Here is a 57,671-nt window from a genome sequence, read left to right on the forward strand (position 1 = left end):
TCCTGATGAGCTGTCTGTTGCTCGCGACGCTGTTTGGTGTCTTGGCGGCGGTCGTCGCGGCCTATGTTCGGTGGATGGCGAACTGATCGCCCGGGATCGGGGAAACGCCTAGGATTTCCCCGATCCTTCCATCAGCCTGGTTCAGATCAGGCCGCGTTCCTTCGCCTGACGCATCAGGACGTACTGGCGCATCATCTGATTGCGGAAACGATAGCGGAAACCGCCGGGTTCCACGATCCGCTGAAGCACGCCGCCCCGCTCGTCGTCGCTCAATCGGCTGAGCGGATATTGGAGGGACAGCAGAGGCAGGGGCTCGCCGGTTTCCCGGATCGGAACCTGAGCCATGTCGCCCGGGTGGAAGCTGCCGTACTCGTCCGACCGGCACTGGGCCGCGACATACAGGACATCCGCGAACGACGCCTTGCGGTCCGGGCCGAGGGCCTTGTTGTACGCCTCGACGATGCCGCGTTCCGCTTCCTGGACGCACCGTGCCACGGCATAGACCAGATCGCTGTCGCTGACATGGTTGGCGCCCCGGCTGACGGCGCTGCGGGCGGCGTGCAACGCCAGCAGCTGGGCGTAATAAGGCAGCCCCTTGGCCAGCATCACGATGATGTCGCGCGACTGTTCGCTGAACCCGACGCCAGCGGCCTCCGAACCGGCCACGATGATGCGGTCGATCTCCTTGTCGCTCATCAGCGGCAGGTGGACCGCCACCAGCGAACGCTGGATCGATGGATGCTTGCCGAGCAGCTGGTCGAGGCTTTCGGCCACGCCGACCACGAACAATGTGACCGGAATCGAGCTGTCCGTCAGGTTCTTGATCAGCTCGGCCAGCTTGTTGCGCAGGTCCTCGCTGGTGACGCGGTCGTACTCGTCCATCACGAGCAGGACATGGGCACCCTGGATCTCGGCCAGCACGTCGTTCAGCTCGGTCACGCTGAAATTGCCCTGGGGCAGCAGTTCGTCGAAACTGGACATGGTGCGCCGGGCGGCGAAGGGATTGTCCACCTCCGACCGGTAGAAGGTTCCGGGAATCCGCCGCAGGAAGTTGCGGAAAATATCCTCGAAGCTCAGCTCCGCGCTGCAGGTCAGCTTGAGCGTGAAGTAGCCCGCCTGCTGGGCGATCTGCTGGATCGCGTTGGCGAGCGAGGTCTTGCCGCGGCCGCGGTCGCCGAACAGGACGACGTGTGCCCGCTCCTCCTCGATCGCCGCGATGATCCGACGCAGCGTGTTGAGCCGCCCGACGAAGAGGGAGTTGACCTCCTGCTTCGGCCGCGTCGGCGTGAAGGCCTCGCGCAGCGCCTTGTTCATCTCGGGCGTCAAACCCGGAAGATTGCCGCTGACCCGCGACCGCAGGGTGCCGGCGACCGGCAGCGAGAAGCGGGGAAGCTCGAGGTCCTCGTCGTCCGACCGGGCGCCGCGGGCATGGGGGTGGTGATCGTCCGCCTTGCGGGCGTGCAGCAGGTCGGTGGCCGACCTCATCAGCAAGCCGCGATCCTCGACGGCCGATCCAGCGGCGGAAGCACCGACGCCGGCGTGCCTGGGCTGGGGAATCACGTCGTCTTCGATGTAGTCGTCATCGTCATCCGCCGCCAGATCGGACACCAGCCGCGGCCCAAACGGTGTCACGCGCGGGTCCAGATCCGGGCGGACATTCTCACCTACGCCGGCCTCACCGAACTGGGGATTACGCCGTTTCCGGAAAAAGTTACGCATACGTCGGTTTTACCTTTGAACACACGGTTGATGCCACGGCCATCGTCGAAAACCATGCCAGTATCAATTTGGGCGCAAGTGAAGCGTTCCCTCCGGGGCGCGTTGGTATATACCCCGGAGGAAACAAGCCTTCACGACGCGAGCGCCGTCCTTCTCGCGGCACCGCCGGCCCCGGCTTCGCTGGAGCGTGGGTTGAGGACCGACCGCTCGATCTCCAGCCAAGCCCGCAGCGCGAGGCTGTCGGGAAGCTCGACGTCATCCATGCCGATGATGTCGCCGCGCTTCAGCGGGCGCTTGATCACCGCGTCGGCCAGCAGCCCGATCGGAACGTGCCCGGCGGTGTCGGCGATGCGGACGGCCTCGCCCCGCACGTCGAAGCTGCCGATGCCCGACGCGATCCTGTCGCCTGGCTTCAGGTCGCGCTTGACCACGGTGCAGACGCTGGCGACCGGAGCGGCCGAGTTGTCCAGCAGGATGCGCCGCTCGTTGACGACCCGTTTGATGGTCTTCAGGATTTCCAGGTGTACGAAGATATTGTGCTTCAGGACGACATAATAAGGGCCGTCGCCCAATTTCAGGTAGCGCAGCGCGCCTTTCTGCCGGGGATCGTGCTTGCCGACGATGAAGACGCCGTGCGGCAGCTTCAGCGACAGGACATAGTCGCTGATCGGCTTGCCGAGCCGGTCGGCCGCCTCGGCGAGCTGGGTACCGCCCACCTTCAGGTCATCCTCGGGAACGCCGAGCATGCCGGGCTTGGCGATTTCCGCGCCCAGGCCGTTGGCGACGAAGGCTTGCTCGATCTGCACCTTGGTGCCATCGGTGAACGAAGTCACCATCGGCAGGCTGATGCCGCTCTTGTTGCCCCAGTAGGTCATGTCCTCGAGGCTCGGGTCGTGGTTCAGGAACCCCTTGATGTTCCCGTAGACCAGCGGCTCGAAGCCCATCTCGAGGACGTCTTCCCGGAGTGCCGCCTGATCGCCCGGCTGGTCGCCCTCGGCCTCGGTCACCAGACCCTTGCCGACGAAATACGAGCCCGAGGTGATGTGGAATTCCGAGTTCATCGTGACCACGGGCAGGTTGGCGCTGAGCGCCGCCGCCACGACATCGGTCGCGTGGATCGCGTCGCCGGTGCATTCCAGCACGACGTCGGAGTTCTCGATCAAGTCAGCCAGCGAGTTGGTCAGCAACTCGGGCCGGGGGAAGCCGGCGCATCCTTCGATCGGACGCCGGGTCAGCACGCGCGAGGCCTTGTAGCCACGCTGCCGGTCCAGCGCCATGATGAAATGCGAGGAAATGAAGCCGGTGCCGACGACACCGATCCGGATTTCCGGACTGTCCTGCATGGTAGTCTCCCTGGTGGGCGATCGTCAGGCGACGATGCCCGGATAATCGACGTGATCGCTGTCTGTCTTGAATTCCGGCTGCCAGCCGGAGAAGTCCTGCTCAAGCAGCTTCAGCAGGTACTTCCCGTATCCCGACTTCATCAGCGGGGCCGTCAGCGCCGCGAGTTGGTCGTTGGTGATGTAACCCATGCGCCAGGCGATCTCCTCCGGGCAAGCCACCTTCAGACCCTGCCGCGCCTCGATGACCTCGATGAAGTTACCGGCGCTCAGCAGGCTGTCGTGGGTCCCGGTGTCGATCCAGGCGGTGCCGCGTCCGAGCAGTTCGACCGACAGCTTGCCCCGGTCCAGATAGACACGGTTGAGGTCGGTGATCTCAAGCTCGCCCCGCGCGCTGGGCTTCAGGTCCTTGGCGATCGACACGACATCGTTGTCGTAGAAGTAGAGGCCGGTGACCGCGAAGTTGGACTTCGGTTTGGCCGGCTTCTCCTCGATGTCGGTGACCCGGCCGTTCTGGTCGAACGCCACCACGCCGTAACGCTCGGGATCGCTGACCTGGTAGGCGAACACCACGCTGCCGTCGGTCAGCTTCGCCGCGCGCTGGAGGCGATCGGTGATGCCGTAGCCGAAGAAGATGTTGTCACCCAGGATCAGCGAGACCGGATCGTTTCCGATGAAGTCCTCGCCGATCACGAAGGCCTGCGCCAAACCGTCCGGCCGGGGCTGGACGGCGTAGCTGATGTTCATGCCCCAGCGCGAGCCGTCACCCAGCAGCCGTGCGAACAGGTCGCGGTCCTGCGGCGTCGTGATGATCAGCACGTCCCGGATGCCCGCCAGCATCAGGGTGCTGAGCGGGTAGTAGATCATCGGCTTGTCGTAGACGGGGAGAAGCTGCTTGCTCACCACACTGGTGATGGGAGCAAGCCGCGTCCCTGACCCGCCGGCCAGGATGATCCCTTTCATTCAGCCGCCTCCGAACGGCGCAGGCTGTCGATCTCCTCGGCCGGGATGTCGAAGATCCCGCCATAGAGCTCGACCTTGCGGATGATCTCGTGCCACTTGACCAGGTTCTTGTACCAATCCAGCGTGATGGTCTCGCTGGTGCGGTCCAGTTCACCGGACTCCAGCTTGGCCGCGATCTCGCGGATGCCGTCCTCGGCGACGCGGGTCGCCTTGTAGCCGAGCGATTCGATCTTATCGAACGAAACGCGGTAGGAACGGGTGTCGGCGTCGCCGTACCACTCGATCTCGACCTTGTTCGGCAGGGTGTCGACCACGATCTGGGCCAGCTGGCCGATCTGGTAGTTGTTGGCTTCCGACCCGACGTTGAAGATCTTGCCGTTCACCTTGTCCGCCGGCGCGGTCAGCATGAACATCTGGGCGGCGGCCGTGTCACGGACGTGGACCATCGGGCGCCACTGCGAGCCATCACGCATCAGCGGCAGCTTGCTGGTCTTCCAGGCGCCATAGGTCATGCCGTTGACGGCCAGGTCCAGGCGCATGCGCGGGCTGTAGCCATAGACGGTGGCCTGACGCAGCACCACGACCGTGAACTTGTCGTCGGCCAGCGGCAGCACGCCATGCTCGGCCTGCTCGTTGGCCTTGGCGTAGGTCGTCAGCGGGTTGGTCGCCGTTTCCTCGTTGGCTATGACGCCGTCGGGCTGGAAGCCGTAGATGCTGCACGACGACGGCAGCACATAGCGCTTGACGCCGGCCTGCTTCGCCAGCTCGGCGCAGCGGACGCGGGCCCGGTGGTTGACGGCCCAGGTGACGTCCTGGAACAACTCGCCGCTGGGATCGTTGGAGATCGCGGCCAGGTCGATCACGGCGTCGACGCCGGCGAAGTCCTCGACCTTCAGGCGGCGGACGTCCTCGCGGACCATCTCCAGGTCCGGGTGGGACCTCAGCAGTTCATGACCGAAAAAGAACCGGTCGACCGCGCGCACGGCGTAGCCCTGCTCGAGCAGCATCGGAACCAGGGTTGTGCCGATATAACCGCCGGCGCCGGTGACCATCACACGCTGCATTATCTTTTCCTCGGCTGGTACGTAGTTGGGCAATACATTGGGCCGCGTTTCTTCGCGGATACCTGAACCCAGTGTGTTGGCGAATTTTGTGTCGGTATCCTCGGATGAGGACTGGGCGACCGCGTCTGTTTGACTGTGCCCATATTAGGCGAATGCCGGGCTGACCACAGCTATCGCTTCGGTAGTTACTCGATTAATCGAACGGAGATGCCGAAACTTCGTTCCGCATTCGCTGGAGAGGAAATCGGGGTGCTCTTAACAGGGTCCCCCTTTCACACTCCCCAGGCCACGGCGATACTCTCCTCAGAAGGCATCCTTTAGATCACGCAATCTTGGCTGAACTTTGTCCTTGTCGGACAGCACAGCCTGATCGGCGGTAATCGGCCATTCGATTCCAAGATCAGGATCGTTCCACAACAGTCCACGATCATGGCTCGGCGCGTAATAGTTGGTCACCTTGTAAATGACCTCCGTTTCCGGCTCGAGCGTCACGAAGCCGTGGGCGAAGCCGGCCGGAACCAGGATCTGGGTTCCCGTTTCCGCGTCCAAGCGCGCCTTGACGTGCTTGCCGAAGGTCGGGGAACCACGCCGCAGGTCGACCGCGACATCCAGGATGGCGCCTTTGACCACGCGGACGAGCTTGTCCTGGGCATAGGGCTCCAGCTGGAAGTGCAGGCCGCGCACCGTGCCGGCCGGAACCGACAGGGAGTGGTTGTCCTGCACGAACTCCTTCGTGAAGCCGACGCCTTCCAGGGCTTTCCTGTTGTAGGTCTCGGCGAAGAAGCCGCGGTGATCGCCGAACTTGCGGGGCGTCAGCAGCTTGACATCGGGGATGTCGGTATCAACGATTTGCATTGTCGTGGCTCAGAAGAAACGTTCGGGAATGCGGACCACGTCGTCCGGGAGAACCTTGGTGTTGATCGGCGCGCGGCGCTCGACCTTCTCGGGATCGTTGCCGCGGGTGACCAGCACGTAATCCTGGCGGCCGCGATAGGTGTAGCCGCCGGCCATCGCCACGGCGGTGGTCGCGGTCATGCCGTTGACATAGGCGTACTGACCGGGCCTGGACACTTCGCCGATGATGTAGAAGGGGCGGAACGTGACCACCTCGGCGCTGACGCGAGCGTCGCGGACATAGCCTTCGTTCAGCTTCTGGGCGATCGCGATCTCGAGCTGGCGGGCCGTCTTGCCCTTGGCCTCGATCTCGCCGACCAGCGGCATCGCGACATAGCCGGCGCCATCGACACGGAGGGGACCGGAAAGCTGTTCCTGGCCGAAGACGGTGACCCGGACCTCGTCGCCAGCTCCGAGCTGATATTCACCGACCGACGCGGTCTGCGTCTCGAGCGGCGCGTTCGAGCCGGTGTTCTGGCAGGCCGCCAAGCTGACGGCGACGACGCAGCCGGTCGCAACTTTCTTCCAGGTATTAAAAAGCATCGGTTCCTCTATCTCTGGGCCTTGCCGGGTCATGGGGCCGGGTCTCGGGAAGCGAAATCGGGTCGGTGACAACCCGTGACTTCATCCTTCCGACCACCTGAATAGTATCGACAACACCCTCAAACTGAAAAAGCGGATAGGAATTAAGCCTATGGCATTAAAGGATGACATTGAATCCGCTTTTTCATCCACGGATCGGTATCCCTTGGCGTTACCGAGCTTTTCGGACTTTCCGCCCCAGCGCGCGAGGGGTGAAGTCCTTGGCGCGACTATCAGATATTTCGGGTTATCCCCGAAAAGCGAAACGGCGCCTGTTGGACAGGCGCCGCCTCAAGATTGAAACCGTTCGCTGAAACGGTCGATGTCGGCGAACCGAGCTAGAGCTGGGCGCCGATCCGGAGAGCTATCAAGTTCCGGTCGTAGTCGTTACCTTGCAGGTTCGATTCCCGGCGCGAGTACGTATAGGTGCCGCGCAGGTAGAGATTACGGTTCAAGGTGTAGGTGGCGCCGGCCTGCAACAGGTAGAAGTCATCGGACCGGCTGGTATTCTGGTAATCGTCCATCTGGTACTCGCCGCGCGCCGTCAGGATGACGTTGCGAAGCAGCTCGTGGTCGACACCGATCCCGAAGGTCGAGCGGTCGCGCGGATTGGGCGTCGTGCCGAAGCCTTCCTCGACACCGCGCGACACCTTGCCATTGATCGTGGTCAGCTGGGTCACCGCGTAGTCGAGCGACAGGCCATAGGCGAGGCCGGTGAAGTCCTCGTAGACCTGCTCGTCGTAGTTCCGCGCCAAGTAACCGACGAAGACCTCGCCGGTCAGCAGGCCCGTCAGGTCCAGCGACGTGCCGACCACGGCCTCGTAGCCGTCGCTGTCGGGCTTGATGGTGCCGGTGTCGTATTCGGTCCGGGTATAGGTGACCCGCAGGAACGGCTGATAGCCCGGATACAGGTCGTAACCGATCTGGCCCGTCGCGGTGTAGGCCCAGCGGTCCCGGTCGTCCTGGTCGAGGTTGCCACCGGCGATCGAGGCGACATCGTCGTAGTCCTCGTTCTCGGCGCCGATGCCGAAGCTGCCAACCACGCGGTTGTAACGCTGGTTGTACTCGAGCTCGGCTCCGCTGCGGGTGAACTCGACTGGTTCCGACGCCGCGTCGGGGCTATCGGGATCTCCGCGGTCGTCATGCAGCTTGCGGTGCTGCAGGTCGAGCGACAGCGCCGAGTCCCCGGTGATGTCGAGCCGGCCGCCACCAGTCACGAAGTAGTCGATGTAGTTCTCGCTGGTGTTGTCGGCGTAGCGCCCGAAATCGGCGCCCGCGCCGAAACGGAGCGCGTGGCGGCTGAACGTAGACTCGACGGCGACCGACGGCAGCACCTGGAACAGGAAGTCGCCTTCCTTGTCGTCGTCCGACGCGAAGACGTTGTCGTCGTAGCTGGTTCCCAGTTCGACCTTCGGGAAGATCAGGAAGCCGCCCTGGCGAATGCCCAATGGATCCAGTTCCGGGCGCGGACGGTTCACGACACTGGCCCCCCGCTGAAGCTCTTGGGCAATCACCACCGTGCTGGTTCCCGCCAGCAGGGTGGCCGTGCCCAGAAGCAGTGACAAGGTCTTGATCTTCATCGCCCCCACCGAAAATGGCATATCGTTGAACGTTCCAAAAAAACCCACCGCCGGATCGACACGTACCGGCCCAAAGCTAATGAAGCCAGAAACGAGCCGGCAAGCAACCATGCCAAGGTCGTGACGCGCGTTTGGGCAGCCTGTGTGCCCATTAGACAACATATATCGAGGTGATTATGACCTTTTGGATAGGCTGGAGTCTTAATCTCCCTTCCCAGGAGCGATCCGGCCATCCATCCGTCAGGATTCCATTTTGGCGAGCCTGCGTCCCAGACTGCGGCAATACTCCGGCAACGCGCCGCTCGGCCAGTACCAATCCGTCGCCGACATCAGCTTGCCGATATCCAGCGCGAACTCGTCATGGATGCGGGGCGATGTCACCACCAGTTCGCCCTTGCCGAAACCCTCGATGACCCAGAGCGCCATCCGGCCGATCTCGACGCAGGCTCCCGAACCGACATTGTAGGTTCCGCCCAGCCGGTGATTGAGCACCGCCTTGATCGCCGCCGCGACCTGCTCGATCGGCAGGAAGTCGCGCCGCGCGAAGGGGCTGACGTCCAGCGTCACCCTGCCCTCGTTGGCGAGCCGCCCCAGCATGACGCTCATGAAACTCGGCCGGCCGTCAATCCTGTCATATCCAACGACATTGCCGACCCGCAGGACCGTCAGCCGATCGCCGAGGAGGTTCGCCAGCAGGCGCTCGATCGTCAGCTTGTTGCGGCCATAGGCGTCGACCGGTCCGACCGGCGCATCCTCGGAAGCGCCGAAGGCGTATTCGGGAGCGTAGACCTTGCGGGTGCTGAGCATGACATAGCCGAGCCCCAGTTCGGCCGCCGCCCGTCCCAACCTCAGGTCGATATCCAGCTCGGCGCGGTAGGGACCGCTCCGCAACTCCGGATGATAGGCGAAATTGACGATCCGGCCGACGCCCTCCAGGAGGTCCGGGCGGTCCAGCTCGTCATGGCCGACGAAGCGGCAGTTCGCCACTCCCCCATGGTCACGGAAGGCGCGGGCAAGCAGGCTGTTGCGGCCGACGATCAGGGTCGCGTCCCCCATCAGTCCTCTCGTCACGGCGGTTCGGTTTCCGGCTTCGGGCGCGGGATCTTGTGCAATCCCAGGATCAGGCATCATAGGGATGCCAAGCGGCCACGCGACGGGGCAAGTGGCTTCATTCGATCGGATTACATTCGATAGCAATTCATTAAAAATATCATGGTATGGTCACTCACCATCAACGCGGGAACCATCCATGTCAGCCGTATCGTCCAACCGCCGGGTCACCTACACCATATCGACACTCAACCGCGGAAGCTGGACCCCCGGCAAGGCGATAGACAACCTGGACGCGGCACTGGCTGGAGCGCGGAAGCTTCTCGACACAACCAAGGTCGAGCGTGTTCGGGTCGAGCAGTGCTTCAGCGATCCCGCCGTCAACCGCGCCGTCATGACGACCGTATTCGAGGAGGCCGGTACGCCGCCCCGCAAGTTCGAAGTCACCGCCTGGATGCTCCTGGCGGGATCCGTTGTCCTCGGGATCGGCGCGTTCGTCGTCACCCGCTTTCTGCTGAAGGGGTCCGTCACCTGACCTGAGGATGCGGGAGCCTGAACTTTTCCCTGTCCCCGTCCTTATGCTCTCAGCACAAGCGAGGAGTTGAGGACATGACCGGCGAACACGATCCCAAGCAGCCCACCGATCCGAGGAAGCCGACGGAGAAGCCCGTCCCGCCCCAGCACCCGGGCAACGACCCCGCCATGCCACCCTATACTCCCGGAGGCGTGCCCGAGCCCGCCATGGAGGACCAGGAGGAGGCGGCGGCCGAGGAGGAACGGGAAGTGCCGCCCTCGGTCTATCCACCCAAGCGCGCGCCTTGAGTCAGGCACATGCGTTGCCGCGCTGCAACAGTTTAGGTCAAAGACGCTTCCGAGTGGGACCGAGGCCAGCTTCCATCTTGCATCGGCTGCCATAATCATTAATTTTTGCATTGCAGCAAGCGATTGCTGCTTCGCCCTTGTTGGGCGTTTCCTCCCTAGACTCAGGCCGCTCATTGGGCGGCCTTTTTTCTGCCCGCACGCCGGAGCCCGCACGTTCCCAGCACCGGGCGCAGTCCGGCGCCGTGTCAGGACGGTGGCTTGATCCGGCCAACCACGGTGCCATCCGGACGCGCCACCACGATCTCGCCGGATGCCGGCACGACGCCGGTCAACGCCGTGACGTTGACTTGATGTGTCACCATCACCAGCGTTCCCGGCCCGGTCCAGCCGGCCATGGCCTCCCTCACCGCGGCGCTTTGCCTTTTCTCCTCCCCTGACGACTCGAAGAACGAGTTGAGGGGTTCGAACCGGACGACCGGCCCGACATCCATCAGGGTCGCCGTGTCGACACAGCGGCACCAGGCGCTGGTCAGTACCCGCCCTGCCCGCATTCCCCGCTCCGCCAGGACGGCGCCGATGCGCGTGGCCTGTTCGCGCCCCGCGTCGGACAGCACCCGTTGAGTGGCGCAATCGTCCAAGCGGAAGCCCGGAGGGTCCCCGATGCCTGGAACCGTGGTGGCGTGCCTCATCAGGATGACATTGCCACCGTCGCGAAGGGCGGCCCAAGCGGCGGATTCGTCGGCCCGCGCCGGAGTCGACGAGACAACCGCCACGAACAACGCGAGGAGCAAGGAAAGCGGTCGATACCCGGCCATGCGGATGGTCCCCTGGAACGTGATGGATCACATCCGCATCAGGTAGGCCGCTCCCGCCGCGAGCCTAGTCCGCCAAGCCGGGAACCACGCCTGACTTCCTGGAACGGTGGCCGATCGCGAAGGCCTCCTCCGGCGACTTGACCAGATGATGGCGGCCATACAGGCCGAAATAGGCGATGCCGATCAGGAACCAGATGGCGCAGCCCCAAACGCCCGGCAGGTAGTCCGGATTGAAGAACAACGACACGAAGGTCACGACCGCGATGACCAGGGCGACCACGGCGCCGGGCACGCCCAGCGGGCTGACGAACGGCCGCTCGATGTCCGGCAGCTTGGAGCGCAGCAGGATGAACGAGGCCAATTGCATGATGTAGCTGATCATGGCGCCGAACACGGCCATGTTGAGCAAGGCCGCTCCGACCAACTTGCTACCGGAATACTGCATGGCGAGCGCCACCAGAAAGCCCAGCGCCGCGCCGGCGAACAGCGCCACATGGGGCGTCTTCCGCTCGCCATGGGTGACCGAAAGCCATTTGGGGAAATAGCCGGCGCGGGCGAGGCTGTAGATGTTGCGGCCATAGGCGTAGATGATCGCGTGGAAGCTGGCGATCAGTCCGGCCGCCGCCGTGACCGCCAGCAGCTTGACGCCGATGCCGTCTCCGAAGATCGTCTGGAAGCCCAGGAACAGCGGCTCGGTCGAGGTCCCGATCTCCTTCGCTCCGGGAGCCATCCCGGCGGACAGGAACAGCGTCAGGAAGGCCAGGGTGATCAGCGTCAGGATCCCCAGCAGCAAGCCGCGCGGCATGTCGCGCTTCGGATCGTGGGCTTCCTCGGCGGCCAGCGGAAGCTGCTCGATCGCCAGGAAGAACCAGATGGCGAAGGGCAGCGACGCCAGGATTCCCGCCATTCCAAACGGCAGGAAGGCGCTGTTGCCCGGTCCCGGCTCGATGTTGAGCGCGTTGGTCGTGAAGTCGAAATGGCTTATCGCGCCGAGGAAGAAGACGATCAGGATGGCCAATGCCACGAAGGTGATCACCAGGGTGAACTTGAAGCTCAGTTCGACGCCCCAATAGTTCAGTCCGACGAAGACGACGTAGCAGATCAGCCACCACATCGGCGCCAGTTCCGTCGGGGTCTCGAAGATGGCGCCCAGGTAGCCGCCGATGCCGACCACGATGACGGCCGGCGTCAGGACATACTCCATGTTCTCGCCGAGTCCCGTCAGGAACCCTCCCCAGGGTCCCATCGCCGAGCGCCCGAAGCTATAGGCGCCGCCGGTGTGCGGCAGGGCCGGCGACATCTCCGCCAGACTGAAACACAGGCCCAGATACATCACGACGACGATCAGCGTCGCGATGAACAGGCCGCCGAAACCGCCCGCCGCCAAGCCGAAGTTCCATCCGAAGAAATCGCCGGAGATGACGGCGCCGACCCCCAGCGCCCAAAGCGACCACACCCCCGCGTATTTCCGCAAGCCCCGCTTCTCGAAGTAGCCAGCCTCCACCGAATGGTACCGAACGCCGTCTATGCTCTCAGGCTCCGACATGCCGATCTCCAACATTTGGTGTGAACGGATCAGTTGTGGCTTCAGGCCCCTAGCGAATTCCCCTCAAACGCTCGCTGCGCCGGCGCAGGACTTCCATCACGGTCATCAGCAGGATCGACAGCACGATCAGCAGCGTGGCCGCCGCCGCGATCACCGGACTGATGTTCTCGCGGATGCCGTCGAACATCTGGCGCGGCAGGGTGCGCTCGCCCGGCCCGGTCAGGAACAGGGCCACCACCACCTCGTCGAACGAGGTGACGAAGGCGAACAGCGCGCCGGAGACGACTCCGGGCAGGATGATCGGCAGGGTGACCCGGAAGAAGGCGGTCGTCTGGTTGGCTCCCAGGCTGGCCGCCGCGCGGGACAGATTGGTGTCGAACCCCTGGAGGGTGGCGGAGACCGTGATAACCACGAAGGGCGCCGCCAATGCCGTGTGCGCCAGTGTCAATCCCAGCAGGCTGCCGGTCAGGCCCAGCGGCGCGTAGAAGAAGTAGACGCCGACCGCGACGATCACCAGCGGGACCACCATTGGCGAGATCACCAGCGCCATCACCAGGGCGTGCCCCGGGAACCGCGCCCGCTGGAGCCCCAGCGAAGCCAGGGTGCCCAGCACCGTCGCGAGCAGCGTCGAGGAGATCGCCACGACCACGCTGTTGCGGAGCGACGACAGCCAGCGTTCCGAACCGAGCAGTTCGTGGTACCAGCGCAGCGACAGGCCGGGCAGCGGGAAATTGAGGAACGACCCGCTGCTGAACGACAGTGGGATGATCACCAGGATCGGCAGGATCAGGAACGCCAGCACCAGCGCCGTGAGCGCCCACAAGGCCACATGCCAAGCCTTCTGCGCGCCGGTGGCGTGGGGCGGTAGGTTGAGGATCGATCCCATGCCCCTACCCCATCCGCATGCGGTCGATGCCGACCAGCCGGGCGTAGACCCAGTAGAGCAGCAGCGTCGCGATCAGCAGCACGGAGCCCAAGGCCGCCGCCATGCCCCAGTTGATCGTCTGGTTGGTGAAGAAGGCCACGAAATAGCTGACCATCTGGTCCCCGGCACCTCCGACCAGCGCCGGCGTGATGTAGTAGCCGACGCCCAGGATGAAGACGAGCAGGCACCCGGCGCCAACCCCCGGTATCGTCTGCGGCAGGTAGACCCGCCGGAACGCGGTGAACGGCGTGGCGCCCAGCGAGGTCGCCGCCCGCATGTAGGCCGGCGAGATGCCGCGCATGACGCTGTAGAGCGGCAGCACCATGAAGGGCAGCAGGATGTGGATCATCGCGACATAGACACCCACCCGGTTATAGACCAGTTGCAGCGGCTCCGAGATCAATCCGACCCACTGCAACGCCTCGTTGATCGGTCCCTCCCGCTGGAGCAGCACGACCCAGGCTCCGGTGCGGACCAGGATCGATGTCCAGAACGGCAGCAGGACCAGGATCATCAGCAGGTTGGAGACGCGGGGCGGCAGTGACGCGAGCTTGAAGGCCAGGGGATAGCCCAGGACCAGGCACCAGACCGTCACGACCGCCGCCATCCAGAACGTCCGGATGAAGATGTCGATGTAGATCGCCCGGTCCGACGCCACCTTGACGATCGAACCGGAGGCGTCCATCTCGCGATCGACCGACGCCAGCATGTAGAGCGGTGTCACCGGTGCCGCCGCCCGACGCATCACCGCCCAGGTCGCCGGATCGCCCCAGGTCTTGTCGCGGGCGGTCAGGGTGTCGCGCCATGTCCCATTCGGGGTTTCCGGCAGGCCGCGCGCGGTGGCGAACAGCACGGAGCGCATGTTCGGCACTTCATAGGTCAGCCGCTTGGCGACTCCGGCCAGGGTGCGATCACGCTGGCCGGCCGCCAACTCCCGCGCGAAGCTGGCGAACACCGGCTCCGGCGGCAGATCGATGCCATCCCATTGCCGCAACGCCGCCGCAGTCTCCGGCATCGTGGTGGGCAATTCGGAGTTTTCCACGCTGCGGATCAGCATTCCCACGATCGGTGCCAGGAAGAACACCGCCAGGAAGATCAGCAGCGGCGCCACCAGCGCCGCCGCCTCCAGCTTGCGGCGGCGCTCGGTCCGGCGGAGTTGCGCCTTCAGGTTCCTCGACTCGATCCGAGCGCCGCTCCGCCCCGTCAGGCTGGATGCCGTCACCGGCTCACTGACCGATCCAGGCGTTGAAACGCTCCGTCAGCCGCTCGGTGTTGGCGACCCAGAACTCGGTGTCCAACTGGACCTCCACCGCGAGGTTGCCGGGTTCGGTCGGCATGATCGGCAGCACGGCGGGATCGACCAGGGCGGCCGCCTCCTTGCTGGTGACGCCATAGGGGATCTTGGGCGGCAGGTTCTTCTGGTTGGCGGCGTCGCTCATGAACGCGATCAAGTCCATGGCGGCCTCCTTGTTGGGACTGTCGCGCAGGATCACCCAGCTATCCACGGCGTAGACGCCGCCTTGCCAGACGATCTTGAAATCGCGGTTGTCGCTCTTGTTGGCGGCGGTGACCCGCGCGTTGTAGGCGCTGGTCATGGCGACCTCGCCCGAGGCCAGCAGTTGCAGCGGCTGGGCGCCCGCCTCCCACCACACGACGTTGGACTTGATCTGGTCCAGCTTCTTGAAGGCGCGATCGACGCCGGCGTCGGTCCGCAGCACCTCGTAGACTTGCTCCGACGGCACGCCATCGGCCATCAGCGCGAATTCCAGGGTGTATTTCGGGCCGCGGCGAAGCCCGCGCTTGCCGGGAAACTTGGAGACATCCCAGAAGTCGGCCCAGCTCTTCGGCCCGTCCTTGATCTTGGCGCCGTCATAGGTGATCAGCGTGGTCCAGACGATGGCGCCGACGCCGCAATCATCGACGGCGGCGGGGATGAACTTGTCGCGACCGCCCAGCGCCGCCCAGTCCAGTTGCTCGAACAACCCTTCCTCGCAGCCCAACACCAGTTCCTCGGCCTCGACTTGGACGACGTCCCAATCGGAATTGCCTCCCTCGACCTTGGCGCGAAGGGCGCCGACGCCGCCGTTCCAGCTATCCTCGACCAGCTTGGTGTTGGTCTGTTTCATGAAAGGCTGGAAGTAGACCTCGCGCTGCGCGTCCTGATAGGAGCCACCCCAGGACGTCACGGTCAGATCGCGCGCCTCGGCGCCGCCAACCGCCATGGCCATCAACGCCACGCCTAGGAAAAGGCTGGATCTGCATCCCATCGTCGTCACCCTGTCTCTCGTTTTATGATTATCCCATAGCTTTCATCACCTTGCCCCGGCGTGTCCAGAGTATCGATCGGCTTCCGACCGACTCAGTCCGACACCAAACATCCATCCGAGTTGCTGACCATGGATAGGGACGAGCCGTCACGTCCGCCGCCGACGCCGCGTGTACAGCTTCAATTCCGCTAGCGAAACGACTCCCAGCGCGACACCCACCACGGCGTAGGCGATCATTCCGGCGGCGATCAGGGTCCCTAGGGCCAATGTTCTGGTCGCCAAATCCGGCGCCGACAGGAAGCCATCCAGCCCGAGCCGAGCGGCCCACAGCACGCCCGCCATCACCAACGCCGCCACCAACTGGCGCGGCACCCGGCGGCGCAACCGCTCGTCCAGCACCAGGAAGCCCCGCCGGAACAGCAGCGTCGCCAGCAGCGCGCAGTTGACCCACGACGCGGCCGAGGTCGCCAAGGCCAAGCCCACCTGCGACAGCGGCTGCATCAGCACCAGCTTCAGCGCCACGTTGACCGACACGACCACCAGCGCGATCTTGACCGGGGTCTTGGTGTCCTCCCGGGCGTAGAAGCCCGGCAGCAGGCTGCGGACCAGCACGAAGGCCGGCAGTCCGAGCGCGTAGGCCATCAGGGTCGCGGCCGTCGCCCGCGCGTCCGCTTCCTGGAACGCGCCGCGCTCGAACAGCACCGAGATGATCGGCGAACCCGCCGCCAGGAACGCGGCGGCCGCCGGCAGGGTGAACAGCAGCGACAACTCGATCGCCCGGTTCTGGCTGTCGCTGGCGGCGGCGAGGTTGCCGCCCTTCAGCGCGCGGGATAGTTCCGGCAGCAGAACGGTACCGATGGCGATCCCGATGACGCCAAGCGGCAGCTGGTTGATGCGGTCGGCGTAGTAGAGGTACGACACCGCTCCGGTCGGAAGCAGCGATGCTATCAGCGTGTCGATGAACAGGTTGATCTGGGTGACGCCCGCCCCCAGCGCGGCCGGCCCCAGCACGGTCAGGAACCGCCTGACCCCCGGCGTCAGCCGAGGCGGGACCAGCCTCAACGACATGCCCGCCCGCCGGCAATCCCACGCGAGATACAGGAACTGCGCGACGCCGGCCGCCAGCACGCCCCAGGCCAGCGCGTGGCCCGCCGTCGGCAGCAGGGGCGTCAGCCCGACCAGCGCTCCGATCAGGCACAGGTTGAGCAGGATGGGAGCCGCGGCGGCCGCCGCGAATCGCTCGATGCTGTTCAACACGGCACCCATCAGCGACACCAGCGAGATGAACAGCAGGTAGGGGAATGTGATTCGGGTGAACAGGACCGCCAGATCGTACTTCATCGGCTCGTCCGCGAAGCCGGGGGCGAAGATGACCATGAACCACGGCATGATCAGTTCGAACACCAGCAGCAGGATCAGCTGGACCACCAGGAGGAACGCCATGACCTGTTCGGCGAAGATGCGGGCCTGCGATCTGCCCTGCCCGACCAGGAACGCGGAGAACATCGGCACGAACGCCGCGTTGAAGGCGCCCTCGGCGAACAGCGCCCTGAAGTGGTTGGGCAGCCGGAACGCCACGAAGAAGGCGTCGGCGATCGGCCCCGCCCCCAGCAGCGCCGCGGTCAGGATATCGCGGATGAAGCCCAGGACGCGGCTGGCGAGCGTCAGGCCGCCAACGGAGAGGATCTTGCGGAACACGGTGGGGTGACCTCCCGCCGGTGGTGGCCGGCGGCGGAACGGATGGGATCGGGCGGTGCCCTCAGACGGGATCGAGCGCCCTGCAGTCCTCCGCCGCCCAACATACCGAGACGGCGTGGCCCGCCTGGAACACTTGGGCATCGTCGGCGAAAGGCACTTTGACCATGAAATCGTCGCTGTCCGCAACCGCCAGCCGAAGCCGCAGGTGGTCGCCCAGGTAGATCCGCTCCAACACCCGCGCGTTCAGCCGGTTGTCCCGTCCCACCCCGGCGGCGTCCAGCACGATCCGCTCCGGCCGGACCGACAGCGTCGTCGTCTCGCCCGCCTGTCCTACGGCCACCGCCGTCGCCAGCACGGTCTCGCCATTCGTCAGGTCGACTCGGCACTTGCCGCCCGCGACATCGCGGACGACACCCTTCAGGCGGTTGTTCTCGCCGATGAAGTTGGCGACGAAGCTGTTGCACGGCTGCTGGTAGAGCCGATCGGGCACGTCGATCTGCTGGATGACGCCATGGTTGAACACGGCGATCCTGTCCGACATGGTCAGCGCCTCGGTCTGGTCATGGGTGACATAAACCACCGTGACGCCAAGCGACTCGTGGATGTGCTTGATCTCCAGCTGCATATGCTCGCGCAGCTGCTTGTCCAGGGCGCCCAGCGGCTCGTCCATCAGGACCAGTTGCGGATCGAACACGAGGGCCCGCGCCAGGGCGACCCGCTGCTGCTGGCCACCGGACAATTCGGCGGGACGCCGCGCGTCGAACTTCTCCAGGTGGACCATGCGCAGCGCCTTGCCGACCCGGTCCTCGATCTCCGCCTTCGGCATCTTCCGCACCGACAGCGGGAACGCCAAATTCTCGGCCACTGTCATGTGGGGAAACAGCGCGTAGTTCTGGAACACCATCCCTATGTCGCGCTTGTGCGGCGGCAGCCCCGCGATCGACCGCCCAGCCAACCGTATGTCGCCCGATGTCGGCACCTCGAACCCCGCCAGCATCATCAGCGAGGTCGTCTTGCCGGAACCCGACGGCCCCAGCAGGGTCAGGAACTCGCCCCGCCTGATCTGGAGGTTGAGGTTTTTGACGACCAGCGTCTCGCCGTCGTAGGTCTTGCGGACATCCTTGAATTCGACATGCGGCGAATCAGGGGCGGAAGCGCCGGCGGAGCGGGAGGTATCGGTCTGTGTCATGGCCTCAGGATAACTGAAAAGGGCGCGGCCACCAGCCCTTTGGCCGAGGCATCGGCCACCCCGGTTGGTCGCCATGATGTTGATGCGATTAGGGGATATGGAGAGAGATAGCGGGCACCTCCGATGGACGCGGAGCGTTCACCCGTTTTTTGCGTTCATGAATTGAGCTGGGGTTGATAGACTGTCAAGGCTCAACACATGGGAACTGATGGTACTCCGCCTGTGAAATGCTGAATACTGGCGGCATTGGGTAATCCTTTTGATAGAACATGACATGATCAACAACCGCTTCGGTCTTCACGAAGAGCCTTTCACGATTACGCCAGCCACGCGTTTCACCTACGCGTCGCAGGAGCATGAGGAAGCGTTCAATGGCTTCACTCTTGCCGTGGTGGCGCGTCGGCGGGTCATGGCTCTTTACGGCGAGACGGGATCGGGAAAGACCACCCTCCTCCAGACCCTGCTGGACCAGCTCGAATCGGAAGGCACCATGGTGCTGGCGATCGCGGCCAGGACGGGCATGGGGGTGGAGGACCTGATCCAGGAGGCCGGCGGTGAGCTGTTCCTGGACGAGACCGGCGGCCAGCCCCTCGGCGACATGGACTCGCTGGTCGAGAGGCTGGAACAGCGGCTGGAGGAAACCGGCACCGGCGTGCTGATCATCGACGAGGCGCATCTGCTGGACGTGCCGGTCCTCTATGACTTGGTGGAGATGGCGACCTCCGACACCGAGACCGGTCGCTTCCTCCAGGTCCTGTTCGCCGGGGAACCCGATCTGGAGCGCATGCTGGCCGAGCCCGGCCTCGACGACACCATGCGGCGGCTGGGCGTGTCCTATCACCTGCCGCCGTTGGAGCGCGAACAGGTCGACAGCTACATCCGCGAGCGCCTGAGCCAAGCGGGGGCCATCCGCGACGATATCTTCGAGCCGTCCGCGATCGAGGCGATCACCCATGTTTCCGGCGGCCTGCTGCAACTGGTCAACACGCTGGCCGACGTCTCCATCAACGGTGCGGCGCGAGCCGGCGAGCGCGTGATCACCCGAGGCCGGGTCGAGCAGGTGGCGCGCGAACTGGGGCTGCAATTTTCGATTGAACCGCAGCACACACTCAAGCAGGAACCCATCCTCACCGAGGTCCGGGAGCCGATTCCCCGTTTGCGGCCGATCCAGCCGCCGCCCCCGATGGAGTCCGGGCCGCCGCCCTCGATGGAGCCCGCGCCGCCACCCCGCGCGCCGGAACCCGTGCGTCCCATCCACCACCAGCAGCCTCCCAGCCATCTACCCAACGCCCGCCATCCGTCCCAGTGGACCGAACGGAATCCCGAGCCTTATCCCGAATGGGACGAGGAACCCCGGCCCGGTCCGTCGGCCCATCCTGTACGCCGCGACCGCGGACCGGCGGCTCAGCTGACGGCCAGCGCCTACGCTCCCACGCGGCTGGAGACGCCGCGCCGTCGCCGTTGGCCGCTGGTGGCGGCCGCCTTGGTTGCGATGGCGATGGGCGCCGGCGTCACGGCGGCTCTCCTGGAGCCACAAGCGGTCGAGCGCGCCTTCCAGAACGCCACCGGGAAACCACTTCCCTGGGTCGCCGACGCGAATCGCGACGACACCGATATGGCGGCGCCGCCCGAGACGGAATACGAACCGGTCCCGATCAACCCGGCGCCCGTACCCCAACCGGCGCAGCCGCCCGTGGCGGCGGCTCCGACACCGCCCGCACCTGTCGCCGAGGCCCCTCCGACCCCACCGGTCCCCGCGACGCCACCAGCGAACGGCGGCTCCATCAGCGGAGCCAACGCGGCGAACGAGCAGCGGCTGACCGAACTGGTCGACCGGGCCAACCGGCTGATCGACCAGAGGCTCTTGACGACGCCGCCGGGCGGCAACGCGTACGAGACCTATCAGCAGATCGCGCAGATCGCGCCCAACGATCCTCGCGCCGCGACCATCCTCGCGACCATCAAGGACACCTATCGTCGCTGGGGCATCGCGGCGGAGGAACGTGGCCAGTTCGACAACGCCGCCAACTTCTACCGGCGTGGCCTGACCGTCGATCAGAACGACCAAACCTTGCAGGCGCAGTTGCGGGAACTGGACCGGAAGCGCCAAACCGCCACGGCCAGCGCCGAGCCGGCGGCTCCTGCGGCCGGGACCGCCGCCGTGACACCACAGCCAGCACCCGATCAGGTGCTGCGCCTGCCGCCGGACTACGACGACGCGGGCGATCGGGGCGGCACCGACCAGCCACTTCCCACGCCCAACCGTTTCGCGACGCGGGAGGACATGCTCCAGGCGTTCCAGCAGCCGGCCATGCTCGACTCGGTCATCCAGGCCGGGCGCGACCTCGACTACGAACTGCCCGACGGCAAGACCGCGCTGATGCTGGCGTCGGAGCAGGGCAACTCCGCGGCGGTGCGCAAGCTGCTGACGGCGGGCGCCGCCCCCAACGCGCGCAGCCGCAACGGCGGCACGGCCTTGATGTACGCGGCCTCGATCGGCAACAACGCGATCGTGCGTTCGCTGATCCAATCCGGCGGGGCCGTCAACTCCATGAACGTCGAGGGCAAGACGGCGCTGATGGCCGCCGCATCCCGCGGTCAGGTCGACACGGTCCGCATCCTGCTGGAAAGCGGCGCCAATATCGGCACCACCAGCATCCATGGCCGCAACGCCCTGAGCTATGCCCAGGAAGGTGGCCACCGCGCCGTGGTCGACCTGCTGAACTCCTTCGATCCCCAGGCCGCCGCGCGTCGCCCGACGCGTCCCGGCAACGAAATTGGGCAACTGAACTGATCATCATGAACGCGCATCGCATCGGCGCCGCCTTGGCGGCGCTTTTCCTGCTGGCCGCCTGCGACGATTACGGGCGCGTCACCCAGACCCAGGTCGATCCCGGCTACAATCCAGGGGAACTGGGCTATGCCGGCGGCAAGGACGCCACGCTGACCACGCTGATCTACGGCAATCCCAGCGACGTCAACGCGGCGCTGTTCACCCAACAGGTGCTGACCTCGATGAACAGGGTCCAGGCCGGCCCCGGCCTCAAATTCGCCCAGGACGCCGGGCCGGGCGGGCAGCCGCTATACAAGGTCGTGATGGTCTTCAACCCGGAAAGCCAAGTGATCGACGCGGAATTGTGCGCGGCGCAGATCCCGCCGTCACAGCCGTTCGACAAGGACATCAGCGTCCGGGCGGCTTATTGCCGGGGTGGCCGCGCCCTGACCGGCGCCATCGGCACCATCAAGGCCGATGTGGCGGCCAAACCCGACCGGATGGACCGCTTCATCCGCGACCTGACCTTCACCCTGTTCCCGCTAAACCGCGGATAAACCCGGTCGGGTCAGCTACTTGGCCGCCTCGACCAGCGCCACCAGGCCGGACAGCAGGTCTATCGGGCGCGGCGGGCATCCAGGGATATGCAGATCGACCGGGATGACCGCCGCGACGCCTCCGACGATGCCGTAGCTGCCCTTGAACAACCCGCCATCCAGGGCGCAGCCGCCGACCGCCACCACCCATTTCGGATCGGGCGTCGCGTCCCAGGTGCGGAACAGGGCGTCCCGCATGTTGCCGGTGACCGGGCCCGTCACCAGCAGCACATCGGCGTGGCGCGGCGAGGCCACGAAGCGCAGGCCGAATCGCTCCAGATCGTAGACGACGTTGTTGAGGGCGTGGATCTCCAGTTCGCAGCCGTTGCACGATCCGGCGTCGACCTCGCGGATCGACAGGCTGCGCCCCAGGCGGGTCCGCGCCGCCCGGTCGAGCCGGCTGGCCAATTCCTCGACTCCGGCTTCCGCCGGCCCCGGCCCGGTCATGGTGCGCGGGCCGCGCATCAGATTGCGGGCGATGGTCTTCAGCATGGTGGCATCCTACAGGTCATGCCCCGAGTACGAACAGTTGAAGCTCTTGTTGCAGAGCGGGAAGTCGGCGACGATGTTCCCCTCGATCGCGGCCTCCAGCAGGGGCCATTGGAACCACGACGGATCGCGCGGGTGGCACCGGGTCACGACGCCGTCCTCCCGAACCTCGACCCAGGTCATGATCTCGCCCCGGAAACTCTCCACCAAGGCCATCCCCTGCCCCGCCGTCGCGTTTAGCGACGCGCGGATCGGCCCGGCCGGCAACCGCTCCAGGATCTGGTCGATCAGGCCAAGGCTCGCCTCGACCTCCTTGATGCGGACCCAGACGCGGGCGTTGACGTCCCCCTCGTGGAAGACCGGGACCTCGAATTCCAAGTCGTCATAGGGCGCGTGGCCGGGATCACGTCTCGCGTCGAGCACCCGGCCCGACGCCCGGCCGACATGGCCTCCCGCGCCGAACCGCCGGACCAGTTCGGGCCCGACCCGTCCGGTCGCGACCGTCCGGTCCTGCAACGAGGCTTTCTCGTCATAGGTCTTGACCAATCCCGGGAAGGTCGCCCGGATCTCCGCCAACAGCGACTCCAGCGTGTCGCGCCCGGCGTCGGGAAGATCGACGGCGACCCCGCCCGGCACCACCCGGTCCATCATCAGCCGGTGGCCGAAACACGCGTCGGCGGCCCGCAGGATCTTTTCCCGCAGCAAGCCGCATTCCGCCAGCATGTAGGCGAAGGCGGCGTCGTTGCAGATCGCCCCGATATCGCCGATGTGGTTGGCCAGCCGCTCCAACTCCGCCATCAGCGCCCGCAGCCAGACGGCGCGCTCGGGCACCGCGGAGCCGGTAGCCGCCTCGACGGCACGGGCGAAGGCCAGCGAATGCGCCACCGTGCTGTCACCCGAGACCCGTGCCGCCAGCTTGGCGACCTCGCCGATCGACCGGCCGCCCATCAGCCATTCCGTGCCCTTGTGGACATAGCCAAGCCTCTGCTCCAGCCGGACCACCGTCTCGCCGTTGCAGGTGAAGCGGAAATGGCCGGGCTCGATGATGCCGGCGTGGACGGGACCGACCGGGATCTGGTGCAGGCCAGCCCCTTCGATCGGCAGAAAGGGATAGGGTTCCGGATTGCCCAGCGGATCGGGCGGATCGGCCGACAGCGGCAGCCGGATCGGCCAGGAATCGTGGTCCAGCCACGGACGTGGATCGACCAGCGACTCGGCCATCAGGCCGAACAGATCCTGCGCCGCGCGCTCCAGCCGAATGGCGCTGGGCCGGACCCCGCCGACAGAGGGAAAGCGCCCTTCGGGGCAGGTCAGGGAGACGACCGCGACCGTCCCCGCCAGATCTTCCCGCAGCGCCATGTGGACCAGTGCCGTATCCGCCCACAGCCCCACCAGCGACCAGTCGGTCTTCTCCGCCAGCGTGGTGATCAAACCGGCCCAGGCGTCGCGGTCGAGATCGAAGCGAGGAAACGGGCGGTGGTTGCCGGCGGGGGTTCCGATCGATGCCAGATGATCGAGCATGGCGATTTCCCTCCCTCAGCCCAGCAGTCGGGCGACGGCTTGGAACCACTCGACCAGTGGTTCGGGTAGCCAGATGCCGGCCACCAGCACCAGGATCAGGTGGAGCACCATCGGAAAGGCGCTGGACGCGGCCGGCGCCATCGATCCCGTCGGCTCGCCGAATGCCAGGGATTGAAGACGCAGGATCAGCGCGCCGAACGCCACGACGATGCCCAGCACCAGCGGCAGCGCCAGCAGCGGCTCGCGGGCGAAGGTGGTCGTCACCAGCAGGAACTCGCTGAGGAAGATGCCGAACGGCGGCAGTCCCACGATGGCGAGCACGCCGGCCACCAGCCCCCAGCCGATCACCGGATGGCTGACCGTCAGTCCGCGGATCTCCGAGATGCGCTGGGTGCCCTTGACCTGGGTGGCGAGGCCGACGGCGATGAAGATCGCCGATTTGGTCAGGCTGTGCATCGTCATGTGCAGCAGGCCCGCGAAATTGGCGATCGGCCCGCCGATCCCGAAGGCGAAGGTGATGATGCCCATGTGCTCGATCGAGCTATAGGCGAACAGCCGCTTTATGTCGCGCCGCCGGTACAGCATGAAGGCAGCCAGCAGCAGCGAGGCCAGCCCCATCACCATCATCAGCGGACCGGGCGCCAGCGACTGGCCGTTGGCCGTCATCAGCATCTTGAAGCGCAGGACGGCGTAGAGCGCCACGTTGAGCAGCAGGCCGGACAGCACGGCGGAGATCGGCGTCGGTCCCTCCGCGTGGGCGTCGGGCAGCCAGGCGTGCAGCGGCGCCAAGCCGACCTTGGTGCCATAGCCGATCAGGATGAAGACGAAGGCGAGGTTCAGCAGGTCGGGGCTGACGCGGTGGATCTCCAGCATCAGGGCCGACCACGTCATGGCGGGCATGCCGCCGCCCATCACCGGCCGCGCCGCCAGGAAGATCAGGATGGTGCCGAACAGCGCCAGCGCGATGCCGACGCCGCACAGGATGAAGTACTTCCACGCCGCCTCGATCGCCGCCGGGGTGCGGTAGAGGCTGACCATCAGCACGGTGGTCAGCGTGGCGCCCTCGACCGCCACCCACAGCACGCCCAGATTATTGGCGAGCAGGGCCAGCAGCATGGTGAACACGAAGGCTTGGTACATCGAGTGGTAGAAGCGGACGAACACCGGCTTCAGCCGCTCGATCTCGATCTCGTGCTCGATGTAGCTGGCGCTGAACAGCGAGGTGGTGAAGGACACGAAGGCGGTCAGCGCCACCAGATAGATGTTGAAGTCGTCGACCAGGAACAGCGGCGTCGTCTCGGGCCGGTCCGTGAACAGGCTGAGGGAGGCGACCAGCGTCAGGCCCGCCGCCAGCGAGTTGAGCCGTGCCGCCAGCCAGTGATCCCGCACGGCGGCCAGCCCGAACGCCGCCAGGAACGGCAGGGCGAGGATCACGTAAACTGGATTGACCGGAAGCAGGATCACCGGCGCTCCCCGCGGAAGTCTTCGAGAGTGCGGAGGTCGAGGGTGTCGAACCGCTCCCGGATGTGGAAGAAGAAGATTCCGAAGATGATGAAGGCGACCATCACGGCGAAGGCGACCAGCATCTCGACGATCAGGGGCATGCCCTCGACGCCGATCGCGGCCAGGATCAGCCCGTTCTCCAGCGACATGAAGCCGATCACCTGACCGATCGCGTTGCGGCGGGTGATCATGGTCAGCAGCCCCAGCAGGACGACCGACAGCGCCAGCGCCAGATCCTCGCGCGTCAGAGCCGTCACGTCGGGTGTCACCGGCAGCACCAGCAGGATCGACAGCGTCACCAGGCTGACGCCGGCGATCATGGTCGGGCCGACTCCCAGCGCGGTGTCGACGGTCCGCTCGATCCTCAGCTTCTGGATCACGCGGTTCAAGGCGACCGGGATGACGATCGCCTTCATGCTCAACGCCAGCAGGGCGGTGATGTAGAGGTGCGGCGCGTCCTGGATGTAGCCTTGCCACGCCGCGGCCGCCGCCAGGACGGTGGACTGCGCGGCGAAGACCTGGATGATGGAGGACAGGCGGCGCTGATAGAGCAAGGCGAAGCTCATCAGCAGGACCACGGCACCCAGCATGTGGGCTATGTCGTAATGGATGCTGGGCATCCTAGCGCCTCACAGTCCGGTCGAAACGTAAAGGAAGATGGCGCCCAGCAGGCTGAGCAGCAGCGCGCCACCAAGGAACTCGCCATAGCGGAACACCCGCATCTTGGCGATGCTGGTCTCGAACACGGCCAGGGCCACGGCGCCACAGGCCAGCTTCAGGACGAAGGTCACCAAGCCGATCAGGATGGCGAGCGGCCCGTCCCCGGGCTGGGCGATGCCCCACGGCAGGAAGACGCAGCCGATCAGCGCCATGTAGAGCGCCAGCTTCAGCATGGCGGCGGCTTCGATCAGCGCCAGATGCCGGCCCGAATACTCCAGCACCATGGCCTCGTGGACCATGGTCAGTTCCAGATGCGTCGCGGGGTTGTCGACCGGGATGCGGCCGTTCTCGGCGATCGCGACCATCAGCAGCGATATCGCCGCCAGCGCCAGCGAGATCCGCAGGCCGACCTCGCCGTCCAGCATGAAATCGACGATCATCGACAGCGAGGTCGTCCGGACCAGGATGGCGATGGAGAAGATCACCATCAGCATGGCGGGCTCGGCCAGCGCCGCGATCATCATCTCGCGCGACGACCCCAACCCGCCGAAGCTGGTCCCGACATCCATCCCCGCCAGCGCGAGGAAGAACCGGGCGCTGGCCAGCAGCGCGACCAACGCGATCAGGTCGGCGGTCGCCGTCAAGGCCAGCGCCGTGGTGAAGGTCGGGACCAGCGCCGCCGCCAGCCAAATCGCGGTGAACACCAGATAGGGCGTCACCCGGAACAGCCAGGAGGCGTTGTCGGCCAGCACGACCTCCTTCCGCAGGAGCCGGTGGAGATCGAGATAGGGCTGGATCAGTGGCGGACCGCGCCGCCCGATCAGCCTTGCCTTGACCACCCGGACTAGCCCGACCAGCCCGGGGGCCACGGCCAGCACCAGCAGCATTTGGACGACTTGATAGATCCCCGCGAGGAGCGCCTGGATGAAGATCATTGCGACACCGCCACCAGGACCAGCAGCGTCACCAGCGCCAGGAACATCAGGGTCAGATAGCGCCGGATGGTCAGGAACTGGAGATGATCGACCTTGTCGGCGATCCAGCCCACCAGCTTGACGACCGGCGTGAACAGCCAGTCCCAGGCGGGATCGCGCAGTTCCAGCTCGAAGCGCGCCGGCCGCGTCTCGCCCGGCGCCGGCATGTCCACGATGTCGCGGGCGCCGAACAGCTGGCTGACGAAGACCCGCCGGATCGGCTGGGCGAAGCTGCTGGCGGAATATTGGCCGAGCGGCGCCGGATCGGTGAAGCCGCAGCCCCACGGGATCGACCGGCGCACCCGGTTCGACGCGTAGCGGTGGATCATGTACACGGCCAGGATGGTCAGGATCAGGATGGTCATGAACATCATGAACCCGCTGTAGCTGTTGCCGAAGGCGCTGGCCGGCGCCAGCCAGACCCAGCCGCCATGGCCGCCCGCGTCGAACATGCCCTCGCCGACGCTCAGCCGGTTGACCGGCTCGATCAGCGAGATCGCCAGCTTCGGCAGGACGCCGATCACCAGGCACAGGACGGCCGGCACCGCGATGGCGGTCAGCATGACGGGATCGACCTCGCGCGCCTGCTCCGCCCGCGCCGAGCGCGCCCGCCCCAGGAAGGCGATGCCGTAGAACCGCACGAAGCAGGCGGCGGCCAGCGCCGTCGACAACGCCAGCAACGCGCCGATCACCGCGAAACCGATCTTCAGTTCCCATTGTTCCAGCAGCGGCCCGTTGAGCACCGCCTGGAACAGCATCCACTCCGCCACGAAGCCGTTCAGCGGTGGCAGGGAGGAGATCGCGGCGGCGCCGATCAGGCAGAACAAGGCGGTCGCCGGCATCCGGTGGATCAGCCCGCCCAATTGGTTGAGATCGCGCTCGCCGGTCGCCGTCAGGATGGAGCCGGCGCTGAAGAACAGGATGCTCTTGAACAGACTGTGATTGAGGACATGGAGCATCGCGGCGGTCATGGCGAGGGCCGCCAGCGCCGGGACGCCCGACGCCTTGAACACCAGCGCCAGACCCAGCCCGATCACGATGACGCCGATGTTCTCGACCGTCGAATAGGCCAGCAGCTTCTTGATGTCGTCCTGCATCAGGGCGTGGAGCACGCCGACCACGGCGGTGACGGCGCCAATCACCGCCAGGACCGCTCCCCACCACCACAGCGGCTGTCCGATCAGGTCGAACAGCACCCGCATCAGGCCGTAGATCGCGACCTTGGTCATGACCCCGCTCATCAGCGCGGAGATATGGCTGGGCGCGGCGGGATGGGCGAGCGGCAGCCAGACATGCAGCGGCACCAGACCGGCCTTGGAGCCGGCGCCCAGCAGCACGAGCAGCACGGCGAAGCTGGCCGGCACCGGCTCCAGCTGATGCGCCCGGATCGCGGCGAAGCCGTAATCGCCGCTGGCGCCCGCCAGAATGCCGAACCCGAGCAGCAGGCAGGCGGTGCCGAAGCTCGCCATCACCAGATAGACATAGGCGGCGCGGCGCGTCTCATCCTCCCGGTGGGTCGCCAGGACGAGCAACCAGGACGACAGGGACATGAACTCCCAGGCCGCCAGGAAGACGAAGGCGTCGTCCGCGACCAGGACGAGGTTCATCGCGGCGATGAACAGCGGGAAGACCGGCAGCACCCGTCCCGGCTCCGCGTCGTGCCGGGCATAGCTCCAGCCGAACACGGCGGCGAGGCAGCCACCTAGGTTGACCGCCAGCAGGAAGATCGCGGACAGGGCGTCGAGACGCAGATTGGCGTGCAGCCAGGGCAATCCGATCGGCAGGGTCAGCGTCTCGACCCCGGAGTCGTTCGCCGCCAAGCGCGCCAGCACGGCCACCGCCGCGGCGCCGCAGGTCAGCGCCATGCCGGCGTGGACGACCTCGTGGGCGTGGCTGAACCAGGGGCGGGCGGCTCCCACGGTGGCGAGGACCAGCATCGCCAGGATGCACAGACTAATGAACGCCAAGACCGGGAACCGCCTGAAAAACCATGGGATGGAACCATTGGGGAGGTATTCGGATACGTGCCCGCTTATAGCATGGCGCCCGGTGGATCGGGCAAACATCACGTTGGGGGAATATCGACCCCTGGGTGCGACAAAGGTGTCGCGTCGGCGAGGACGGATCCAATGGAAGAAACCGGCCCGCGCCAGAAGCGGGGCCGGAGTTTTTCAGTCAGGGAGGAAACGCACCACGGTGCGTCCGCGACCCGAGAATGCCGCAACCGGGATCAAGAATAGGTTAACCCCCAGCTCCCAGGAGTTGTCTGGTTCAGTTTGCCGCGGGGAAGGCGCCGCGAAGACGCCCCCAGGCCAGGGTCGGCCAGATCGCCGTCAGGACGAGGGTTGCCAGCACTTGGGCCAGCTGCCCCCTCCAGCCCAGCGACGCCGCCTCGAAGCGGCAGGGACGGACGGCCAGACAACCCAGCCCAAGATAGAGAATCGACAAAACAACAAGGGGCTCCGGCATGGGAAAACTCCGCTGTGACCCCCGAAAATTGTCGCGACTTGCTTAATTTCACGTTAACCAAGATGCCGATATGCCTGGATCCAGATAAGGTCCCTAGCCTTGAGCCTCCCACACGGGGTATAGGGGGGCCACCCGACCTCCGGTTTTCACTGCAGCCGTGCCTTCACCGACATGATCAGCATCAGCAAACGTATCGCCGACGAACTCTCAGCCCGGGAGGCCCAGGTCAACGCCGCCATCGCGCTGCTTGACGAAGGCTCCACCGTCCCGTTCATCGCGCGGTACCGCAAGGAAGCCACCGGGGGTCTCGATGACACCCAGCTCCGTACCCTCGAGGAACGCCTGCGCTATCTGCGCGAGCTGGAGGAGCGCCGCGCCGCGATCCTGTCCAGCGTCGCCGAGCAGGGCAAGCTGACGGACGAGTTGAAGGGCCAACTGGAGGCGGCGGACACCAAGACCCGCCTCGAGGACCTTTACCTGCCCTATAAGCAGAAGCGCCGCACCAAGGCGCTGATCGCCCGCGAGGCCGGCCTCGAGCCGCTGGCGCTGGGCCTGCTGGAGAACCCGGTCGTGGCACCCGACGCGGCCGCCATCGCCTTCGTCGATCTCGAGAAGGGCATTCCCGACGTCAAATCGGCGCTGGAGGGAGCCCGTCACATCCTGGTCGAGCGCTTCGGCGAGGATGCCGAACTGGTCGGCCGGCTGCGCGCCTTCGTCGCGGACAACGGCCGCGTCGTCTCCGCCGTGGTCGAGGCCAAGCGCGACGAGGGCGCCAAGTTCTCCGACTACTTCGAGTTCTCGGAACCGCTGAAGCAGATTCCGTCGCACCGGGCGCTCGCGATGTTCCGCGGCCGGACCCAGGGCGTGCTCGACCTCAAGATCGAGGTGGGCGATCCGGCGACCGACCTCGTCCATCCCGCCGAGGCGATCATCGCCCGCCATCTCGGCATCCAGGACGCCGGCCGCGCCGCCGACAAGTGGCTGCTGGAAACTGTGCGCTGGGCGTGGAAGACCAAGATCGGCCTCCACATCGAGCTGGACCTGCTGGGCGACCTGCGCGACCGCTCCGAGGACGAGGCGATCCGGGTCTTCGCCCGTAACCTGCACGACCTGCTGCTGGCCGCCCCGGCCGGTCCGCGCGCCACCATCGGCCTCGACCCCGGCATCCGGACCGGCGTCAAGGTCGCCGTGGTGGACGCCACCGGCAAGGTGGTCGAGACGACGGTGATCTACCCGCATCAGCCCAAGAACGACTGGGACGGCTCCATCGCGGTGATCGCCGCCCTGGCGATCCGCCACAAGATCGAGCTGGTCAGCATCGGCAACGGCACCGCCAGCCGCGAGACCGACAAGCTGGTCACCGACGTGATGAAGCGCCATCCGGAACTGAACCTCGCCAAGCTGGTCGTGTCGGAGGCCGGCGCCTCGGTCTATTCCGCCTCCGAAGTGGCGGCGCTGGAGTTCCCCCAGCTCGACGTCTCGTTGCGGGGCGCCGTGTCGATCGCCCGCCGCCTCCAGGACCCGCTGGCCGAACTGGTCAAGATCGAGCCGAAGTCGATCGGCGTCGGCCAGTACCAGCACGATGTCGGGGCCTCCAAGCTGGCCCGCAGCCTGGACGCCGTGGTCGAGGACTGCGTGAACGCCGTCGGCGTCGATCTCAACACCGCCTCGGTCCCGCTGCTGGCGCGGGTCTCCGGCTTGTCCGAGAGCGTCGCCCGCAACATCGTCGAATACCGTGACCGCAACGGCGCCTTCCGCACCCGCAAGCAGTTGAACGATGTCGCCCGGCTCGGGCCCAAGGCGTTCGAGCAGGCGGCGGGCTTCCTCCGCATCGCCGACGGCGACGATCCACTGGACGCCTCCGCCGTCCACCCCGAATCCTACCCCGTGGTCGAGCGGATCCTCGCCCAAGCCGGCAAGCCGCTGAACCAGCTGATCGGCGACGCCCCCTTCCTGCGCTCGCTGAGCCCGGAGGAGTTCACCGACGGGAAGTTCGGCCTGCCGACCGTCCAGGACATCATCGCCGAGCTGGAGAAGCCGGGCCGCGACCCGCGCCCGGAATTCAAGACCGCCGTCTTCAAGGATGGCGTGACCGAGATGAAGGACCTGGACCTCGGCATGGTGCTGGAGGGCGTCGTGACCAACGTCACCGCGTTCGGCGCGTTTGTCGACATCGGCGTCCACCAGGACGGTCTGGTCCACATCTCCCAGCTGGCCAACAAGTTCGTCAAGGACCCGCACACCGTCGTCAAGGCCGGCGACGTGGTCAAGGTCAAGGTGCTCGAGGTCGACCTCAAGCGGAAGCGCATCGCCCTGACCATGCGTCTGGAGGAGCCGGCCGCGCGTCCCGCCGCCCGCCCGGAACGGACGGAGCAGCGGACGGAGCGCTCGGGCGAGCCGCAGCAGCGCCCGGCGGCGCAGGCGCAAAAGCCCCGCGATCAGCGGGACCGCCGTCCTGGCGCCGGTGGTGGTGGCTCCGGTGGCGCGCCCGGCGGCGGTGGCCCGGGTGGCGGCAAGCGGCCGGAGCGGTCGGAGAAGCGGCCCCCGCGTGACCGGGAGCCAGCGGTGATGTCGGCCGGGCCCGCCCTTGGCGGCGCCTTGGCGGAAGCCTTCGCCCGCGCCCAGGCGGCCAAACAGAAGTAGTGACCCGGTGATCGGGGGCTCCCGTTCCGGAGCCCCCGATCACCGGGTCACTCGAAATCCAGGCCGACGTCGAAGTTGGTGACGCTGTGGGTCAGCCAGCCGACAGAGATCATGTCAACGCCGGTTTCCGCCACGGCCCGCACCGTCTCGGCGGTGATGTTGCCCGACGCCTCGGTCAGCATCCGGCCATCCACCATCCGCACGGCGTCGCGCAGCTGGTCCGGCCGCATGTTGTCGAGCAGGACGGCATCGACCCTCAGCGCCAGCAGCTCCACCAATTGCTCCAGGGTATCGACCTCGACCTCGATCTTGACCATGTGGCCGAGCCCGGCGCGGGCGGCGGCCACCGCCGCGTGGATCCCGCCGGCGGCGACCAGATGGTTGTCCTTGATCAGGACGGCGTCATCCAGGCCGAAGCGGTGGTTGCTGCCTTCCCCCTGGCGCACCGCCTCCTTCTCCAGCGCGCGGAGGCCGGGGGTCGTCTTGCGGGTGCAGGTGATCCGCGCCTTGCATCCCTCGACCGCCTGGACAAGGCCACGCGTCGCGGTCGCGATGCCGCAGAGGCGACCCAGCAGGTTCAGGGCGGTGCGTTCCGCCGACAGGATTGGCCGGGCGGCGCCCCACACCACCGCCAGCGTGTCGCCGGGAAGCACGTCGCTCCCGTCGGGTGTCAGGATCTCGATCGACAGCGTGGGGTCGAGCAGGCGGAAGGCCGAGAGCGAGACGGTCAACCCGGCGACGCGGCCGGGGCGCCGGGCCACCAGCTTGGCGCGCGCCGTGGCACTGGCCGGGACGACGGTGTCGGTCGTCAGATCCCCGGCGCGGCCGAGATCCTCCAGCAGCGCCGCCCGGACGAGCGGTTCATAGACCAACGGGTACGGCATGGCGGGCCTCCTTCGGGTACGGGATGGCATCGGAGCGGTCCAGGTCTCCCAAGGTGAGGAAACTCCGGCGCCGTGAGGCTTCCAAGGCTTGGGGAAAGTCGGAGCGGTGATGGGCGCCGCGGCTCTCCTCGCGGCACAGGGCCGCGTGGGTGATCAGCTTCGCCACCAGCAGGAGGTTGCGGACCTCGCCCCAGGCGACGGTCTGGGCGAAGGTGCCGGTGCCGCCGCTGACGAAGTCGAACGCCGTCCGCAGGTCTTCGATCAGGTTTAGTCCCTGGGCCAGCCCCTGCCCGTCCCGCGACAAACCGACATGGTCGTACATCACGCCGCGGAGTTGACGGCGGAGCAGCGCCAGCGCGGTTTCCGATCCGCCGGCGGCGGGAACCTCCGGCACCGCGATTGGGGGAAGCGGGCCATCGTCCCCGGAGGCCAGGATCGCCCGCGCCACCCGGTCGCCGAACACCAGGGCTTCCAGCAGCGAATTGCTGGCGAGCCGGTTGGCGCCGTGGACCCCCGTGTCGGCCGTCTCGCCGCAGGCGTAAAGCCCGGCGACGCTTGTCCGTCCCGCAGCGTCCGTGACCACGCCGCCCATGTGGTAATGGGCGGCGGGCGCCACCGGAACAGGCTCCGTCCAGGGGTCGATGCCGGCTTCGGCGCAGAGGCCGAGCACCGTCGGGAAGTGGCTGGCGTCGTGGGCGAGCACGGCGCGGAGGTCGAGCGTGACCCGTTCCCCCGCGGCGACCCGGCGCCAGACTGCGCGGGCGACGATGTCGCGTGGCGCGAGTTCGGCGTCGGGATGCTCGGCCGGCATGAAGCGGCGGCCGGCACCGTCGAGCAGCACCGCCCCCGCCCCGCGCAGGGCCTCGGTCAACAACGGCAGCGGCCGGCCCGAGCCGTCGCCGGCCGCCAGCGCGGTCGGGTGGAACTGGACGAACTCCAGATCGCCCAGCACCGCCCCGGCGCGCGCCGCCATCGCCAGCCCGTCGCCGGTGTTCTCCACCGGGTTGGTGGTGTGCAGGAAGACACCGCCGGTCCCGCCGGTCGCCAGCACGACCTGGGCGGCGCGGTGGAAGACCCAGCCAGCCTCGGCGTGGCGGGCCAGGACGCCCCGGACCCGCCCGTCGCGGACGACGAGATCGTGGGCGAAGGCCTCGGCCATGACGGTGATCGAGGGGGTGCGGCGGACCCGTTCTACCATTTCGTGGACCAGGACGCGGCCGGTCGCGTCACCCCCGGCATGGACGATGCGGGCGCGGCCATGGGCGGCCTCGCGCCCGAGCGATGGCGTGCCATCCGCCGCGAGGTCGAACGGAAAGGCGGCTGCCAACAACCGGCGGACCCGCTCCGCCCCCTCGGCGGCCAGGATGCCGGCCATCACGGCGTCGGCGATGCCGGCGCCGGCCTTGACGGTATCGGCGGCGTGGTCGGCCGGGTCGTCGCCCGCCCCGATCGCGGCGGCGACGCCGCCCTGGGCGTGGGGGCTCGATCCGCCAGCCAGTTCCGCTGTCTTGGTCAGCAGCGTGACCGGCCGGGGGGAGAGACGGAGCGCCGCGGTCAGTCCGGCGAGGCCGGAGCCGATCACCACCGTTCCGGCGTCGCGGATGCCCGGCAGGCCCCTGCCCCGCCGGTCTCGATAAGTTGCCATGGCTTGTTTCCCCTCAACGTCCGACCGCGATCATCCGCTCGACCGCGACGCGCGCCCGGTCGGCGACGGCGGGATCGATCTCGACGCGCGGTTCCATCGTCTGGAGGCTCTCCAGGATGTTGGAGAGCGTGATGCGCTTCATGTGCGGGCACAGATTGCAGGGGCGGATGAACTCCACGTCCGGCAAGCCGGTCGCGACGTTGTCGCTCATCGAGCATTCGGTGACCATCAGCACGCGGGCCGGCCGGTGGTCGCCGACATAATCGATCATCTGGGCGGTCGAGCCGACGAAGTCGGAGGCAGCCAGCACGTCCGGCGGGCATTCCGGATGGGCGATGATGGTCAGGCCATCGAACCTGGCCCGGTACTCGCGAAGCTGGTCGCCCGTGAAGCGCTCATGGACCTCGCAATGTCCTTTCCAGGCGATGATCCCCACCTTGGTCTGGGTCGCGACATACTTGGCGAGGTATTCGTCCGGCAGGAACAGGACGCGGTCGACGCCGAGGCTTTCCACCACCTGTACCGCGTTGCCCGAGGTGCAGCAGATGTCCGACTCCGCTTTGACGTCGGCGGAGGTGTTGACGTAGGTCACGACCGGCACGCCCGGATACCGTTGCCTCAGCAGCCGGATGTCGGCACCCGTGATGCTGTCGGCCAGCGAGCAGCCCGCCGACATGTCCGGCATCAGGACGATCTTGCCAGGGTTCAGCAGCTTGGCCGTCTCCGCCATGAAGTGGACGCCCGCCATGACGATGACATCCGCGTCCGCCGTCGCGGCCTTGCGGGCCAGCGCCAGACTGTCGCCGACGATATCGGCGACGCCGTGGAAGATCTCCGGCGTCTGGTAGTTGTGCGCCAGCACGACGGCGTTGCGCTCGCGCTTCAAGCTGTTGATGGCGTGGATCAACGGCGCGTGGAACGGCCATTCCACGGCGGGGACGACCCTGCTCATGCGCTCGAAGATCGGAGCGGTGGCCTTGGCGACCTCGGGCGTGTAGGCGAGTGCGGCAGCTGCGGACATGGCTTGGTTCCAACTCCCAATGACGGCTATTTCTGCTCTATCTGAGCACATCTGATTTATAATCTCAATGAGTATATTTGCTATATGCTCATTATGAGCTTATTAGACGGCAAGAAATAGGGGCGGCCGCCGTGGCGACCGCCCCCTCAGGTGAAAGCCAAGCCTTCGCGGAAGATCAGGGAGGTGTCGCCTGCGCCATAGCGACGCCGCCGCCCATGATGAAGACGTCCAGCGGCAGCGCGTTCAGCGAACCGTCGGTCCGGCTGACCAGGACCAGGAAGCCGGCAGCGACGCCGTCACGGCTGACGCGGACCACCAGATCCTCGACCGGCGGGCCAGCCACATCGACGGAGGCGATCACCTCCATGGTCCAGGTGGATTGACCGCGCGCCAGGATGACCCGGCGGTCGCCGATCTCGACATGGTCGGAACCGATGCCGGCCAGCCGAGCGGCCTTGACCGCCCACGCCGGTGCCAGTGACTGGAGCGACGCCGGGTCCAGCCGGGTGAACACCGCCTGCCCCAGGCCCGCCAGCGTCGACAGGTGCTGCTCCGGCTCGCGGGCAGTGTGGAGGACGCGCAGCACGGCGCAATCGCGATAGGCCGACGCCAACGGATGGCTGTTCAACGCCCGGGCCCGTCCATCATGCCCGGACAACGCCATGAAGCCGGCGCAGCTGTCGGTCTTATACCGGCCATCGGCAGTCTCGACTTCGATCAGCGGCCGCGTGGCGGCCATCGCCTGAGTGTAATGCTCGAGCTTGTTCCGCAGATCGGGATCCAGGATGCCGGAGAACTTGCTTTCCTCGGCGCCTTCGGAGGCTGGTGCCGTCGAGCCCAGGGTGGCGATGACGAACAGCACCAGCAGGAAAAGACCGGTGATGATGACCCGGTATAGCGGGAACGGACGATCCATCTCGGGCAGGGAAGGTGAAGGGGGCATGGCTGGCCTTGCTGCTTCTGATCACGCCGACAACGGCTATGTTGCATTGCAGCATAAGACCTACCCCAAAGCCAGATCCCGCACCATGCGCCAAGGCGCCACACTGCCATGTGCCACAGGCATGCGTGGTAGGCGGGTGTGACGCCGCCTCACCCGGCCTCGCCATCCTCCCGTGCCGCCGTGGACGGTGCGCGTTCCCGCAGCACGTCGCGGCGGAACCGGAACAGCTCGGCCGGGCGTCCGCCCGTCCTGCTTTCCCGCTGGCCGGTCGGCTCGACCAAGCCGCCGGCCACCATCAGGCGGCGGAAGTTCTGCTTGTGCAGCACGGCGCCGGATAGCGCCTCCACCACCTGCTGGAGCCGGAACAGCGTGAAGGTCGGCGGCAGCAGTTCGAACACCAACGGCCGGTACCTCAACTTGCCGCGCAACCGGCTCAGCGCCGCCGCCAGGATGCGGCGGTTGTCCGACGCCATCGGCTTGCCCAGGGCCCGCGGCGTCTCGGCCACCAGCGCCGCCATCGGGTCCTCGGCGCCGGCCAGCCGGATCGCCTCGCGGTCGCGCCGCGCCTCGACCAGCAGGCCCGCCTCGTAGAGCAGTTCGTAGCGGTCGAGCGCGCGGTCGAAGTCCCACGGCGCGTCCGTCGCGTCCGGCCCGAAGCAGAGGACGACACGCTCGGAGCGCCGCCGCCGCTCGCTCTCGTCGTCCGTCCGGCCGACCCAGCGCGACAAGGCCGGGCGGATGACCCGCTCGATCAGCGGCGGCCGCCCCGTCCGCCAATCCTCCCAGGGCAGGAACTCGTACCAGTCGCGCCACTCGGCATCGCCGGCCCCGGAAAGCGGCGCCTCCTGGACCAGCGTCAGGTAGCCGACCGACACGACGCGGGGGCCACCGGCCAGTTCGCCATGATCGCGATAGCGGTCGCCGAAGGTATAGAGCTGCTCGACATAGCGGAGCGGCAGACCGCTCAGCCGCTCGACCCAGGACCGCAATCCGCTCTCCAGCGTGCGGTGAAGCCCCGGATCGAAGGGGCCCGACGGCAGCGCGTCGCGGTGGGGCGCCGGCATGCCTTCCACCCCCTCCACCGGCAGCGGCGGCGTTGGTGTCCGCACCACCAGGACGCGCGGCGTGTCGCCCGTCACGGCGACCACCACCGCCGTCAGTCCGATCACCATGGCATCCATGCGAGACGACCCCGATCCTCAAAGCTCCTGGAGCCCGTGTTTGGCAGCGCGGCCTTGGATTTACAAGGTCATACGGGGCATCGCGGCGGCGGTTGCCGAATTCCGGCTTTACCGAGGGGGTCGATCGGGGTTCATATGCGGCGCCAGAAAAACAGAGGAAAAAAGCCATGGCGAAGTACAGGATTGCCGTGATCCCCGGTGACGGCATCGGCAAGGAGGTCATGCCGGAGGGCATCCGGGTGCTCGACACCATCGCCGCCCGGTTCGGCATCGAATTCACCTGGGACCATCTGGACTGGAGCTGCGACCGTTACCACAGCGACGGCGCCATGATGCCCGCCGATGGCCTGGATACCATCAAGGGACATGACGCGATCTATCTCGGCGCCGTGGGGTGGCCGACCGTGCCGGACCATGTGTCGCTGTGGGAACTGCTGATCCCGATCCGGCGCGACTTTCAACAATACGTCAACCTGCGCCCGGTCCGCCTGTTCGACGGCGTGCCCTGCCCGCTCGCCGGCCGGCCGGAGATCGATTTCTGGATCGTGCGCGAGAACAACGAGGGAGAGTATTCGGAAATCGGCGGCAGGCTTTACGCCGGGACAGACGCCGAGATGGCCGTGCAGCAAAACGTGTTCACACGGCGGGGCGTTGACAGGGTCATGCGATACGCCTTTGAGTTGGCCAAATCAAGGCCGAACAAGCACCTGACCTCCGCGACGAAATCGAACGGCATCATCCACACCATGCCGTTCTGGGACGAGCGGTTCAAGGTGATGGGCGAGGCCTATCCGGAGGTCAGGACCGACCAGTACCACATCGACATCCTGACCGCGCATTTCGTCCGCAACCCGTCGCGGTTCGACGTGGTGGTGGGCAGCAACCTGTTCGGTGACATCCTGTCGGACCTGGGTCCGGCGGTCACTGGCACGATCGGCATCGCGCCGTCCGCCAACATCAATCCCGAGCGCGACTTCCCGTCGATGTTCGAGCCGGTCCACGGCTCGGCTCCCGACATCGCGGGCAAGGGCATCGCCAACCCGATCGGTCAGATCTGGTCGGGCGCCATGATGCTGGACCATCTGGGTCACCCGGACGCGGGCCGAGCCATCGTCAAGGCGATCGAGCGGGTCCTGACCCAGCCGGAGTTGCTGACGCCCGACATGGGCGGCAAGGCCACCACCGCCGGGCTGGGCAAGGCGGTCGCCGACGCGCTTTAGGCGTAGGCCAGGTTTGGCCGGGGGTCAGCGGCGGGTGGTGTCGTCCAGCACGACATAGTCCACGTCGGTCAGGATCTCCGGCTGGCCCTTGGGCTGGGGACCCGCCGATTGGCGTTGCCGCCTTTGCTGGACGGGAGCCGGCATCACCTTGCGCAGCACGCCGCGCGCCGCCGCGATCGCCAGCACCAGGCTCAGCACGAGCAGGGAGATCGGCAGCGCCAGCAGCAGGAGCAACGGCACGACCAATCCCTTGAACCAGTTCGGGACGACCGGTCGCCGGGGCTCTGGGCCAAAGAATTGCTCATAGGCGTACATGGCGGACAGTTCCTCTTCCATTCGGACAACCGGATATCACGGCTTATATAAGCTCTCCGTCATGGCGAAACTGGGGCATTTCACCTTGAACCAACATTACCCGTCCATGAATTCGGTGTAATGGTTTCCAGCTGGGACGCCGCGGGCGGTTGCCGGGGCGGCGATCGCCGGTCCAGGAAATCCCGCAGGCCGTCGAGCTGCGGGATGTGCATGACCTGCTGGTTGAACGGGATGGCGATGCCCGCCCGGTCGAAGGACTCCGCGATGGCGAACCGGAGGTCGCTGGCGGTGGGCAGGAAGAAATCGACATCCGGGATGAAGCAGCGCAACTCGAAGTCCAGCGAGCTGGCGCCGAAATCCTTGAAGACCACCATCGGCGCCGGCATCGTGGCGACGCGGGGATGGGCGGTGGCGCAGGCCAGCAGGGTTTCCCGCACCAGCTTGAGGTCCGAGCCGTACTCGACCCCGATCTTGATATCGATCCGGCCGAACTTGTCCTTGAAAGTCCAGTTGACCACCGCCTTGGACACCAGTTCGGAGTTGGGGATGATCACCGAGGCGCGCTGGAAGGTCTGAAGCTCGGTCGCGCGGACGCTGATGCGCTTGACCACGCCCTCCATGTCGCCGACCACGACCCAGTCGCCGACCTTGATCGGGCGCTCGACCAGCAGGATCAGGCCGGCGGCGAAGTTGCTGACGACGTTCTGGAGGCCGAAACCGATGCCGACCGACAGGGCGCCGGCGATCAGCGCCAGGTTGGACAGGTCGAGCCCCAACGCCCCGATCGCCACCAGCAGCGCCACCATGAACCCGAAATAGCCGACGCCGGTCTTGATCGAGTTCTGGACGCCCCGGTCGATCTGGAGCCGCTGGAGCACCCGGACATCCAGCACCCGTTGGACGTGGCGGGTGACCATGACCGCGGCGCTGAACAGCAGGATCGCCGCGATGATGTCGGCCGGAGCCAGCCGGACCCCACCGACCGTGACGCCGCGCATGAAGGTGTCGACGAAGCCCTGGAGTTCCGTCCAGTCGATGCCGCTGAGCGGCAGCAGGATCACGGCGGCCAAGGCGATCAGGCCAACGTCGATCATGACCCTGGCGCACCAGTCCGCCGCCTGGACGCCCTTCTCCGACCGGACCAGCAGGCGGCGCAACTCGGCGAGGGGACCCCGCTCGCGCTCCATCACCATCGCGACGCCCTCGTGGGCGACGCCCCGGAGCGGCAGCAGCAAGCCGGCGACGGCGATGGTGGCCAGGGCCAGCATGCCGACATAGATCGACAAGTTGTGGAAACCGGCGATCGAGGCGCCTAGCGTCGCCAGGGCGATGACGCCGCCAATGTGGCGGAGTTGGACCCAGGATCCACCGGACGGTTCCGGTCCGGCATCGCGGCCGGCCTCGGGCGCCGGCCCCGCCGAACGCGGCACCCAGAGCTTGCCCGGCAGCAGGAACATCAGCGTCGCGGTGGCCAGCAGCATGGTGCCGAAGCCGGTGACCGCCTGAAGCTCCGGCGGCGACAGCATGGTCCGTTGAAGCACGACGGCGCCGCCGGCCACGCCGACACCGACCGCGAATAGGGTGATCCGGTTGACCAGGGACCGAGCCGGGACTGGATCGAGCGCGCTCAACCGCCACGCCGGACGGTCGGGCGCCAGGATCGCGGCGGCCAAGCCGGAGAAGAACAGGAAGAAGGCCGCTCCTCCCGCCGCGGCGGCGATCAGGGCCTGCAAGGGCAGTGTCTTCGGATCGCCCGCCATGATCTGGCGCAGCGCCAGGGCCAAGGCGACGGTGGGGAGGACCGTCAAGAGGCAGCGTCCCACGACCTCGACCGCCAGGGCGACGACACGTTGCCGCCGCGTGGGATGTGTGATGTCCCGCCGCCGCCCGAACCGTCCGAGCAACCAGCGCCGCACCGGCCACGCGAGGCCCAGCGCCACCAGGAACGCGGCGGCCAGTTCGAAGCCTTGATCGGCCCAGGCCGGATCATCCGCGGTGGCGGAGAAGGCCTGCGACACCCTGTCGCGTAGAAACGCGGCTTGTGGCGGTAGCGCGGTCCAGGTCGATCGGTTGAGCGGCAAGGGTCCGCGCTTGAACAGGGTATCGGTGAACTGCCGCATCCTCTTGTCGGTGGCGGTCCGCATCAGGATGTCCGCGCGCGTCGCGATCAGTTCGGCCTGCCGCCCCCGCCCATCCAGCTCGGCGATGATCCTGGCGAGGCGCTGGCGTTCCGCCGCGACGGCGGCGGCTTCCGCCAGCGCGCCCTCGGCTGGGGGAGCGCCCAGCGCTTCGGCCAATTGCTGGTTGACCGCCATCTCCGTCACGGCGGCCGCCGTCGCTTGGTGGGCCTGCTCGAGCAGCCCGGAAAGCTCCATGCGAAGCGTCTGGTATTCGGCTTCGTCCAACGCGCCGCGCGCCACCCGGTTCGCCGCCTTCTCCAGCGCCGCTTGCCACCCGGCCAAAGCCGCCTTGAACTCGATGGGTGCAGCCGGGGCCGTCTGCGCGCCCGCGGGTGAAATGACCGACAAAGCCGTGAGGAGCAGGAGCGCCAAAATGAAAACCGTCCGCGACGGCTGTCGCGGACGGTGGAACCACACGGAGGGCGGCTTGCGCATCTGGATAATCAAACCCATGGCTGAAAAACCGGCCAAGCCGGATGCGCTTTTCTAGCATGCCTCCCAAGTGACGGCTGAGATTTTATGGTGTCGCGGACAGGACCAACACGCGGATGGAACCGAAGGCGCGGAACGGCCTGCCCGACTAGGCCGGAACGGCCTGGAGCCTGCGGGTGGCGGGCATGTCGCCGGACATCGACTGTTCCGGCGTGATGCCGTTGTTCATGGCCCAGATCGCCGCCTGGGTGCGGTTGTTGACATCGATCTTGCGCAGCAGGGTCTTGAGGTGGACCTTGACCGTCGCCTCGGTGATGCCGAGCTTGTTGGCGATCAGCTTATTGCTGGCGCCCATCACGAGATGCTGGAGGATCTCACGCTCGCGACCCGACAGGCCACGCCACGAACCCTGCGGAGCCGGAGCAGAGATCTGGGTCAGCAGCAGGGCTGCGAGGTTGGTCGGGAACACCTTCTCGCCGATGACGACGAGCTGGAGCGACTGGATCAGAGCCTCCGGGGATACGTCCTTCAACAGGTAACCGTCGGCGCCGGCGCCCATGGCGGCCTTGAGCCGGTCAGCGGAAAGTTCGGAGGCGAGGACGACGATCCTGGCATCGGGAAAGCCGGCGCGCAGCTGGGACAGGGTCTCGTCGGCATCGACGGGGTAGTCCACGATGACCAGCTTGGACTTGACGGACTCGGCTTCCACCGCCTGCTGGATCGAAGCGTACTCGCTGACGAGATGGAACGGGCTGTCAGCCAGCAGGTGCTTGATGCCTTCGCGGAACAGGCGATTCGGTTCGATCAGGATCGTGTCGTGTTCGGTCATCTGGAATTCCCTCAAATCAGCGCATTGGTGTGTCATAAGCGTATCGTTTCTTGCGATAAAGGAAGAAACGCCGCCATTGGAGGCATTCAAGTCCGCTCACTCCGAGGGGTCTCTACCTCTCTTGAGCGCATAATGCTTGCTGCCTTTGCTGTGGTCAACATTTGTTTAACGGCTTTTTAACCGCTTTTTCGGATAGACCTGCCCTCTCGTGTCTAAAACGGAGGGCCTAGTACTTTGGATGGGTCTAACTCCTAGGCAACGTCAAAACGCCCGCCGGCCCGGGGCCGCGGCATCCGATTCCCTCTAAAGGAGTGCCATGGAGCTTCCGAAGGCTCCGATTTCAGCCCATGCCAACCGACAGAAGCATGAACACCAAAATCGCGGTAATCGTCCCAGCCATCAAATAGACCGGCGGAAGACCATCTTGGTTGCGATTTTTGTTGGTTTTCATCGTGACCTCCAGAGTGTGGAAGTTGTGACACGTTGTGACTTATGGAAAATTTATCGTAGTCGCGGCTTATGTGGGAGCCAAGGAAAACCGCGATTTCGGTCAGCCAAACTGCCCGATTCGTCTGGTTCCGCATCCGGTAGGATAGCGGAACAAGGTTAACCTCAAGGCTGTTGCCGACACGGTTGACGAGGGCGCCTGGACGCTCCCGGCGACTCCAAACAGCCGGAGGCGACGTGATGCCGATACCTGACTGGACACCCCTGCTCACCGTGATTCAGATGATTTCGGCGGTGGCCTCGTGGCATCCGGACGCGGCCTCGATCGATCGTAACGACGCCTTGTGCCTCGCGCGCAACATTTACTTCGAGGCCCGCGGGGAAAGCTCGCAAGGACAATACGCGGTCGCCGCCGTGACGATGAACAGGGTGCGCGAGCGGCGCTGGCCCGACGGCATCTGCGGTGTCGTCTATCAAAGCAAGCAGTTCTCCTGGACGATCACAAGGCCAGCCTCCCGCCCGACGCAAATCCAGGATCGCGTGGCTTGGGCGCGCGCGGCGGAGGTGGCGGTGCTGTCGCTGGTGGGGCTGGCACCCGATCACAGCCGGGGCGCCACCCACTACGTGGCGCCGAAACGGTTGCGGCGGATGCCGGTTTGGACGGCGGCGATGGATGTCAGTCACAGGATCGACGGACATGTGTTCTTTTCCGAACGGCGTGGCAAACAAGGGCCGCGCAGGAACGCTCCCCGGTTGACCGTGGTGGCGGACGCGGGTGGTGGCATTGGGCTCGTGGTTCCCCCGACGCTGGTCGCCGAGATGAGGCGGTCGGTCGAATCCATCGGTGTCCCGGGAACGTGCGGCACGCTTCGCCTGCTGCCAACCGTCAATGTCGAGGCCGCGCTGCTGGACGAGCCGGACTTGGCGGGCGAAACGCGGCGGCGTCCGGTGAGGCGTTTCCCGGAGCCACAACCCTGGAGCATCGCGGCGGACGGCATGCTGGATCGCAGGATCAGGTCGGGCGCGCGGCGGGTTCGGGCGGCTTGATGTGACGGACTTGATGACCAGCACCAGCTTGGAAAATGCCCCAAAAGGTCATTGAAGGTCATCATCTTCGCGGCGCGGGTCATCGTAAGCCGTGATCCTCGCGGCGTTCGGGCCAGCGTTCCCGGGGCAGGATCTCGAAATCGGCGTCGAAGAAGCCGGTCGCTGGAGCGCGATCGAAAAGCTGCTTCCTCAGCGCGGGAGGCAGCCGTTCCATCGCGTCGAAGCAGCCCACGATCCGCTTTGCCTTCGCCTCCACAATCCCTTCCGGTTGCTCGGACACCCCAGACGGCGCCGCTGCGGCTGACGGATCGGAAGGAGGTTCGGAAGGCGGTTCGGGCTTGCGGGATTTGGCGCGTGGCGCGTTGAGGCCTCGGAACCGGGCGATCTGGTCCGCCGCCCGGAGGACGGCGGAGTGGTTGCCCTTTTCCAAGGCGTCGTACATCATCCGCTTCAGCACGGCGACGAGTTCGTCCAACTCCTCCTGTCGGCGCTGGTCCGCCTCGTCGATCAACTCGGTGACACGCGTGGCGACACGTTCATCCGCAATGAGACGCGACCCGGCCTGACGCGCGGTATCCCACGAATGGCCGGAGCGCCGCGCGGCTTCCGCGAGGTCGTGACCGGCGGCGACGAGACGGGCGAAAGCCTCGTGCGCGGGAGGCAGGGCGCATGGGAGCGCGTTAGCTGGTTTCGAGGCTGGGAGTGTGTTTGCTTCTGGCATGATGGGATGATCTCCAGCGAGTCTGAATAGGCTTTTTATCTCATAAACCATAGGATTACAATCTATTTGGGTTTTCGTCGCGACTCATGAAGCTTGCAACAGGCACCCTACATGTAAAACGGGCGCAAAACACTGTTCATTTACAATACTGGATATGCTTAGTTTTCTCGTAGGTCGGCTAGAGCGAAGCAGCAGCCGACAGACAGGAGTTTTTGGAGTGATTTCGGCTGCCGCTTCGCTCTAGCCGACCTACACTAAAATGAATTTTTCTGTGAACCATACGATTTCGCAAAGCGAATGACTTGATTTTGACCATAAATTTATTCATTGGGCGCCTAGGTCACATTGGCTGCCAGGAAGATCGAACCAAGATGTTCCGACCCCGCAAACACCCTTGTCACCCCCTCGAGAGTTAGTTAAGCTTCCTAACTGCTAGCGGAACATAGGGGATGGCGTGTTGAGGGACGGGGCTGTCATCGGAATCGATATCGGGGGGACCAAGACGCATGTCGTCGTGGCGCGCGGCGGCGCGACGCTGGTCGATAGGACGATTCCCACGGTCGATTGGCGGGAGCGGGAAGCGGCGGCGGACGCGGCCAGCCTCGCCAGGCTGATCCAATCGATCGGCCCCGACGGATTGGAGCCGGCGGTCACCGTGATCGGCGCCCATGGCTGCGATCACGCCGAGGAATGCCTCGTGTTCCAAGGATTGGTCGCCACGCATCTGCCGGGCGCCGTGCTCGTGCTCAACGACAGCGAGTTGCTGCTGCCGGCCGCCGGACACGAGGCCGGCATCTCGGTGATCGCCGGGACCGGGTCGATCGCGGTCGCCCGGCTGCCGAATGGGACGATGCTGACTGCCGGGGGTTGGGGCTGGCTGCTGGGCGACGAGGGCAGCGCCAGCGGCTTGGTGCGGACCGCCGCACGCGCCGTGCGGGACGCCGCCGATCTGGGCCGGGCATCCGACGCGCTGGAGGCCAACCTGATGGCCTCGTTGGGGTTGAGCGATCCGACGGCCTTGGGCAGGACGCTGTCGAACGAGGGGTCGGCGGCCCGGATCGGGCGCCACGTGCCGGCAGTGTTCGCCGCCGCCGAGTCCGGCTCCCTCCTGGCCAACAAGGTGATCATCGAAGGCGGCCGCGAGTTGGCGCGGCTGGTCGGACGGCTGGTGCGGCGGGGCGCCGAGGGTGGGCAGGTCGTCGCCGGTGGCGGCGTCATCGCGCGCCAGCCCGCCTTGATGGCCGCCTTCCAGGACGGTGTGCTGCTGGAGGCTCCAGGCTGGCGGGTCACGCTCCTGACGGCGCCGCCGGTGCTGGGCGCCATCCACTTGGCGGAGCGGCTGTCGAGGGGCGAGACGATCGGCCATTTGCCGCCACCGAGTTCCGGCGGCGATCGAGGTTACAGGAGGACCGGATGACCACCACCGCGGGAGAGGCAGGAGTGGGAAGGTCGGACGACGTCCGCGACAAACGGATCGTACCCCGGCGGAATTGGGGCGAGTGGATCCTCGCGGCGCTCCTGATGCTTGGGGTGGGCGGGTTCGCCCTCCTCGTCGCCAGCAGTCCCAACGTCGCGTGGAGCGCCATCGGCGAATACCTGTTCGATCCCACGATCATCGAGGGGATCAAGCTGACGCTGTTGTTCACCGTCCTGGCGATGGTGATCAGCATCGTGGCCGGCGTCGTGATCGCCATGATGCGGCTGTCGTCCAACCCCGTGCTGTCGGGTTTCGCCAGCGTCTATATCTGGTTCTTCCGGGGCACGCCGCTGCTGGTCCAGATCATCTTCTGGTTCAACATCCAGCTGTTCATTCCCAGCATCGACATCGGCCCGATCCATCTGGAGACCAACACGCTGATCTCCGCCTTCACGGCTGCGCTGCTGGCGCTGAGCCTGAACGAGACCGCCTACATGGCCGAGATCGTCCGAGGCGGCTTGCTGGCGGTGGACAAGGGACAGAGCGAGGCGGCGACCGCGCTTGGCTACACGCCGTTCCAGACGCTGACGCGCGTGGTGCTGCCCCAGGCGTTGCGGGTGATCATCCCGCCGGTCGGCAACCAGACCATCTCGATGCTCAAGACCACGTCGCTGGTCTCGGTCGTGGCGGCCCAGGATCTGCTGACCCGCGTCCAGAACATCTACGCCAAGAACTTCCTGATCATCGAACTGCTGCTGGTCGCCAGCATCTGGTACCTGGTCATGACCACGGTCGCGTCGCTGGTCCAGGGCTGGATCGAACGCCGCTTGGGACAGTCGGAAAGCGAGCCGCCACGGCTGTGGCGCGCCTTCCGCCGGCTGTCCGCCGCCATGGGGAGCAAGGGCTGATGAGCGCCATGCCGACACCGGCGTCCACGCCGGAACCATCCCGTTCCAAAGCCGCCGGGCCGATGGTCGAGGCGATCGGGGTGCGCAAGAGCTTCGGCGCGGTCGAGGTGCTTTCCGGCATCGACATGACCATCCTGCCGCGCGAGGTGGTCTGTCTGCTGGGGCCATCCGGCAGCGGAAAATCGACGCTGCTGCGCTGCATCAACCATCTGGAGAAGCTGAGCGGCGGCCGCATCCTGGTCGACGGCGAGCTGATCGGCTATCGCGAGCGGGGCGACCGCCTCCACGAGCTGGGCAGTGCCGAGCTGGCGCGCCAGCGGCGCGACATCGGGATGGTGTTCCAGCGCTTCAACCTGTTTCCCCATCTCGACGTGGTGGGAAACATCACCCAGGCCCCCATGCTGATCAAGGGCGAGAGCCGCGCGGAGGCGACCCGGCGCGCCCACGAGCTGCTGGAGATCGTCGATCTGGCGGGTAAGGCCAACGCCTATCCGCACCAGCTTTCCGGCGGGCAGCAGCAGCGCGTCGCCATCGCGCGGGCGCTGGCCATGCGGCCCAAGCTGATGCTGTTCGACGAGCCGACCTCCGCGCTGGACCCGGAACTGGTCGGCGAGGTGCTGGCGGTGATGAAGCGGCTGGCGTTGGAGGGCATGACCATGCTGGTCGTGACCCACGAGATGGGGTTCGCGCGCGAGGTCGCCGACCGCGTGATCTTCATGGACCGGGGCGTGGTGGTCGAGCAAGGGACCGCCGCCGACGTGATCGCGCGGCCCCGGCACGACCGCACCAAGGCCTTTCTCAAGCGTGTCCTGTGATGGCGGGTTTCGCCACGGTACGGCACGGCCTTTTCAAGAGTTCAAAACCGGAGGGACTAGGGATGAGCAAGTTGGGGATGATCAAGTTCAGGACCCTGTTGTGCGCGGCGGCGGCGGCTTTCGTGTTCGCCAGCGGAATGGCGGCGCAAGCGGCGGAGGTTGACCAGAAGCTCCGCGCGATGCTGCCGGAGAAGATCCGCGCCGCCGGGGAGATCAAGGTCGGCACCGACCCGCAGCAGCCGCCCTACGACTTCTACGACGAGGACAACAAGACCCTGATCGGTCTGGAGCAGGACTTGTCGAAGGAGATGGCCCAGCGGCTGGGCGTCAAGTTCACGTCGTTCCCGGCGCAGTTCGCCAGCATCATCCCGGCGATCCAGGCCGGGCGCTTCGATCTTGGCATCTCGGCCTTCGGCGACTTCATGGAGCGCGAGAAGATCCTGGACGTGATCGATTACACCCTCGAAGGCACCGGCATGATCGTGCCGGAGGGCAACCCGCACAAGATCACCAAGCTGAGCGACGCCTGCGGACTACGCGCCGGCGCCGTCCAGGGCTCCATCCCGTTGCGGCTGTTGGACAAGCAGAAGGAGCTTTGCCCGGCGGACAAGCCGCTGGAGGTGATGCAGTTCCCGTCCAACGATCAGGCCAAGGTCGCCATGCGCAGCGGCCGGGTCGACGTGGCGATGGATACGGTCGGCGTCGCGGCCTACACGCTGGCCCATCAGCCGGCCACAGGCAAGAAGCTGGAACTGGTCGAGACCGCCAAATACGCGGTCGGCTATCAGGGCATCCTGGTCGGCAAGAACAATCCCGAACTGCGCGACGCCATCGCGGCGACCCTGCAAAGCATGATCGAGGATGGGTCCTATCAAAAGATCTTCGAGAAGTGGGGCCTGACCCAGAACATGGTCGAGAAGATCACCATCAACGACGCGGCGCGCTACGCCGATTACATGAAGCTCGACTGAACCTTATCTATCGAAAAGCACAGGCTCACTCTCGATGACTGACAAGATACCCTACCGCGACGGCGTGGCCCTTCAACCAAAGTCGCTGGACACCAGCCGGGGCATCGTCACCGCCGCCTTGGACAAGGCCGACCTGAAGGCGTTCAAGCCGGGCGCCACCATCGCGGTGGCCGGCATCGGCGCCAGCCTCTACGCGGCGCAGGCGGCCACGGCCCAGATGCGGCTCCAGGGTCTCCGCGCGATGGCCTTCCCCGGCACCGAGCTTTACGATCCCCGGATCGACGTGGCCGACGTGTATGTGGCCCTGTCCGCCTCGGGCCGGAGCGTCGAGCCGGCCAAAGCCATGGAAGCGCGGCCGAACGCCGTGACCTTCGGCATCGCCAAGGCGGCGGACACTCCCCTCGCCAAGGTCGTCAAGACCATGATCGGCACCGGCAGCGGCGCCGACAGTGGGCCCAATACCACCAGCTATGTCGGCTCGCTCCAAGCACTGGGATTGTTGGCCGATCGGATCGGGACGCCGTCGGGGGCCGATTGGACGGCGCTTCCGGGCAAGGTCGAGGAGGTTCTGGCCTTGGTGGTGGAACCGGTCCGGCGGGCGGCCGACCTGCTCACGGGGCGGACGTCGATCGATTGCGTCGGCGCCGGCCTGGCGTTCGGCACGGCGGGCTACGCGGCCTTGCTGATCCGCGAGGCGGTGCGGGCTCCCGCGCAGAACTGGGACACGCTGAACTTCCTGCACGGCCCGATGGAGCCGAACGACGGCGGCACCAGCGTGCTGCTGTTCGGCGACGGACGCGAGGTGCCGCTGGCGCGCGATCTGGCGGGCTTCGGCATTCCCACCGTGCTGGTGACCTCGCGGACCGACCTGAAGGACGCCGCCAACCTGGTGGTGATCACCGTTCCGGCGCTGGGCACGGGCTTGCCCGACGCCATCCTCCAGGCGCTGCCGGCGCAGTTGCTGACCGCCGACATGTCGGAAGCCGTCGGGCTGCCGGTCTGCGAGTTCCGCTATCGGCAGACCGACACCAAGCTGGCGGTGCCGGCGGCCGCGTGATCGCTGGCGGTTGACGGCTGGCGGCTACTCGCCGGTCAGGATGAAGGCGGGGTGGCGTTCCTCGCCCAGCAGGGCGCCCAGGCTGAAATCGACCGCCAGCCTGACGGCGCCTTGCACCGTGCCGCGGACACTGAACTCGCTCACCCGGATTTCGGTCGGCCACGCCAACTCGGCGACGGTCCGGCCAACCTGATCCAGCATCAGCGGGTTCTGGCCGACGCCTCCCCCCAACACGATCAAGCCGGGATCGAGCATCCCGACGCAAGCCGCGGCCAGCCGGCCGATGTCGGTGGCGTGGCGGGTGACGCAAGCCATGGCGTGGGGGGAGGTCGCGGCCCGCGCGAACAACTCCTCCGCCGACGCCGGGGGTGCCCCCTCCCCCGCCGGCCACTCGCGGACGCAGCGGGATATCAGTTGGGCGGAACCCAGATAGGTCTCCAGCCCCTCGAATTCCGGGTTGGTGGTGGCGGACCACGGAAATGGCAGCCGGCCGATCTCGCCGGCCCCGCCATTGGCGCCGCGGAACAGGCGCCCATTGATGATGATCCCAAGCCCAATGCGAACACCGACCTGAAGGAAGGCGAAGGTCTCCCGGCCCTGGGCGGCGCCGTGGTGCAGTTCGGCCAGGGCGGCGCAGTTGACGTTGTTCTCCAGCAGGATCGGCACCTGGAACCGCTCGCGCAGGCCGGCGACCAAGTCGGTGATCCTGTGGAGACGCGACAGGCCCATGTGGGAGGCCGAGACGATCGTCGGCACCGCCACCGCGATGGCCCGCAGCGGTCCAGGCCGGCCGTCCAACTTTTCCATCAGGCGGTCGGCGACGGAGTTGACACCCTCCACTGGATCGGCCGGCGACTTCAGGTCGTGGTGGATCTCGGCGATCCGCGCGCCGTCCAGCGACGAGGCGACGGCGTGGACGTGGGTGGTGCCGGCGTCGATCCCGATGGCGTGGCCCGCCTCCGGCCCCAGCCCATAGATCACCGCCGTCCTGCCGGTGGCACCCCGCGCGATGCCGTGCGACGCCACCAGCCCATAGGCCTCGAGTTCGTTGACCGCCGCCGACATGGTCGGCTTGGAGAACGCCAGGGTTTGGCTGAGCTGGGGCCGGGTAACGGGACCGGACGCCGCCAGGGTGCGAAGCACGGCGCGGGCGCTGACGGTGAGCGGAAGACTTGGTTTCAAGGATCGGGGCTCGATATCCGTGGGAAGTTCCGAGGGTGGGATAATAGGACCCGCGCGAGGCTGGCGACAGGGCGCTTCAACGGTGTGTCGCGCGATGGGTGGATGGCGTCAGGCTTGCTCGGGTTCAGGGTCGGAGTCAGGTGCATTCGGGCATTGATCCAAAGTATTCTTGCCCAGTGGAGAACAGAGTTTATGCTGTGATCGTGGATATCGCATCGCGGTATTCATTATTACCCCCGGCGATGGCCGGGAATGTGTCTTGACGCGACGTCTCCCAGACGTGAAGCCTCCCTGTTTGACTCGCCGGGTCTCCTTGACCCGGCGGTCTTTTTTTTTGAGACTATTGCCTGACTATTGTTGCGTTTTTATTTACATCTCACCAGTCGGGCGAGGTGTCGAAGGCGCGCAGGGCCGCTTCCGCCGCCTCGCGCACCGTCGTGTCCGCGTCCTCGGTCATGGCGCCCAGCGCCGCCGCGATACGGCCGAGCTTGGAACCGGACTTGGCGTTTTCCTTGGGATCCTCCTCCCGGTCGGCCAGGGCCTCGATCACGGCGAGGCGGACGGTGGGGCGGCCATCGCGCGACAGGCGGATCAGCTGGGGGACGACGGTCGCCTGCTCCATGGCGCCAAGGGCCCTGACGATCGCGCAACGGCCCTCCTCGTCACACCGGTCCGCCGCTCGGGCCAGCTTGACCGGCGTGTCGTCGTCGGCGACGGCGGCCAGCGCGCGGGCGACTCGGGGGATGTCGATCGGAGTGGCGCGGTCGAGCAGTTCCTCGAGCGGCTCGCGGGCGGCGGCGTGGCCCAGCTCACCCAGCGCCAAGCGGGCGGACTTCGAGACGCCGCGGTCGGGGTCGTTCAGAAGCGGAGTGATAGCCTCGATATCGTCGCGGCGCTGGAGCGCCGCCGCGAGGGCGCAGGCGGATTGACGCACGCGTGGGTCCAGGTGGCGGAGGCCGGGGCGGATCAACTCGGCCGCCGGCCGGCAGCCGATTGCCGCGAAACAGTCCAGCGCCGCCGCCGTGGCGGCCGGGCTGAACAGGCCCCTGCCGATCAGGTCGATCAGGGGAACGGCCGCCGATGCCGGACCGATGCGGCCGAGCGCCTCCAGTGCGGCCACGACCTCGGGCGCGGGCTGTTGGCTGTCGAAACCGGCGAAGCGGCGGCAGGTCCGGATCAGCAGCGGGACGGCCAGGGGCTCGTGGCGCTCCGCCAGTTCCGCGATGGTGGCGATCAGCGGCGGGTCGTCCGGCGGCTCGGCGTAGAGGTGCAGGCTGAGCGCGTCGATCAGGTGATCGGTCGGCCACTCGCCGATCGGGCGCGCGGGTGTGGTTTCCACCGCCGGAGAGGGCGGCGGATCGGCGGGAACCGCGGTCTCCAGCCTGGGCGCGAAGAGGTCGGGCTGGTCGGTGGCGCCGCGCTTCTTGGACCGCCCGGCCCTGGGATTGGAATTGCGTTTCACGGAGTCCGGGATAGGAGCCGGACAGGCGGGGTATTGTCAATGATGGGCTATGCCGCGCCGGACAGCCAATCCCGCAGCTTGGACCAGCGTCGGCGGGTGTGCTGGCCCTTGATGGCGATGGCCAGGGCCTTGCGCTGGCCGACTATGACGACCAATCGCTTGCCGCGGGTGATGCCGGTATAGACCAGATTGCGCTGGAGCATGGTGTAGTGCTGGGTCGTCAGGGGCAGGACGACGGCGGGATATTCCGAGCCCTGTGACTTGTGGATCGTCGTGGCGTAGGCGAGCACGACCTGATCCAGCTCGCCGGCGTCATAGGCGACCTCCCGGCCGTCGAACTCGATCAGCAGGCTGTTGTCGTCGGGGTCGATGCGCCGGACCACGCCGAGGTCGCCGTTGTAGACCTCCTTGTCATAGTCGTTCTCGACCTGCATCACCTTGTCGCCCTCGCGGAAGGTCCAGCCGAACCGCTCGATCCGGGGCTCGTCGTCGCGGGCGGGATTGAGCACCTTCTGAAGCTCGATGTTGAGCGAGCGGGCGCCCAGCCCTCCCCGGTTCATCGGGCAGAGCACCTGGATGTCACGGACCGGGTCCAGGCCGAACCGGCGCGGGATGCGGTCGCGGACCATGTGGATCAGCTTGCGGACGCCGTCCTCGGGGTCGGCGGCCTCGACGAAGTAGAAGTCGGTCAGATCCTCGCCGGAATATGGCTCGGGCATCAGGCCGTTGTTGATCCGGTGGGCGTTGACGATGATGCGGCTCTCGGCGGCCTGCCGGAACACCTCGGTCAGCCGGACGGCCGGCACCGCGCCGGAATTGATCACGTCGGCCAGCACCTGCCCCGGCCCGACTGAGGGAAGCTGGTCGACGTCGCCGACCAGCAGCACGGCCGCCTTGTCCGGGACGGCGCGCAGCAGCGCGTTCATCAGCGGCACGTCGACCATCGAGGTCTCGTCGACCACCAGCAGGTCGCAGTCGAGCGGCTGCGTCTCGGAGCGCTTGAAGCCGCCATTGGCGGGATCGGTTTCCAGCAGGCGATGGATGGTGCGGGCCTCCAGGCCGGTGCTCTCCGACAGGCGCTTGGCCGCCCGGCCAGTCGGGGCCGCCAGGGCCAGCTCCAGGTTCTTGACCGCCAGGATCTTGAGGATCGAATTGACCAGCGTCGTCTTGCCGACGCCGGGACCGCCGGTGACGACCAGCAGCTTGGACGAGATCGCCAGCCTGACGGCGGCGCGTTGGCTGTCCGCCAGGGTCAGGCCGGTTTTCCCCTCGACCCAGGGGATCGCCACCTCGGGGTCGATCGCCCCCCACGGTGGGCGGCCGGCCGCCAGATCGATCAGGCGGCCGGCGATGCCCCGCTCGGACCGGTGGAGGCCGGAGAGGAACACGGCGGGGCCACCGTCCAGGGTGTCGGCGGTGACGGTGCCGTCGGCGGTCTCCAGCGCCACCGCGTCCTCGATCAGCGGGCGCGGGATCTCCAGCAGCTTTTCGGCGAGAGCCAGCAAGTCCCCGCGCGGCAAGCCGCAATGGCCCTCGTCCATCGCCTCGGCCAGGGCATAGGCGATGCCGGCGCGGGCGCGGACCATGGCGGTCTTCTCGATGCCCAGCTTGGCGGCGATGGCGTCGGCGGTGATGAATCCGATGCCCCGGATGTCGCGGGCCAGCCGGTAGGGGTTCTCCGAGATCAGCTGGATCGCGTCCGGCCCGTAGGTCTTGAAGATGCGGACTGCGCGCGAGGTCCCGACACCATGCGAGTGCAGGAACAGCATGATCTCCCGGATCACCTTCTGGTCGGCCCATCCGGCGATGATGCGGTTGGCGCGGACAGGGCCGATGCCGGTGACCTCGCGCAGCCGTTCGGCCTCCCGTTCGATCACGTCGAAGACGTCGACGCCAAAGGCCTTGATCAGCTTCTTGGCGTAGACCGGGCCGATGCCGCGGATCATGCCGGAGCCGAGATACTTCTCGATCCCCTCCGCCGTGGTCGGCATGGTCGTGCGCAGGAAGCCGGCCTTGAACTGGAGACCATGGGTGCGGTCGTTGTGCCAGGCGCCGGAGGCCTGCATGAACTCCCCGGCGGAGATCGTGGCGGCGTGGCCGACGACGGTGATCAGGTCGCGGTGGCCGCGCGCCTTCACGCGGAGGACGCAAAAGCCGTTCTCCGCGTTGTGGAAGGTCACCCGCTCGACCAGACCGGCGAGAACCTCCCGGTCGGGCGCCGAGGGTGCTGGGGTCGGGCTCCTCTCGGGAGGTGCCATCCTGTCCTGGACCGCCGTCATCGCCATGGTTGGATGCCCAGCCTAACCCGAAACCGCGTCGGCGTGTTGACGGGAGTTCGCCTTGCGGCGGGGTTTTGGAGCCTGTGACCGGGGAGCGGGTGGCTGGACGGGTTCCTCCTCCGTGATGGGCAAGGGCTGCCGGGCGCCGTAGCGGTCCAGGATCTCGCGCACCGCCTTCTCGTGGCGGCGTTCCAGGTCCTTGCGGGAGAGGGCCAGCAGGTTGCGGGCTTTCTTCACCTGGATCAGGGTGCGGGCCTCCGCCGCGGCGGCGTCATCCTCGAAGACCAGCCAAAGCCTCAGGCGCCCCTTGGTCAGGCTCAAGGCGTGTTCGACGCGCGCGGTCACGGTATCGGACGGACGGTTTTTCGGTGTGGCCATGTCGGTGGTTCAATCTCTCGGACAGGGGATCATGAGCGGGCTCGCGGTCCATACCCTCGATCATGCCATATGATGTTCATGTTTTGTTCCATAAACAACGGGAGATGGGGAGGAGATGGCGGTCATTCGGCCGCCACCTGATAACGCTCCTCATGCGGTGGGATGACGCCCAGGGTCATTCCGACTTCCTCGTTGGTCATCGGCCGGGGGTACGCCTGGACATAGCGGTCCAGGGCGGCGACGCAGTCGGCCACGGTGCCGACGCCGACCGATTTGCAGTCCTCGAAGGCGTGGGGTGTCGGGCGGAACCAGTGCGTGACGTAGCACCCGGCGTTGGACTGCTGCCCGATGGTGAAGGCGAAGCGGCCTTCGAAACCGATCCGGGCATGGGCGTCGCGCAGGCGGGCTTGCAGGTCCTCGATCGTCATTGCGGACTTCCTCTTCATGATCACGCCGCCTCGTCCATGCTGCCGTCGATCCGGTGGCGCGCCCAGTCGGCGTCGGTCCACAAGGCTTCGGAGACGGCGCGCAGATGGCGGGCCATCGCTGGCTTGGTATCCGGCCGGACCAGCCGGTCGAGGTGGCAGGCGAGACCCTTGGCCTCGGCGTGGACCCAGCGGGCGAAACGCCGGTCCCGTTCGGCCGGGGAGCGGTACCAGCGCGGCATCTGGTCGAAGGTGCTCTCCAACTCGTCCTCCCAGGCGGTGCGGGTCAGCAACCCGCTGGGGGAGCGGAACAGCTCGCTGGCCGGCTGGTCGGCGGCGGTGGTCTTTTCGGTAACTTCAAAACTGGTGGATTTGGCCATCATCGTCATGGCGAAGGGGTCCTCCGGTGAGGCTTCCCCTGATGGGGAGCTGCGTTCACGCAGTCATACTAAGATGGTGTCGCGGACGAAAATTGCGATATCGCAGCCATCAAAATGGCAGCTCATCGAAGGCGAATCTGTTGTCGAACACCGGCTGGTTCACCGCCGCGAAATCGTCCCGCTCCTTGGCGCCGGAGAGGATCTGGAAGCGGCTGGTGAAGCGGTCGAGCACGACCTCGGTGGAGTGGTTCTCGCGGCCATCCTTGCCGTTCCAACGGCGGGTGCGGACCTGGCCCTCCAAGGCCACCAGGGTGCCCTTGCGGGCGCGCTTGGCGACCACGTCCACCAGTTTCTCGTCCCACACGACGACGCGGTGCCACTCGGCCCGCTCCTCGCCCTTGGCGACCTCGCTGGTGGCGAGGCTGAAGCTCGCCATGCGATTGCCGCCGGCCGTGCTGGTGATCTCGGGATCGCGGCCCAGGCGGCCGACGGCGATGAAGCGCTGGTACATGGGTGGGCCTCCTCCGGGGACCGGGAGAGACGGCGTCAGGCCGCCTGCCGGTCACTCTCCTCTCGTTTCAGGATCTCGTTCTTCTTCTGGGAAAAGCAGGTGATCAGGCGGTTCTGCGCGGCCTTGTCGACCGTGCCGATCTCGCGGATGCGGGCGTTGACGCCGCTCCGCCACAGGTCGTCCAGGCCATCGAGGTCCTGGATGGCGGCCAGCTTCTCCCTGACCTCCTCCTCGAACCGCTCGATCCCGGCGGGTTGCAGGTCGGGGTTGGCCTTGACGGTGTAGAAGGTCTCCAACTCCTCGCGGTACTTGCTGTCGTCGAACTGGCCCAGGTAGATGTCGGCGGCCAAGCCGATCTGGAGCATGCATTTGCCGATGGCGTCGGTCATCGACATCTTGAAGCACTCGTCGTCCGGCCGCTCGGTGCCGTCGCGGCTGCGGCGAACCATCTCGGTGCCGCCCCATTGCGGTCCGGTGAAGTGCTTCTCGCCGGTCTCCCGGTCGATGTACCAGACGCGGCAGCAGATGAAGACCATGCGCTCGGCGATGGTCCACTCCAGCTGCTCATAGCCCCAGCCCTTGCCGACCGGGCCGAACACCTCGGTCATCATCTGGAGCCGCCACGCCGGGTCGATCTGGGTTCCCCGGAAGCCGCCGGCGCGCTGGAAAGGCTTGGTCGCCTTGGGGTCCGTGCGCTTCAGGGCGTTCCAGAATTCCAGATTGTCACGCGGCTGGACGTTCGCCGGGGCTTCTGGGGTCGTCATGGTCTCCCTCGCTCTGGGCATGGATGAAAGCCTCCAATGATCAATCGTTGGAATTGGCGTCGAACTGTTTGAAGTCGGGCTCCGGCATCCAGGTCTCCGCCTTCGCCCTGTGCTTGAGCGGCAGGTCGCCGACGCGGAGCGACAGCTTGCCGTCGCGCGAGCGGCTGAGCACGAT

General features: G+C 66.5%; 53 protein-coding genes (2 of these 53 only partly in view). 13 read left to right on the forward strand and 40 right to left on the reverse strand.

The features are described from left to right. Positions 1-86: the end of a hypothetical protein gene (locus N825_RS39765; protein ID WP_198038322.1), read on the forward strand. Its footprint begins 91 nt before the window's first position; 86 of the gene's 177 nt are visible here — the last part of the coding sequence; its start codon lies beyond the left edge, outside the window; it ends in the stop codon at positions 84-86. Between the two features lie 55 nt (positions 87-141). On the opposite strand, the gene N825_RS14115 is transcribed toward N825_RS39765, so the two are convergent. The 8 genes from N825_RS14115 to N825_RS14150 form a co-directional block, all read right to left on the reverse strand. Continuing rightward, positions 142-1,632, reverse strand: coding sequence for an ATP-binding protein (locus N825_RS14115; RefSeq protein WP_245613110.1), 1,491 nt, complete (start codon positions 1,630-1,632; stop codon positions 142-144). Positions 1,633-1,850: 218 nt separating this feature from the next. Next, positions 1,851-3,062, reverse strand: coding sequence for an NAD(P)-dependent oxidoreductase (locus tag N825_RS14120; protein WP_051512352.1), 1,212 nt, complete (start codon positions 3,060-3,062; stop codon positions 1,851-1,853). 24 nt (positions 3,063-3,086) lie between these two features. Further along, positions 3,087-4,022 carry a glucose-1-phosphate thymidylyltransferase RfbA gene (gene rfbA, locus N825_RS14125; protein WP_084164720.1) on the reverse strand — a complete coding sequence of 312 codons (936 nt, stop codon included), beginning with the start codon at positions 4,020-4,022 and terminating at the stop codon, positions 3,087-3,089. Continuing rightward, entirely contained in the window at positions 4,019-5,086 is a 1,068-nt protein-coding gene (locus N825_RS14130) for an NAD-dependent epimerase/dehydratase family protein (RefSeq protein WP_051512353.1), read from the reverse strand. Before N825_RS14130 ends, rfbA begins: the two co-directional genes overlap by 4 nt. A gap of 303 nt (positions 5,087-5,389) precedes the next feature. Beyond that, a complete protein-coding gene (rfbC, locus tag N825_RS14135; protein WP_037452742.1) occupies positions 5,390-5,941 on the reverse strand; it encodes a dTDP-4-dehydrorhamnose 3,5-epimerase in 552 nt (183 codons plus the stop codon). A 9-nt stretch (positions 5,942-5,950) separates the two neighbouring features. Beyond that, entirely contained in the window at positions 5,951-6,523 is a 573-nt protein-coding gene (locus N825_RS14140; protein ID WP_051512354.1) for a polysaccharide biosynthesis/export family protein, read from the reverse strand. Positions 6,524-6,900: 377 nt separating this feature from the next. Next, positions 6,901-8,142 (reverse strand): outer membrane beta-barrel protein, encoded by a 1,242-nt coding sequence (locus N825_RS14145; RefSeq protein WP_037452747.1) that lies wholly within the window; start codon positions 8,140-8,142, stop codon positions 6,901-6,903. Positions 8,143-8,382: 240 nt separating this feature from the next. Beyond that, complete coding sequence (locus N825_RS14150; protein WP_037452749.1) at positions 8,383-9,198, reverse strand: NAD-dependent epimerase/dehydratase family protein; 816 nt, start codon at positions 9,196-9,198, stop codon at positions 8,383-8,385. Between the two features lie 193 nt (positions 9,199-9,391). Here N825_RS14150 and N825_RS14155 point away from each other — a divergent pair, with 193 nt between their 5' ends. Further along, positions 9,392-9,727, forward strand: coding sequence for a hypothetical protein (locus N825_RS14155; RefSeq protein ID WP_037452752.1), 336 nt, complete (start codon positions 9,392-9,394; stop codon positions 9,725-9,727). A gap of 74 nt (positions 9,728-9,801) precedes the next feature. After that, complete coding sequence (locus N825_RS14160) at positions 9,802-10,014, forward strand: hypothetical protein (RefSeq protein WP_037452755.1); 213 nt, start codon at positions 9,802-9,804, stop codon at positions 10,012-10,014. Positions 10,015-10,259: 245 nt separating this feature from the next. On the opposite strand, the gene N825_RS14165 is transcribed toward N825_RS14160, so the two are convergent. From N825_RS14165 to N825_RS14195, 7 genes are all read right to left on the reverse strand, one after another. Continuing rightward, positions 10,260-10,805, reverse strand: a complete 546-nt coding sequence (locus N825_RS14165) for a histidine phosphatase family protein (RefSeq protein ID WP_245613111.1) — start codon at positions 10,803-10,805, stop codon at positions 10,260-10,262. Positions 10,806-10,893: 88 nt separating this feature from the next. Further along, complete coding sequence (gene eat / locus N825_RS14170; protein ID WP_037453097.1) at positions 10,894-12,375, reverse strand: ethanolamine permease; 1,482 nt, start codon at positions 12,373-12,375, stop codon at positions 10,894-10,896. A gap of 49 nt (positions 12,376-12,424) precedes the next feature. Further along, complete coding sequence (locus N825_RS14175; RefSeq protein ID WP_037452760.1) at positions 12,425-13,261, reverse strand: ABC transporter permease; 837 nt, start codon at positions 13,259-13,261, stop codon at positions 12,425-12,427. A gap of 4 nt (positions 13,262-13,265) precedes the next feature. Next, complete coding sequence (locus N825_RS14180; RefSeq protein WP_084164723.1) at positions 13,266-14,522, reverse strand: ABC transporter permease; 1,257 nt, start codon at positions 14,520-14,522, stop codon at positions 13,266-13,268. Between the two features lie 4 nt (positions 14,523-14,526). Next, positions 14,527-15,567, reverse strand: a complete 1,041-nt coding sequence (locus N825_RS14185) for an ABC transporter substrate-binding protein (RefSeq protein ID WP_037452763.1) — start codon at positions 15,565-15,567, stop codon at positions 14,527-14,529. 147 nt (positions 15,568-15,714) lie between these two features. Beyond that, positions 15,715-17,265 (reverse strand): murein biosynthesis integral membrane protein MurJ, encoded by a 1,551-nt coding sequence (gene murJ, locus N825_RS14190; RefSeq protein WP_037452766.1) that lies wholly within the window; start codon positions 17,263-17,265, stop codon positions 15,715-15,717. A gap of 61 nt (positions 17,266-17,326) precedes the next feature. Beyond that, positions 17,327-18,454 (reverse strand): ABC transporter ATP-binding protein, encoded by a 1,128-nt coding sequence (locus N825_RS14195; RefSeq protein WP_037452770.1) that lies wholly within the window; start codon positions 18,452-18,454, stop codon positions 17,327-17,329. Positions 18,455-18,728: 274 nt separating this feature from the next. Here N825_RS14195 and N825_RS14200 point away from each other — a divergent pair, with 274 nt between their 5' ends. Continuing rightward, positions 18,729-21,248 (forward strand): ankyrin repeat domain-containing protein, encoded by a 2,520-nt coding sequence (locus tag N825_RS14200; protein ID WP_037452774.1) that lies wholly within the window; start codon positions 18,729-18,731, stop codon positions 21,246-21,248. 5 nt (positions 21,249-21,253) lie between these two features. Then, on the forward strand, positions 21,254-21,784 hold the full coding sequence (locus N825_RS14205) for a hypothetical protein (RefSeq protein WP_037452776.1): 531 nt from the start codon (positions 21,254-21,256) through the stop codon (positions 21,782-21,784). Between the two features lie 15 nt (positions 21,785-21,799). On the opposite strand, the gene N825_RS14210 is transcribed toward N825_RS14205, so the two are convergent. From N825_RS14210 to N825_RS14240, 7 genes are all read right to left on the reverse strand, one after another. Next, a complete protein-coding gene (locus N825_RS14210; RefSeq protein ID WP_037452778.1) occupies positions 21,800-22,315 on the reverse strand; it encodes an NADH-quinone oxidoreductase subunit B family protein in 516 nt (171 codons plus the stop codon). A gap of 9 nt (positions 22,316-22,324) precedes the next feature. Then, complete coding sequence (locus tag N825_RS14215) at positions 22,325-23,833, reverse strand: hydrogenase large subunit (RefSeq protein ID WP_084164725.1); 1,509 nt, start codon at positions 23,831-23,833, stop codon at positions 22,325-22,327. 15 nt (positions 23,834-23,848) lie between these two features. Further along, positions 23,849-25,297, reverse strand: a complete 1,449-nt coding sequence (locus tag N825_RS14220) for a hydrogenase 4 subunit F (protein ID WP_037452783.1) — start codon at positions 25,295-25,297, stop codon at positions 23,849-23,851. Further along, positions 25,294-25,956: a hydrogenase-4 component E gene (locus N825_RS14225; protein ID WP_037452789.1), complete on the reverse strand. Its 663-nt coding sequence runs from the start codon at positions 25,954-25,956 to the stop codon at positions 25,294-25,296. Before N825_RS14225 ends, N825_RS14220 begins: the two co-directional genes overlap by 4 nt. A gap of 9 nt (positions 25,957-25,965) precedes the next feature. After that, complete coding sequence (locus N825_RS14230; protein WP_037452794.1) at positions 25,966-26,931, reverse strand: respiratory chain complex I subunit 1 family protein; 966 nt, start codon at positions 26,929-26,931, stop codon at positions 25,966-25,968. Then, the gene (hyfB, locus tag N825_RS14235) at positions 26,928-28,937 is read right to left on the reverse strand and encodes a hydrogenase 4 subunit B (protein WP_037452797.1); all 2,010 of its coding nucleotides are present in this window, start codon (positions 28,935-28,937) and stop codon (positions 26,928-26,930) included. The genes N825_RS14230 and hyfB overlap by 4 nt, the downstream gene beginning before the upstream one ends. Before the next feature lie 304 nt (positions 28,938-29,241). Next, positions 29,242-29,439, reverse strand: coding sequence for a hypothetical protein (locus tag N825_RS14240; RefSeq protein WP_037452800.1), 198 nt, complete (start codon positions 29,437-29,439; stop codon positions 29,242-29,244). Between the two features lie 171 nt (positions 29,440-29,610). On the opposite strand from N825_RS14240, the gene N825_RS14245 reads away from it, so the two are divergent. Then, positions 29,611-32,082 carry a Tex family protein gene (locus tag N825_RS14245; RefSeq protein WP_037452805.1) on the forward strand — a complete coding sequence of 824 codons (2,472 nt, stop codon included), beginning with the start codon at positions 29,611-29,613 and terminating at the stop codon, positions 32,080-32,082. A 47-nt stretch (positions 32,083-32,129) separates the two neighbouring features. Here N825_RS14245 and nadC read toward each other — a convergent pair whose 3' ends face one another. The 5 genes from nadC to N825_RS14270 all read right to left on the reverse strand — a co-directional run bounded on the left by nadC (position 32,130) and on the right by N825_RS14270 (position 37,747). Further along, complete coding sequence (gene nadC, locus N825_RS14250; RefSeq protein WP_037452808.1) at positions 32,130-32,966, reverse strand: carboxylating nicotinate-nucleotide diphosphorylase; 837 nt, start codon at positions 32,964-32,966, stop codon at positions 32,130-32,132. Continuing rightward, positions 32,944-34,611, reverse strand: a complete 1,668-nt coding sequence (locus tag N825_RS14255; protein ID WP_051512356.1) for an L-aspartate oxidase — start codon at positions 34,609-34,611, stop codon at positions 32,944-32,946. The genes nadC and N825_RS14255 overlap by 23 nt, the downstream gene beginning before the upstream one ends. Positions 34,612-34,624: 13 nt before the next feature. Next, the gene (gene nadA / locus N825_RS14260; RefSeq protein WP_037452811.1) at positions 34,625-35,632 is read right to left on the reverse strand and encodes a quinolinate synthase NadA; all 1,008 of its coding nucleotides are present in this window, start codon (positions 35,630-35,632) and stop codon (positions 34,625-34,627) included. Positions 35,633-35,807: 175 nt separating this feature from the next. Continuing rightward, positions 35,808-36,575, reverse strand: a complete 768-nt coding sequence (locus N825_RS14265; protein ID WP_157619192.1) for a hypothetical protein — start codon at positions 36,573-36,575, stop codon at positions 35,808-35,810. A 149-nt stretch (positions 36,576-36,724) separates the two neighbouring features. After that, entirely contained in the window at positions 36,725-37,747 is a 1,023-nt protein-coding gene (locus tag N825_RS14270) for an NUDIX hydrolase (RefSeq protein ID WP_245613112.1), read from the reverse strand. Between the two features lie 176 nt (positions 37,748-37,923). Here N825_RS14270 and N825_RS14275 point away from each other — a divergent pair, with 176 nt between their 5' ends. Next, positions 37,924-38,976: a tartrate dehydrogenase gene (locus N825_RS14275; protein WP_037452819.1), complete on the forward strand. Its 1,053-nt coding sequence runs from the start codon at positions 37,924-37,926 to the stop codon at positions 38,974-38,976. 24 nt (positions 38,977-39,000) lie between these two features. Here the strand turns inward: N825_RS14275 and N825_RS14280 are convergent, their stop codons facing one another. The 3 genes from N825_RS14280 to N825_RS14290 form a co-directional block, all read right to left on the reverse strand. Beyond that, positions 39,001-39,312: a hypothetical protein gene (locus N825_RS14280; protein ID WP_037452822.1), complete on the reverse strand. Its 312-nt coding sequence runs from the start codon at positions 39,310-39,312 to the stop codon at positions 39,001-39,003. A gap of 59 nt (positions 39,313-39,371) precedes the next feature. Further along, positions 39,372-41,924, reverse strand: coding sequence for a mechanosensitive ion channel domain-containing protein (locus N825_RS14285; RefSeq protein ID WP_037452825.1), 2,553 nt, complete (start codon positions 41,922-41,924; stop codon positions 39,372-39,374). A gap of 127 nt (positions 41,925-42,051) precedes the next feature. After that, entirely contained in the window at positions 42,052-42,732 is a 681-nt protein-coding gene (locus tag N825_RS14290) for a LuxR C-terminal-related transcriptional regulator (RefSeq protein WP_037452828.1), read from the reverse strand. A 687-nt stretch (positions 42,733-43,419) separates the two neighbouring features. Here N825_RS14290 and N825_RS36515 point away from each other — a divergent pair. Further along, positions 43,420-44,226 (forward strand): cell wall hydrolase, encoded by an 807-nt coding sequence (locus N825_RS36515; protein WP_084164727.1) that lies wholly within the window; start codon positions 43,420-43,422, stop codon positions 44,224-44,226. Between the two features lie 79 nt (positions 44,227-44,305). On the opposite strand, the gene N825_RS38890 is transcribed toward N825_RS36515, so the two are convergent. Next, positions 44,306-44,947 (reverse strand): terminase small subunit, encoded by a 642-nt coding sequence (locus tag N825_RS38890; protein ID WP_198038323.1) that lies wholly within the window; start codon positions 44,945-44,947, stop codon positions 44,306-44,308. Between the two features lie 457 nt (positions 44,948-45,404). Here N825_RS38890 and N825_RS14305 point away from each other — a divergent pair, with 457 nt between their 5' ends. From N825_RS14305 to N825_RS14325, 5 genes are all read left to right on the forward strand, one after another. Further along, a complete protein-coding gene (locus tag N825_RS14305; RefSeq protein ID WP_063833795.1) occupies positions 45,405-46,364 on the forward strand; it encodes an N-acetylglucosamine kinase in 960 nt (319 codons plus the stop codon). Continuing rightward, positions 46,361-47,272 (forward strand): amino acid ABC transporter permease, encoded by a 912-nt coding sequence (locus tag N825_RS14310; protein WP_037452835.1) that lies wholly within the window; start codon positions 46,361-46,363, stop codon positions 47,270-47,272. The genes N825_RS14305 and N825_RS14310 overlap by 4 nt, the downstream gene beginning before the upstream one ends. After that, positions 47,272-48,087 carry an amino acid ABC transporter ATP-binding protein gene (locus N825_RS14315; protein ID WP_084164729.1) on the forward strand — a complete coding sequence of 272 codons (816 nt, stop codon included), beginning with the start codon at positions 47,272-47,274 and terminating at the stop codon, positions 48,085-48,087. Before N825_RS14310 ends, N825_RS14315 begins: the two co-directional genes overlap by 1 nt. A 62-nt stretch (positions 48,088-48,149) precedes the next feature. Further along, positions 48,150-49,058, forward strand: a complete 909-nt coding sequence (locus N825_RS14320) for an ABC transporter substrate-binding protein (RefSeq protein ID WP_051512358.1) — start codon at positions 48,150-48,152, stop codon at positions 49,056-49,058. A gap of 34 nt (positions 49,059-49,092) precedes the next feature. Then, positions 49,093-50,115 carry an SIS domain-containing protein gene (locus N825_RS14325; protein ID WP_051512359.1) on the forward strand — a complete coding sequence of 341 codons (1,023 nt, stop codon included), beginning with the start codon at positions 49,093-49,095 and terminating at the stop codon, positions 50,113-50,115. A gap of 24 nt (positions 50,116-50,139) precedes the next feature. Here N825_RS14325 and N825_RS14330 read toward each other — a convergent pair whose 3' ends face one another. The 9 genes from N825_RS14330 to N825_RS14370 form a co-directional block, all read right to left on the reverse strand. After that, positions 50,140-51,297 (reverse strand): ROK family transcriptional regulator, encoded by a 1,158-nt coding sequence (locus N825_RS14330; RefSeq protein WP_037452838.1) that lies wholly within the window; start codon positions 51,295-51,297, stop codon positions 50,140-50,142. Positions 51,298-51,673: 376 nt separating this feature from the next. Beyond that, a complete protein-coding gene (locus tag N825_RS14335; RefSeq protein WP_037452842.1) occupies positions 51,674-52,759 on the reverse strand; it encodes a HEAT repeat domain-containing protein in 1,086 nt (361 codons plus the stop codon). Between the two features lie 47 nt (positions 52,760-52,806). Next, positions 52,807-55,044: an SF1B family DNA helicase RecD2 gene (recD2, locus tag N825_RS14340; RefSeq protein WP_425423734.1), complete on the reverse strand. Its 2,238-nt coding sequence runs from the start codon at positions 55,042-55,044 to the stop codon at positions 52,807-52,809. A 15-nt stretch (positions 55,045-55,059) separates the two neighbouring features. Next, positions 55,060-55,416, reverse strand: a complete 357-nt coding sequence (locus N825_RS14345) for a hypothetical protein (protein ID WP_037452845.1) — start codon at positions 55,414-55,416, stop codon at positions 55,060-55,062. Between the two features lie 122 nt (positions 55,417-55,538). Then, positions 55,539-55,844: a hypothetical protein gene (locus N825_RS14350; RefSeq protein WP_037453116.1), complete on the reverse strand. Its 306-nt coding sequence runs from the start codon at positions 55,842-55,844 to the stop codon at positions 55,539-55,541. Positions 55,845-55,864: 20 nt separating this feature from the next. Next, on the reverse strand, positions 55,865-56,230 hold the full coding sequence (locus tag N825_RS40350) for a hypothetical protein (protein WP_245613113.1): 366 nt from the start codon (positions 56,228-56,230) through the stop codon (positions 55,865-55,867). Between the two features lie 100 nt (positions 56,231-56,330). After that, entirely contained in the window at positions 56,331-56,732 is a 402-nt protein-coding gene (gene ssb / locus N825_RS14360; protein ID WP_051512360.1) for a single-stranded DNA-binding protein, read from the reverse strand. A 35-nt stretch (positions 56,733-56,767) separates the two neighbouring features. After that, complete coding sequence (locus tag N825_RS14365) at positions 56,768-57,496, reverse strand: hypothetical protein (protein ID WP_245613114.1); 729 nt, start codon at positions 57,494-57,496, stop codon at positions 56,768-56,770. Positions 57,497-57,536: 40 nt separating this feature from the next. Continuing rightward, positions 57,537-57,671, reverse strand: partial view of a YqaJ viral recombinase family protein gene (locus N825_RS14370; RefSeq protein WP_037452848.1) — the 3' portion only. Its footprint extends 780 nt past the window's final position; only the last 135 of its 915 coding nucleotides appear in the window; its start codon lies off the right edge, out of view; its stop codon occupies positions 57,537-57,539.

Source organism: Skermanella stibiiresistens SB22 (assembly GCF_000576635.1).
Classification (GTDB): Bacteria; Pseudomonadota; Alphaproteobacteria; order Azospirillales; family Azospirillaceae; genus Skermanella; species Skermanella stibiiresistens.

What these genes read in the sequence shown, in the direction of transcription:
- N825_RS14120 (WP_051512352.1), bottom strand. Translation starts at nt 3,062, where the DNA reads ATGCAGGACAGTCCGGAAATCCGGATCGGTGTCGTCGGCACCGGCTTC.
- rfbA (WP_084164720.1), bottom strand. Translation starts at nt 4,022, where the DNA reads ATGAAAGGGATCATCCTGGCCGGCGGGTCAGGGACGCGGCTTGCTCCC.
- N825_RS14130 (WP_051512353.1), bottom strand. Translation starts at nt 5,086, where the DNA reads ATGCAGCGTGTGATGGTCACCGGCGCCGGCGGTTATATCGGCACAACC.
- rfbC (WP_037452742.1), bottom strand. Translation starts at nt 5,941, where the DNA reads ATGCAAATCGTTGATACCGACATCCCCGATGTCAAGCTGCTGACGCCC.
- N825_RS14140 (WP_051512354.1), bottom strand. Translation starts at nt 6,523, where the DNA reads ATGCTTTTTAATACCTGGAAGAAAGTTGCGACCGGCTGCGTCGTCGCC.
- N825_RS14145 (WP_037452747.1), bottom strand. Translation starts at nt 8,142, where the DNA reads ATGAAGATCAAGACCTTGTCACTGCTTCTGGGCACGGCCACCCTGCTG.
- N825_RS14150 (WP_037452749.1), bottom strand. Translation starts at nt 9,198, where the DNA reads ATGGGGGACGCGACCCTGATCGTCGGCCGCAACAGCCTGCTTGCCCGC.
- N825_RS14155 (WP_037452752.1), top strand. Translation starts at nt 9,392, where the DNA reads ATGTCAGCCGTATCGTCCAACCGCCGGGTCACCTACACCATATCGACA.
- N825_RS14160 (WP_037452755.1), top strand. Translation starts at nt 9,802, where the DNA reads ATGACCGGCGAACACGATCCCAAGCAGCCCACCGATCCGAGGAAGCCG.
- eat (WP_037453097.1), bottom strand. Translation starts at nt 12,375, where the DNA reads ATGTCGGAGCCTGAGAGCATAGACGGCGTTCGGTACCATTCGGTGGAG.
- N825_RS14175 (WP_037452760.1), bottom strand. Translation starts at nt 13,261, where the DNA reads ATGGGATCGATCCTCAACCTACCGCCCCACGCCACCGGCGCGCAGAAG.
- N825_RS14185 (WP_037452763.1), bottom strand. Translation starts at nt 15,567, where the DNA reads ATGGGATGCAGATCCAGCCTTTTCCTAGGCGTGGCGTTGATGGCCATG.
- N825_RS14195 (WP_037452770.1), bottom strand. Translation starts at nt 18,454, where the DNA reads ATGACACAGACCGATACCTCCCGCTCCGCCGGCGCTTCCGCCCCTGAT.
- N825_RS14200 (WP_037452774.1), top strand. Translation starts at nt 18,729, where the DNA reads ATGATCAACAACCGCTTCGGTCTTCACGAAGAGCCTTTCACGATTACG.
- N825_RS14205 (WP_037452776.1), top strand. Translation starts at nt 21,254, where the DNA reads ATGAACGCGCATCGCATCGGCGCCGCCTTGGCGGCGCTTTTCCTGCTG.
- N825_RS14210 (WP_037452778.1), bottom strand. Translation starts at nt 22,315, where the DNA reads ATGCTGAAGACCATCGCCCGCAATCTGATGCGCGGCCCGCGCACCATG.
- N825_RS14215 (WP_084164725.1), bottom strand. Translation starts at nt 23,833, where the DNA reads ATGCTCGATCATCTGGCATCGATCGGAACCCCCGCCGGCAACCACCGC.
- N825_RS14225 (WP_037452789.1), bottom strand. Translation starts at nt 25,956, where the DNA reads ATGCCCAGCATCCATTACGACATAGCCCACATGCTGGGTGCCGTGGTC.
- N825_RS14230 (WP_037452794.1), bottom strand. Translation starts at nt 26,931, where the DNA reads ATGATCTTCATCCAGGCGCTCCTCGCGGGGATCTATCAAGTCGTCCAA.
- N825_RS14240 (WP_037452800.1), bottom strand. Translation starts at nt 29,439, where the DNA reads ATGCCGGAGCCCCTTGTTGTTTTGTCGATTCTCTATCTTGGGCTGGGT.
- N825_RS14245 (WP_037452805.1), top strand. Translation starts at nt 29,611, where the DNA reads ATGATCAGCATCAGCAAACGTATCGCCGACGAACTCTCAGCCCGGGAG.
- nadC (WP_037452808.1), bottom strand. Translation starts at nt 32,966, where the DNA reads ATGCCGTACCCGTTGGTCTATGAACCGCTCGTCCGGGCGGCGCTGCTG.
- N825_RS14255 (WP_051512356.1), bottom strand. Translation starts at nt 34,611, where the DNA reads ATGGCAACTTATCGAGACCGGCGGGGCAGGGGCCTGCCGGGCATCCGC.
- nadA (WP_037452811.1), bottom strand. Translation starts at nt 35,632, where the DNA reads ATGTCCGCAGCTGCCGCACTCGCCTACACGCCCGAGGTCGCCAAGGCC.
- N825_RS14265 (WP_157619192.1), bottom strand. Translation starts at nt 36,575, where the DNA reads ATGCCCCCTTCACCTTCCCTGCCCGAGATGGATCGTCCGTTCCCGCTA.
- N825_RS14270 (WP_245613112.1), bottom strand. Translation starts at nt 37,747, where the DNA reads ATGGTGATCGGACTGACGGCGGTGGTGGTCGCCGTGACGGGCGACACG.
- N825_RS14275 (WP_037452819.1), top strand. Translation starts at nt 37,924, where the DNA reads ATGGCGAAGTACAGGATTGCCGTGATCCCCGGTGACGGCATCGGCAAG.
- N825_RS14280 (WP_037452822.1), bottom strand. Translation starts at nt 39,312, where the DNA reads ATGGAAGAGGAACTGTCCGCCATGTACGCCTATGAGCAATTCTTTGGC.
- N825_RS14285 (WP_037452825.1), bottom strand. Translation starts at nt 41,924, where the DNA reads ATGGGTTTGATTATCCAGATGCGCAAGCCGCCCTCCGTGTGGTTCCAC.
- N825_RS14290 (WP_037452828.1), bottom strand. Translation starts at nt 42,732, where the DNA reads ATGACCGAACACGACACGATCCTGATCGAACCGAATCGCCTGTTCCGC.
- N825_RS36515 (WP_084164727.1), top strand. Translation starts at nt 43,420, where the DNA reads ATGCCGATACCTGACTGGACACCCCTGCTCACCGTGATTCAGATGATT.
- N825_RS38890 (WP_198038323.1), bottom strand. Translation starts at nt 44,947, where the DNA reads ATGCCAGAAGCAAACACACTCCCAGCCTCGAAACCAGCTAACGCGCTC.
- N825_RS14310 (WP_037452835.1), top strand. Translation starts at nt 46,361, where the DNA reads ATGACCACCACCGCGGGAGAGGCAGGAGTGGGAAGGTCGGACGACGTC.
- N825_RS14315 (WP_084164729.1), top strand. Translation starts at nt 47,272, where the DNA reads ATGAGCGCCATGCCGACACCGGCGTCCACGCCGGAACCATCCCGTTCC.
- N825_RS14320 (WP_051512358.1), top strand. Translation starts at nt 48,150, where the DNA reads ATGAGCAAGTTGGGGATGATCAAGTTCAGGACCCTGTTGTGCGCGGCG.
- N825_RS14325 (WP_051512359.1), top strand. Translation starts at nt 49,093, where the DNA reads ATGACTGACAAGATACCCTACCGCGACGGCGTGGCCCTTCAACCAAAG.
- recD2 (WP_425423734.1), bottom strand. Translation starts at nt 55,044, where the DNA reads ATGGCGATGACGGCGGTCCAGGACAGGATGGCACCTCCCGAGAGGAGC.
- N825_RS14345 (WP_037452845.1), bottom strand. Translation starts at nt 55,416, where the DNA reads ATGGCCACACCGAAAAACCGTCCGTCCGATACCGTGACCGCGCGCGTC.
- N825_RS14350 (WP_037453116.1), bottom strand. Translation starts at nt 55,844, where the DNA reads ATGACGATCGAGGACCTGCAAGCCCGCCTGCGCGACGCCCATGCCCGG.
- N825_RS40350 (WP_245613113.1), bottom strand. Translation starts at nt 56,230, where the DNA reads ATGACGATGATGGCCAAATCCACCAGTTTTGAAGTTACCGAAAAGACC.
- ssb (WP_051512360.1), bottom strand. Translation starts at nt 56,732, where the DNA reads ATGTACCAGCGCTTCATCGCCGTCGGCCGCCTGGGCCGCGATCCCGAG.
- N825_RS14365 (WP_245613114.1), bottom strand. Translation starts at nt 57,496, where the DNA reads ATGACGACCCCAGAAGCCCCGGCGAACGTCCAGCCGCGTGACAATCTG.